The sequence below is a fragment of the Stenotrophomonas humi genome (assembly GCF_001431415.1).
Classification (GTDB): domain Bacteria; phylum Pseudomonadota; class Gammaproteobacteria; order Xanthomonadales; family Xanthomonadaceae; genus Stenotrophomonas; species Stenotrophomonas humi.
In genome coordinates this window covers 1-54,986 of the sequence record NZ_LDJI01000030.1, presented here as the reverse complement: position 1 = coordinate 54,986, position 54,986 = coordinate 1, and the positions used below count along the sequence as shown (strand labels likewise).

Below are 54,986 nucleotides of genomic sequence, written 5' to 3'. Positions count from 1 at the left end.
GTGGATTTCCCACTTGTCCGAAGCGGCAACCGGGCCGGCTTCGTCGATCGGGCGACCCAGCACGTCCATGATGCGGCCCAGCGTGCCTGCACCGACCGGCACGGAAATGCCACGACCGGTATTGTTGGCAACCAGGCCACGCTTCAGGCCGTCGGTGGAGCCCAGCGCGATCGCGCGGACGATGCCGTCACCGAGCTGCTGCTGCACTTCCAGCGTGATTTCGGTGCCTTCCACCTGCAGCGCGTCGTACACACGCGGTACGTCGCTGCGCGGAAATTCGATGTCGACGACCGCGCCGATGATCTGAACGATCTTGCCCTGACTCATTGCTGCATCCTCTAAATGTGTGCTTTGAACGAACGCGATCAGACTGCTGCCGCGCCGCTGACGATTTCGGAGATTTCCTGGGTGATCGCTGCCTGGCGGGCCTTGTTGTAGACCAGCTGCAGGGTTCCGATCAGCTTGTTCGCGTTGTCGCTCGCCGCCTTCATCGCCACCATGCGTGCCGCATGCTCGGAAGCAACGTTCTCCAGCACGGCCTGGTACACCAGCGACTCGATGTAGCGGGTGATCACGTGCTCCAGCACGGTCGCCGCATCGGGTTCGTACAGGTAATCCCAGTCGTGCGAGGCCACCTGCGTCTCGCTGGCCGGCAACGGCAGCAGCTGATCGAAACTGGCCTTCTGCGTCATCGTATTGATGAAGCGGTTGTAGACCAGATACACGCGGTCAACCTTGCCTTCGGTGTAGGCATCGAGCATGACCTTGATCACGCCGATCAACGTTTCCAGCTGCGGGTTGTCACCGATATGGGTGACGCTGCCGACCATGTTCACGTTGACGCGACGGAAGAACACGCTGGCCTTCTGGCCCACGGTCACCATGTCGATCTCGGCGCCCTTTTCCTGCCAGCCACGCATTTCTGCCACGGCCTTGCGGAACAGGTTGTTGTTCAGGCCGCCAGCCAGACCGCGATCGGAAGAGATCACGATGTAACCCACGCGCTTGACGTTGTCACGCTCAACCAGGAACGGGTGCTGGAAATCGGTGCTGGCCTGGGCCAGGTGACCGATGACCTGCTTCATCGCCTGCGCGTACGGACGCGAGGTCTTCATCCGATCCTGCGCCTTGCGGATCTTGGAGGCCGAGACCATCTCGAGCGCGCGCGTCACCTTGCGGGTGTTCTGCACGCTCTTGATCTTGGTTTTGATTTCGCGTCCGCTTGCCATTTCTCGCTCGCTCTACTTACGTGGTTGAGGAGCGGCCGTGTGGCCGCTCCCTGCCGGTGCTCGCTTTGCGATTACCAGCTGCCAGTGGTCTTGAACTCGGAGATGCCCTTCTTGAAAGCGGCTTCGATCTCGTCGTTCCAGGCACCGGTGGCGTTGATCTTGGAGACCAGCTCACCTGCGGTGTTGGCGAAGTGCGCGTGCAGGCCGGCTTCGAAGCCGAGCAGCTTGTTGACCGGCACGTCGTCGAGGTAACCCTCGTTGACGGCGTAGATCGACAGCGCCTGGTCGGCGATCGGCATCGGTGCGTACTGCTTCTGCTTCATCAGCTCGGTGACGCGCTGACCGCGCTCCAGCTGCTTGCGGGTTGCTTCGTCCAGGTCCGAGGCGAACTGCGCGAACGCAGCCAGTTCACGGTACTGGGCCAGCGAGATACGAATGCCGCCGGACAGCTTCTTGATGATCTTGGTCTGGGCCGAACCACCCACGCGCGACACCGAGATACCGGCGTTGACGGCCGGACGGATACCGGCGTTGAACAGGTCGGTTTCCAGGAAGATCTGGCCGTCGGTGATCGAGATCACGTTGGTCGGAACGAACGCGGACACGTCGCCGGCCTGGGTTTCGATGATCGGCAGCGCGGTCAGCGAACCGGTCTTGCCGGTGACCTTGCCTTCAGTGAACTTCTCCACGTATTCCTCGGACACGCGAGCTGCGCGCTCGAGCAGACGGGAGTGCAGGTAGAACACGTCACCCGGGTAGGCTTCACGGCCCGGCGGGCGCTTGAGCAGCAGCGAGATCTGGCGGTAGGCAACGGCCTGCTTGGACAGATCGTCGTACACGATCAGGGCGTCTTCGCCGCGATCCATGAAGTACTCACCCATGGTGCAGCCGGAGTAGGCGCTGATGTACTGCATCGCGGCCGATTCCGAAGCGGTGGCAGCCACGACCACGGTGTGGGCCAGTGCGCCGTTCTCTTCCAGCTTGCGCACGATGTTGGCAACGGTCGAGGCCTTCTGGCCGATCGCCACGTACACGCACTTGATGCCGGTGCCCTTCTGGTTGATCACCGCATCGATGGCCATCGCGGTCTTGCCGGTCTGGCGGTCGCCGATGATCAGCTCACGCTGGCCACGGCCGATCGGGATCATGGAGTCGACCGACTTGTAACCGGTCTGCACCGGCTGGTCGACCGACTTGCGCCAGATCACGCCCGGAGCAACACGCTCCACCGGCGCGGTCAGCGAGGTGCCCAGCGGGCCCTTGCCGTCGATCGGCTCGCCCAGCGCATTCACCACGCGGCCGAGCATTTCCGGGCCAACCGGCACTTCCAGGATGCGGCCGGTGGTCTTGGCCACGTCGCCTTCGCGCAGGTGCTCGTAGTCACCCAGCACCACGGCGCCGACCGAGTCACGCTCCAGGTTCAGCGCCAGTGCGTAGGTGTTGTTCGGCAGTTCGATCATTTCGCCCTGCATCACGTCGGCCAGGCCGTAGATGCGCACGATGCCGTCGGACACCGAGGTGACGGTGCCTTCGTTGCGCGATTCCGCGGACAGGGCGACCTTCTCGATGCGGTTCTTGATCAGTTCGCTGATTTCGGAGGGGTTGAGCGTGGTAGCCATCGTCAAGTCCTAGTGCCGGCAATCAAGCCGGACGTTAAATTGAATTCAGTGTGCGAGCGCGGTCTGCAGGCGCGACAGCTTGCCCTTGAGCGAACCATCGATGACCACATTGCCGGCGTCGATCACGGCGCCGCCGATCAGCGAAGCGTCCACCGCGGTCGATACCTCGACGTCGCGGCCGAAGCGCTTGCGCAGCGCGGCCTTGATCTTTTCCAGCTCGTCTGCCGACAGTTCGGCAGCCGAAGTCACCGTGGCCTTGAGCACGTTCTCGGCTTCGGCGCGCAGCTGGTCGAACAGCCCGGAGATTTCCGGCAGCAGCTGCAGGCGGTGTGCCTCGGCCAGCAACCCCAGGAAGCGGGTGTAGGTTTCACCTGCCGCCTCCGGAGTCAGCAGAGCGACGGCGTCGCCGCGGCTCAGCTGAGGATTGGACAGCAGGGCCGACACGCGCGGATCGGCGGCAACGTGGGCGGAGAACGCAAGCGCGTCCGACCACGGCGCGAACTTGCCATCCTCGCGCGCAATCGCGAAAGCGGCGCGGGCATACGGGCGGGCAAGCGTGAGGGCCTGGCTCATCTATCAGATCTCCGCGGCCAGCTCGTCGAGCAGCGCCTTGTGGGCGTTGGCGTCGATTTCGCGCTTGAGCAGCTTCTCGGCACCGGTCACAGCCAGCGCGGCTACCTGCTTGCGCAGATCTTCGCGGGCGCGATTGGCGGCAGCGTCGATTTCAGCCTTGGCCAGGTCTTTCTGACGGTTGGCTTCGGCGACGGCTTCGTTCTTGGCGGCTTCAACGATCTGGTTGGCACGGACATGAGCCTGATCGATGATTTCGTTGGCCTTGCCACGAGCGTCCTTCAACGCTTCGTTGACCTTTTCCTGCGTCTGGGCCAGATCTTTCTGGCTGCGATCGGCAGCGGCCAGACCTTCAGCGATCTTCTGCTGACGCTCTTCGATAGCCTTCATCAACGGCGGCCAGATCTTGGTCGCGATGATCCAGATCAGCGCGGCAAAGGCCAGGGCCTGTGCAATGAGGGTGAAATTGATATTCATGGATTAGCTCAGTCGCTGGTGTCGGGGGGTGGTTGCGCCGCCGGGGCGACGCAACCGAACCTTCATCCGAAGCCGGATGCCCGAAGGCACCCGGCCGTCTCACTGCAGCCGGATCAGCCTGCCAGCTTGGCGGCTTCGGCCAGCAGCGTCGAGGCCAGCGGGTTGGCGAAAGCCAGCAGCAGGCCAACGGCGACCGAGATGATGAACGCGGCGTCGATCAGGCCGGCGGTGATGAACATGCGGACCTGCAGGACCGGGATCAGTTCCGGCTGGCGAGCGGCCGACTCCAGGAACTTACCGGACATGATGGCCAGACCGAGGCCAGCGCCCAGCGCGGCCAGGCCGATCATGATGCCAACGGCGAGGGCAGTGGAGCTCTGAACTTGGGCGAGGTTGGTCAGGACGGCGAAGTACATGGTTATCTCCAGGAACTTAAGTAGCTAAGGGTGATGAAACGGATGAAGGTTGAAACTGGTTGAAGCTTGGAACTCAGTGACTGTCTTCCGACAGGCTCAAGTACACGATGGACAGCATCATGAAGATGAATGCCTGCAGCGGGATCACCAGCAGATGGAACAGCATCCAGCCCAGGCCGAATGCACCACCGGCAATGGCGCCGAAGAAACCGGCACCACCCAGCACCCAGATCAGCAGGAAAACGATTTCGCCGCCGAACATGTTGCCGAACAGTCGCATCGCCAGAGAAATCGGCTTGCTCAGCCACTCGACGATGTTGAGGATCAGGTTGAACGGCATCATCCACTTGCCGAACGGGGCCGTCAGGAATTCCTTGATGAAACCCAGCACGCCCTTGGACTTGAGCGAGAAGAAGATCATCAGGAAGAACACGCTGATCGACATGCCCAGGGTGGCATTGACGTCGGCGGTCGGTACCGGCTTCCAGTAGTGGACGCCTGCCCATTCCAGCGGCTTGGAGATGAAGTCGGCCGGGATCATCTTGATGAGGTTCATCAACAGGATCCAGAAGAAGATGGTGATCGCGATCGGCGTCACCAGCTTGCTCTTGCCGTGATAGGTGTCCTTGGCCTGGCGGTCAACGAACTCCAGGCAGATTTCGACGAAGGCCTGCCACTTGCCCGGCACACCTGCCGTGGCCTTGCGGGTTGCCATCCAGAACGCGAACACCATCAGCAGGCCCATCAGGACTGCGGTAACGATGGTGTCAACGTGGATCGTCCAGAAACCACCGCCCTCACCGACCGGAGCGGTCAGGTTCTGCAAGTGATGCTGGATGTAGCTGGTAGGAGTTAGAGCCTCGCCCGCCATGTGTCCGTAACCTTTATGAATTCGATCAACGTCTGGCCAGAGCCAGGACTTGGAACATCATTCCCACCGCCAAACCCGCGAACAGCGGCAGCGCGGGAAGCTTCACCCAGACAAGGCCAATTGCAAACACGGCGATGACCAGTACCCATTTCAGCAACATCGCCAGAATCAGGCGCATCATTGCTGAACCAGCAGCCTGAACGCCGCCACCCAGTGCCATACGGGCTGAAATCCAGCCCCCTGCCACCACTGCCAGACCGGACGCCGCAGCGCCGATGGCGTACTTAGGCCCCACGAAGAGGAAGGCCAGAGCCAGGACAGCCACTGCTGCCAGCGGGTAGACCGCGGCGCGCAACATCAGTCGCCGACCCGCGTCAACGGAGTTCAGCACGTCAAAGTGTCCTGCAAGGTGAAAGTGGGAACCGAATCGCGCGAAGGCGCCTCGTCGAGCCGCGAAAGTATAACAGTGAGACATTTTGAGAGACAACCGGCATCTGGCATCCCTTTTGACTATGCAAGTTGCCGCAATTTCAGGATTTTTCCCCCGCCGGCCGCTTCCAGCAGCCGCCGGATGCCGCAATGCAGCAGCGGGAACTTCCTGCTGGCGGCCCTGTCTGACCCCTGCGTCTGTCGCCATTACTCGTCGATGGCGGCGGATCCGGGTGAGGTGGTGCTGTCAGTGCCCTGCAGCACCACCTCACCGCATTCACTCTCCGGCTTCCGTGCACATCGCGTACACGCGTGGTCACGCCGACAGTACGCACGACCCACGATGGTCTTTGCTTTCACGCAACACGAAGGCAAAAAGCAATGCGCAAACTCCGCTTCATTCCAGCACTCGCTCCCTGCGCACTGGCGCTGGGTCTGTTCAGCGCAGCAGCGGCGCACGCCGCAGAAGCAGACCCACGCTTCACGCTGCGCCTGGGGGCGATGAACATCGACACCGACAACACGATCCGCGGCAGCACCCGCATCGGCGGCCAGAATGTCGACCTGTCCGAGGATTTCAGCATGGGCGGCAAGGAGTGGGAGCCGCGCGTGGATGGCATGTTCCGCATCAGCGACCGGCAGCGCGTGATCTTCGACTATTTCAAGTACGACAAGGATCGCCGCGAGACGCTCGGCGACACCGTCAGTTACGGCGACACCACGGTGCCGGCCGGCAGCTTCGTCAAGGGCGAACTGAAGTACCAGGTGGCCACACTGGTCTATGACTATTCGGTGGTGGACGGCGAGACGTTCGATTTCGGCCTGCAACTGGGTGCCGAGTACGCCAAGATCAGCGCAGATGCCTATGCCAATCTTGGCGATCTCTACCAGGGCCGCTTCATCAATGAGAAAGCCGACGGCATCGCCCCGGTTGTCGGTGCACGCGTGACCTTCACGCCGTCCGAGCATTGGATGATCAACCTGCAGGGGCAGTACCTCAACACGCGCTGGGGCAACTTCGACGACTACAAGGGCGATCTGAGTCGCGCCAATGCCATCGTGCAGTACAACTTCAACAAGAACTTCGGCATCTTCGCCGGCTATGACTGGTTCAAGCTGGATGCCGACAAGCGCGGCAGCGACGGCGTGATTGGCCTGAAACAGGAGTTCAAGGGCCCACTGGCCGGCGTAAGCCTGTCGTTCTGAGCCTGTGCGGCGTGCCGAGCCATGCCCGGCACGCGTGCTCATCGACCACGCCCAGACGGAGCGTGGCTCCGCTCCAGCGGATGCGGCACAGCGGAGCGCTGCAACATCGGACATCACACCGCATACGAGGCCGGGACTGCGTCCCGGCCTGCTTCGCTACGGCACGGGTCGCACGCTACCGCAGCTTGCCATCCGCATCTGTCGGCGGTGGCGGGAACATCTGAGCGGCGACGCAGAGGTAGTCGGCAAGCGGCATCTGCCCCAGTCGAGCACGACGTTGGTCGACCTGCTCCGGCGCTTCCATCGGCTTGGGCTCCCACTTGCCGTTGATGGCGGCCAACTGGCTGCCATAGCGCTGCGGCGCTCCGGCGTTCACCAGCACGCGATCGGTCAGCAGTGCAATCTCGCGCGAGGAAACCTCACCGCTCTCCACCAGCGGCATGATCCTGTCCAGCACCTGCTGCTGGAATGCCGGATCACGATCAGCATGCTGCACGAGCAGCCAGGCGGCCGATACACCATCCGCACCCACCTGGCGTGCGCCCGGCAGGCTGCCATGATTGGCGACGATCTTCTTGATCTTCGGCAGATTCGCCGCGTCCACGGCGAGCATCTTCTCAATCATCGGCGGCGACCAGTCACCCTCGCGCGCTTGTTGATCGATACGCATCATTTCCAGCAGCTGCTCGCGCAGCTGCGGCTCCGAAGGCACGATGCCGACCAGCTTCTGCGCCTGCTCCTGCCCGCGCACCTTTTCAGCCTGGACGAAGACCGCAGCGCCCGGGCATTGCAACAACGCTGCCGCCAGTTTGGGATCTTCATCCTGCGCGCTTGCCACGCCTGCAGTTGCCAACAACGTCGCTGCTATAAACAGTCGCAACATTCCCTTGCTCCTTCCCATCAGCAGAAACAACGACGCCCCGGTGAAGGGGCGTCGTGTGGATCACTTCTTTTTCGGGATGTACAGATCGGTGATGGTGCCGTCGTAAATCTCCGAGGCCATCGCCACCGACTCACTCAGGGTCGGGTGGGCGTGGATGGTGTGTCCGATGTCCTCGGCTTCGGCACCCATCTCGATGGCCAGGCCGATCTCGGCCAGCAATTCACCGGCATGCACGCCGACGATGGCGCCACCGATGACGCGGTGGGTTTCTTCGTCGAAGATCAGCTTGGTGAAGCCTTCGGTGCGACCGATGCCGATGGCGCGGCCGCTGGCCGCCCACGGGAACTTGGCCACGCCGACCTTCAAGCCCTTGGCCTTGGCCTCGGTCTCGGTGACGCCGACCCACGCGATTTCCGGGTTGGTGTAGGCCACCGACGGGATCACCCGCGCCACCCACTCCTTCTTCTCGCCGAAGGCCACTTCAGCCGCCAGCTTGCCTTCGTGCGTGGCCTTGTGGGCCAGCATCGGGTTACCGACGATGTCGCCGATGGCGAAGATGTGCGGCACGTTGGTGCGCATCTGGCGATCCACCGGGATGAAGCCACGGTCGGTCACTTCCACGCCGGCCTTGTCGGCATCGATCTTCTTGCCGTTGGCCGAACGGCCGACGGCCACCAGCACGCGATCGAAGGTGCCGCTTTCCATCGCCGGCTTTTCGCCCTCGGTGGCGGCTTCGAAGGTCACGGTAATGCCCTTCTTGTCGGCGCTGACGCCCGACGCCTTGGTCTTCAGGTGGACTTCGATGCCCTGCTTCTTCAGGCGGTCAGCCAGCGGCTTGACCAGGTCCTTGTCGGCGCCCGGCATCAGCTGATCCATGAACTCGACCACGGTGACCTTGGCACCCAGCGCGCTGTACACGGTGGCCATCTCCAGGCCGATGATGCCGCCGCCGACGACCAGCAGCGAGCCCGGCACTTCGGCCAGCTCCAGCGCATCGGTGGAGTCCATCACACGCTTGTCGTCCCACGGGAAGTTCGGCAGCTTCACCGCCTGCGAACCGGCCGCGATGACGCACTGTTCGAAGCGCAGCAGCTGGGTCTTGCCGTCGTCGGCGGTGATCTCCAGCTCGTTGGCCGAAACAAACTTGGCCACGCCCTGCACGGTGCGGATCTTGCGCTGCTTGGCCATGCCGGCAAGGCCCTTGGTCAGCTGACCGACGACCTTTTCCTTGTACTCACGCAGCTTGTCCAGGCTGATCTTCGGCGCACCGTAGTCGATGCCCAGTTCACTGGCGTGCGCGGCGTGGTCGATGATCTCGGCGGCGTGCAGCAGCGCCTTGGACGGGATGCAGCCGACATTGAGGCAGACGCCGCCGAGGCTGGCGTAGCGCTCGATCAACACGGTGTCCATGCCCAGGTCGGCCGAACGGAATGCGGCGGTGTAACCGCCCGGGCCAGCACCCAGCACCACCAGGCGGCACTCGATGTCGGCCTTGCGACCACTGGACGGCAGTGCCTTGGCAGCAACAGCCGGATCGGGCGCGCGGTGCGACGGCGTCACCGGCGGCTTGCTGCCCGGCGCGGCCTTGTTGGCCGGGGCAGCCGCTGCGGCGCCCTCGGCCTCCAGGATCACCACCACATCGCCCTCGGATAACTTGTCGTCGAGCTTGACCTTGATTTCCTTGACCACGCCCGCCGCCGAAGACGGCACTTCCAGCGTCGCCTTGTCCGATTCCAGCGTGAGCAGGCCTTGGTCCTTGACCACCGTGTCACCCACAGCCACCAGGATCTCGATCACCGGCACGGCGCTGTAATCACCGATGTCCGGCACCTTCACTTCCACCGTACCGGTGGCAGCCGGTGCGCTGGCCGCAACCGGAGCGGCAGCAGGCTGCGCCACCGGAGCCGGCGTCGCGGCGGCTGCCGCGGCAGGCGCAGACGCGGCGACCGGAGCGGCGGCTTCGCCTGCTGCTTCCAGAATCACCACCACGTCGCCTTCGGACAGCTTGTCGTCAAGCTTGACCTTGATTTCCTTGACCACGCCGGCGGCCGAGGACGGCACCTCCAGCGTTGCCTTGTCCGATTCCAACGTGACCAGGCCCTGATCCTTGACCACCGTGTCGCCCACCGCGACCAGGATTTCGATCACCGGCACATTGTCGTAATCACCAATGTCCGGAACCTTGATTTCAATCGTCGCCATTGTTTTCTCCTGGGGCTCAGCCGGCGTCTTCGCCGGAGAACCGGTTGTGCATCTTGTCGAGCGCGCGTTCGATGGCCTCGTAGCGCTTCTCGTACTTTTTGTCTTTGCTGTGTGCCAGTTCGGTCAGCAGTGCGGCCTGTTCCAGCAACGCCTCCAGCTGGCCGCAGCCCGGCCGCAGCCCGCTGTAACGCTCGCCGTTGACGGTGAAGGACACCACCTCACCGTCAGTGACCGGCGCACGCGCCGCCACTTCCGGCGTGGACAACGCCTGTGCCCAGACGGCGACCACACGCTGCGCCAGTGCATCCGGCAACGGTGCCTGTGCGAACGCCGGGCTCTGATCCAGGCGCAGGTTCACCCCTGCCCGGCTGGCACCGCTGTTCCAGCTGTAGATGCGTTTTTCGGCCAGCCCTGCCAGCACGGTCCATTGACCGTTGCCTGCATCGCGACGCAGCAGCACCTGCGATTCCTCGCCACGCGCCGGCAACATCAGCAATGACAGCTCATCCTCGGCCTGCCCGCCCAGCAACTGCGACGCCGCCTGGCCGTAGTTGCCCACGGCCGGCGGCCAGCCTTCACCCACCACCGGCTCGCACTGGCGTGCAGCCAGTGCCGGCACAGCCAGCACCGCAAGCAGTGCGGCCAGCAACGCGCGCTTTGGCGCGGTACGCATCACAGGAGGACGCGACGCATGTCGGCCAGCACCTGCGACAGGTACGTGGTGAAGCGTGCCGCCAGCGCGCCGTCGATGACGCGGTGGTCGTAGCTCAGCGACAACGGCAGCATCAGCTTCGGTGCGAATTCCTTGCCGTTCCAGACCGGCTGGATCGACGACTTGGATACACCGAGAATGGCCACTTCCGGCGCATTGACGATCGGCGTGAACGCGGTGCCACCGATGCCGCCCAGCGAGCTGATCGAGAAGCAACCGCCGCTCATGTCCGCCGGGCCCAGCTTGCCGTCACGCGCCTTCTTGGCCAGTTCGCCGGATTCCTGCGCGATCTGCACCACGCCCTTCTTGTCGACGTCGCGGATGACCGGCACCACCAGACCACTCGGCGTGTCGGCAGCAAAGCCGATGTTGAAGTACTTCTTCAGGGTGAGGTTTTCGCCGCTGGCATCCAGCGAGGCATTGAACTCGGGGAACTTCTTCAGCGCCGCGGCACTGGCCTTGACCAGGAAGGCGAGCATGGTCAGCTTGATGCCGGCCTTCTCGTTTTCCTTGTTCAGCGCCACGCGCAGGGCTTCCAGATCGGTGATGTCCGCCTGTTCGAACTGGGTGACGTGCGGAATCATTGCCCAGTTGCGGGCCAGGTTGGCGCCGGAAATCTTCTTGATGCGCGACAGCGGCTGGACTTCGACCTCGCCGAACTTGCTGAAGTCCACCTTCGGCCACGGCAGCAGGTTCAGGCCACCACCGGCAGCCGCCGGCGCAGCACCGGCAACCGCGACGCCACCGCTCAGCACGCCCTTGACGAACTTCTGCACGTCGTCCCGGGTGATGCGGCCACCCTTCTCGGTGCCCGACACCTGATCCAGGTCCACGCCCAGCTCGCGGGCGAACACGCGCACCGCCGGGCTGGCATACGGCACCTTGGACGGCAGCACGCCTTCGGCGTTGAACTGCACCGGCGGGCTGGCCGGCTTGCTGGTCGGCAACGCGGCTTCCTGCTGGATTTCACGCTGGGCCAGCTTGTCCGGGACCCGGGCCACGGCCACCGGCTCGACCTTGGCGCCGGTTTCGGCGGTCGCTTCGACCTTGGCCGGAGCGGCCGGAGCAGCGGCAGCGGCGGGCTTGGCGCTCTCCTCGGCCACTTCGATCAGCGCCACCACCTTGCCCTCGGACAGGTTGTCGCCGACCTTGACCTTGATTTCCTTGACCACGCCGGACACCGACGAGGGCACTTCCATCGTGGCCTTGTCCGATTCCAGCGTGACCAGACCCTGGTCCTTCTTGACCGTATCGCCGACGGCGACCAGCACTTCGATCACCGGAATGTCGCTGTAGTCACCGATATCGGGGACAAGTGCTTCCTTGATTTCGGCCATGAAACTACTCCAGCAACAGTGAGGGAATCCTCTATTGTGGCGTCCCCGGGCCGTAGCGCCAACCGCTACTGCTGAATTCGCCTGCGTATGTCCCCGGTCAGGTGCAAGCCACCGCCGGCAGGGCTTCGGGCTTGCTGCAACGGGATCCACGCCATCTGACCTGCCGGTTGTCTCCGATGTCCTGCCCGGTCAGCCACCACAGTGCCGCGTAGTGGGCGGTTCCGGCTCGCCCAGCCATGGGCGCAACTGGCCCCATGCCTCCAGCAGGCGCGGCAATGACCAGGCCGCGTTGGCCGGACTGGTCGATGGCAGCGCCAGCACCGGCAACGCAGCCGCCACAACCGGCAAAGCCGGCTGCACCCATCGCTGGAACGCAGCGTGTGCCGCGCCGCCATTGCAGGCGATCACCTGCAGGGCGGGCAAGCCGGCAATCAGCGCGGGCAACGGATTGGCAACTTCGCTGCCGCGCACGATCGCCGCATCGAGACTGCCGCTGCGCTGGCATTGACCAATGACATCCCACACCCCGGCACCTGCACGCTGCAGATGCTGCATGCGTTGCGTGTAGTCCGAGGTTGCATCGAATCCGCACAACGCCGCCATCACCGGCCAGAAGCGATTACGTGGATGCGCGTAGTAACGCGCTTCGTGCAGGGAAACCGCACCGGGCATCGAACCCAGCACCAGCACGCGACATTGCGTGTTCACCTGCGCAGGCAAGCCCTGCAGGATCACAGCACTCATCACGCGCACCACAACTTCGTGAACAACCGTATCCCACGCGTGCATGTGTCCATCGGATTCCTCTCAAATTTGCTGAACACGAACATAGCGAAATTTCCCTGCGTACAGCGCGATTCATCTTCGCATCGCTACGGTCTACACGCCCCGCGACGAGGGCCTCGACAACAACGATAGTCCCGATAGTGAGACTGAGGAGTCCGTTATGCGTTCGATCAAAATTCTGAGCCTTGCCACCGTTACCGCGCTTGCGCTGTCTTCCACTGCGTTCGCGCAGGATGCAAGCGGCGACACCGCTTCGGGCAAGCATTTTGCCGTGGTTGGCGGCATCACCTTGCTGCAGCCCAAGAGCGATCCGATCAACGGCATCGACAAGTTCGATGGTGGCCCGGCACCGACCGTGAGCGCCAGCTACTACTTCAACGACAACATCGCCGTTGAACTGTGGGGCGCCGTGGACAAGTTCAACCACCGCGTACGCACCGACGGCGGCGCCAAGGCCGGTACGGTCGAGCAGCAGCCGATCGCGCTGAGTGCGCAGTACCATTTCGGCGCTGCGGACAACACCTTCCGTCCGTTCGTGGGCCTGGGCTACTACGAGTCGAACTTCAGCAACGAGAAGATCGATGGCCTGTCTGACAGCGGCAACCATGTCGGCGTCGAAACCGCCAAGGGTGCGATCGGCACCGTCGGTGTGGACATGAACATCAACTCCACCTGGTTCGCCCGCGCCGATGCACGTTACATGCACGCCCGCCCGGACCTGCGTGTCGGTGGCCAGAGCGCCGAAGAGCTGAAGATGGATCCGTGGACCGTGGGCTTCGGCATCGGCGCACGTTTCTGATCGCAGCAGCAATGCTGTAAGCGTTACATCTACAGGCACGGATCGTTCGCGATCCGTGCCTGTTTTGCATTCAGTGTTTTCAATGTGCAGCTGGCGATGGCGCGGCTGCTCCACGCATCACGCTTCAACAGCTGCGTCCGCTTCCTGCGCAGTTCCACCACATCACCCTAAACCGGCCTGGATCACGGACTGCCGTCGTCGCTCCATTGCAGCGCGAGATAGTCGAAATTGGTCTGCAGACGGGGTTTGACGATATCGAAGAAGGGCGACACGTCGAAGTCGCGCGGGGTGTACAGGCTGTAGTTGCGGATGTGCAGGATTTCCTGCCGCTGCTGTCTCGCACCGGCCTGTGCGGACACCGTTTCGATCTCGGGCAGGATCGGATAACGGATCGATTCGAACGCCTGCGCCAGCAGCGTCGAACAGATCGCCTTGGTCGGCTCACCGCTGCCCAGTGCGATCAGGCGTCGGCGCAGGTGCCCGGGCACCGGCGGTTGCCGGATCAGGTAGCGGGCCAGGTCGAACACGTTCTTCAGATCGTAGCTGTAGCCGATGCGGGCGCGCATGAAGCCCACCAGCTGCTCCACCACGGCCGGCGCCAGCCCCTGCGGCCGGCAGATGCGGGTGTGCTGATGGGCGAATTCGCTGAGCGGAATCCGCCGCACACCCTCCTCGACGTCCACGTCGATCATCATCGGCTGCGGCTTGCCGCCTTCCACCAGCGGTTCCTCGCCGATGTACAGCGCCGCATGTGACCAGGTGGATTGGCTGAGGTACTTGATCGCGGTGGAGAAGCGGCTGTTGCCTTCCACCAGCAGCACGTCGCCGCGCCGCAGGGTGCGCAGCAACAACGCCGGATCGCTGGTGGAGGGCCGCGCCTGGTTGCGTCGGGGTTGCGCCAGGAAATGCGCCAGGCGCCGCCCAAGAAAACTCAACAAGCCCATTGCACGACCTCCCGGAACCGTGGTGCCAGCGTAATGGCTGCACGGCCCTGCCGCCATGCTGCCGTCGCCTGCGCTCAGCGGAGGAAGATGCGCCGCTTCCACAACCGCTGCATGCAAACAACGTTCAGTGCGGGCTGCGGTCGTAGCCGCGATAGCGCTGGTGATGCCGTACCCTGCGCCGCAACAACAGCGCGTACATGCCGGCGTAGCCCAGCAGCACCGCGGCCATTGCCAACAGGCCGGCATGACTGAGCCAACCGCTCTGCGGCCACGGCACACCACGCATCGAGGCTTGCCAGCCCTGCAGCATGCCCGCCACCACGCGCACCAGGATCATCAATGTCAGCCCCAGCACCAGCCAGGTGTTGGGTTTGTAGAACAAGGTTTGCGCACCAGCCTCGAAGCGGGTCAGTGCATACCCCAACGCACCCAGCGCGAGCCCCACCAGCCAGCCCAGTGCGGCATGGCCCCAGGCGCCCGGCCACCAGAAGCCGGCAATGATGGCAAAAATGGCAAACAGCGCCGTGGACACCAGGGTGCCCCACAGATTGAAGGTGACCAGCCATGGCCGCGCCTGACGGCGCGCCCCACTGCTGCGGAAGCGTTGCCACAGTGACAGCGGCAGCAGCATCAGCAGGACCGCCAGGAACACCAGCAGGGCGAGTGGCAAGGCAAGAAGCAGTGGCATGGCGACGTGATCCGTTGACGCCGCGCGATCAACGCGAATGCGGCGATTGCTTGTGCAGGAATGCAGTAGCGAACCGGATGCAGGATCCGCCATCGCATGCCAAAGACTAGGCCATGGCCTGTCGTCGCGGTGTGGGCGGATGACCGTCGGGCACCGTCACAGGCCAGGATCCGTTCCCGTCTGCGATGCCATCCGACAGCTCCCAGTGCGGAGCCATGCACCGCAGGGGGAAGACGTTGAAGCCCGCTGGCCGGGCATGGCCCGGCACTACCCCGGCTGCCCGGTTCAGAACGCCGGCAACACCGCGCCCTTGTACTTCTGCTCGATGAACGCCTTCACTTCCGGGCTGGTCAGGGCCTTGGCCAGCTTTTGTACGCGTGCGTCGTCCTTGTTGTCGGTACGCGCGACCAGGAAGTTCACGTACGGCGAATCGCTGCTTTCAATGGCCAGCGCATCCTTGGTCGGATTGAGGCCGGCATCGAGCGCGTAGTTGGTGTTGATCAGCGCCAGATCCACCTGGTCGAGCACACGCGGCAGCATCGCCGAATCCAGCTCGCGGAACTTGAGCTGCTTGGGGTTCTCGACGATGTCACGCTGGGTGGACAGCGCGTTGCTGGCGTCCTTGAGCTTGATGACGCCGGCCTTGTCCAGAAGGATCAGCGCGCGACTGTTGTTGCTCGGGTCGTTCGGGATGACCACGTCTGCCCCGTTGGGCAGGTCCGCGAGCGATTTGATGCGGCGCGAGTAGGCGCCGAACGGCTCGATGTGCACGCCGGTGACGGTGACCAGCGTGGTCTTGCGGTCACGGTTGTAGGCGTCCAGATACGGCTCGGTCTGGAAGTAATTGACGTCCACCTGCTTCTGCACCAGCTGGTCGTTGGGCTGCACGTAGTCGTTGAACACACGCACGTCGAGCTTGATGCCTTCCTTCTCCATCAGCGGCTTGACCACATCCAGTATCTCGGCATGCGGCACGGCGGTGGCAGCCACGACCAGCCTGGAATCATCGGCAGCCGGCTTGCCGCAGGCCGAAAGCGCCAGCGCGGCAGCGAACAGGGGAAGAGCGAGCAGCTTGTTCATTGGAATCAGAATCCTGTGGGGAAGGATGGACGACATACCGTAACAGGCCGGCCATGCAGACGATGCACGGCCGGCGGCAGCGCTTACTTGCGGCTGTAATGCGTGACCAGGCGGTCGCCGAGCATCTGCAGCACCTGCACCAGTACCAGCAGCAGGACCACGGTGACCAGGGCGACGTCGGTATGCGAACGCTGGTAGCCGTCGCGGAACGCCAGATCTCCCAGCCCGCCGGAACCGATCGCACCGCCCATGGCAGTGAAACCGATCAGGGCGATCGTGGTGACGGTCGCCCCGGCGATCAGGCCCGGCCGTGCTTCGGGCAGCAGCACCTTGAACACCAGCTGCTTCGTGGTCGCGCCCATCGCCTGGCTGGCTTCGATGACGCCACGGTCCACTTCACGCAGCGCGGTTTCCACCAGGCGTGCGTAGAACGGCGCAGCGCCCACCACCAACGGCAGGATCGCACCGCGCACGCCGAGCGAGGTGCCCATCAAACCCAGCGTGACCGGGATCAACACGATCATCAAAATGATGAAGGGCACCGAGCGCAGCAGGTTCACCAGCAGCGCGGTCACGCCGTACACCACCGGCTTGCGGTGCAGCTGCGGCGAGCCGGTCAGGAACAGCAGCACGCCCAGCGGCAAACCAATGGCCATGGTCAGCGGCAACGAGCCGGCCAGCATCAACAGCGTGTCGAGGGTGGCTTGGCCGATGTCGGCCCACTTGCCGGCATCCAGATGGCGGAAGAAACCGCCTGCGGTTGCAAGAATCATCGACGCAGTTCCTCCACATGTACCCCGGCGGCGACGAAGGCGGCCTGTGCCGCGTTCTGGTCACCGCCCACCAGCGCGACGGTGAGCTGGCCGTAGGGTGTGTCCTTGATCCGGTCGATGCGGCCGGACAGGATGTTGTAGTCGACCCCGGTCTCGCGGGCGATGCGCCCGAGCAGGGGTTCATAGGTGTCGTTGCCGAGGAAGGTCAGGCGCATGATGCGGCCCCCGACAGCGGCGTAGCTCTGCAGTTGCTCGCCTTCGTCCACATGCTCGGATTCGGACACGAAGCGACGCGTGGTCGGGTGCTGCGGGTGCAGGAACACATCGGTCACCGGGCCCATTTCCACCAGGTGCCCTGCATCCAGCACCGCCACGCGGTCGCAGACACGACGGATCACGTCCATCTCGTGGGTGATCAGCACGATGGTCAGGCCCAGCTCGCGATTGATCTTGCCCAGCAGCGAGAGGACCGAGGCGGTGGTCTGTGGGTCCAGCGCACTGGTGGCCTCGTCACACAGCAGAATCTGCGGACGCGTGGCCAGGGCGCGGGCGATGCCGACGCGCTGCTTCTGGCCGCCGGACAGCTGCGCCGGGTACTTGGCCGCATGCGCCTCCAGACCAACGGTGCGAAGCAACTCGGCCACACGCGCGTCGATTTCGGCCTGCGGCGTGCCTGCCAGCTCCAGCGGGAAGGCGACGTTGCCGGCCACGGTGCGCGCCGAGAGCAGGTTGAAGTGCTGGAAGATCATGCCGATGCGACGACGCAGCGCGCGCAGGCCATCGGCGTCCAGTGCGGTGGCGTCCTCACCTTCGATCAGCACGCGACCACCGCTGGGCTCTTCCAGACGGTTGATCAGGCGGATCAGGGTCGACTTGCCGGCGCCGGAGTGGCCGATGATGCCGAACACCTCACCGGCCTGTATCTGCAGGTCGAGCGGATGCAGCGCGGTGATCGCGCGGCCGTCGACGACGTAGGACTTTTGCAGGTTCTGGAACGCGATCACTGCCAGGGCAACCGGGGGGTCGGAAGGGGGCGTGCAGCCTAGCAGCGCCGGCCCTCCGGCGCGCGTGCTGTACCGGCGAATCTTATTCCTTTTGGTTCTAAGAAGGCGCCCTCGCAGGAGCGCCCTCGTCCACGAGGTGCCGCAATCTTCGGGAATGCGCTTGCTTGCGATTGCAGCCGGCCCGCCGATGGGGCCAGCGGTGGCTCTTCGCGGCCGAGGCCGCGCTGCAGGTACCAGATCAGGGATGGTCGATCTGATCCGGCCGCTGCGCCCGCTGCACCCGCTCGCGATGCAGCAGATACAGGCCGCTGGCGACGATGATGGCCGCACCGGCCCAGGTCCAGCGGTCGGGCAGTTTGTCCCACAGCAGCAAGTCCCAGCCGATCACCCAGACCAGGCCGGTGTACTCCAGCGGCGCTATCATCGAGGCCTGGCCCAGCTGGAAGGCGCGGGTCAGCGCGATCTGCCCCAGCGCCCCGGCCAGGCCCATGCCGGCAATCAGCGCGGCGTGCTTCCACTGCAGCGGCTGCCATTCCGGCCAGGCCAGAACGCCGGCGCCAATGGCCATGATCAGCAGGAACCATACCACCATCGACTGCGGCGTATCGGTGCGGGTCAACAGACTGACCGTGACCGCGGCGATGGCGTAGGCGGTAGCCGCCAGCAGCACCATCAGGCCGGGGAAGGAAATGATGCCGTCCACACCGGGCCGCAGCACCACCAGCACACCAATCAGGCCAATACCGATCGCGATCCAGCGACGCGGCCCGACGTGCTCGCCCAACAGTGGCACCGACAAGGCCGCCACCAACAACGGCGCAACGAAATAGATGGTGTAGGCCGTGGACAATGGCAACGTGCGCAGCGCATAGACGAAGCAGCCGATCATCACCATGCCGAGCACGCCACGCAGCAGATGCAGGCCCCAGCGCACCGGGATGATCGAGCGCGGGCCGGCGGAGGCCAGCACCCACACCAGCACGAACGGCAGCGATGCCGCGCCGCGCAGCATGGTGACCTGCAGGGTGGGATAACTGGCCGCCAGCATCTTCATGCCGGCATCCATCAGCGAAAAGAAGGCGACTGCGGCCAGCATCCAGATGATGGCGCGCGCAGGGGATTTGGTTGGGGACATGCGCCCGATTATCCGCTGTCATGCCGATTGCCGATATCCCCGAGCGGCGCTTGCCGCGCGCGACGGAATGCTCAGCTCCCTTGGGCGTGAGCCCAGGGAAGACTCGGGGCGGGGTGCCTTTTGGGCTCATGCGACCAGCAACCTTCCCCGGCCCTCGCGTTGCCTTTGGCAAAGGGAGGGGGCCGTTCGCCTAGAATGGAGGCCGTTTTCACTGACTGGAGCAGACCCATGCCTTCCTTTGACGTCGTATCTGAAGTTGACAAGCACGAGCTGGCCAACGCTATCGACCAGGCCAACCGCGAGCTGTCCACCCGCTTCGATTTCAAGGGTGTGGATGCCAAGTTCAACCTGGAAGACGAGAAGCTGATCAAGCTCACCGCGCCCACCGATTTCCAGCTCAAACAGATGGCCGACATCCTGCGCCTGCGCCTGGCCGCGCGGAACATCGACTTCCGTTGCATGGAATTTGGCGACATCGAAACCAACCTGGGCGGTGCGCGCCAGCAGGTGACGGTCAAGCAGGGCATCGAGCAGAAGCTGGCCAAGCAGATCGCCGCCAAGATCAAGGAAGCCAAGATCAAGGTGGACACGCAGATCAACGGCGACAAGCTGCGCGTCAACGGCAAGAAGCGCGATGACCTTCAGGAAGTCATGGCGCTGTTGAAGAAGGGCGAGTTCGAGCAGCCGCTGCAGTTCGACAACTTCCGCGATTGATCCACCGCTGCAGCAGGGTCAATCGCCCTGCTGCAGTTTGCGGTACAGCGTGGTGCGCGAAATGCCGAGCCGGCGCGCCGCCGCGCTGACGTTGCCGCGATGGCTGTCCAGTGCATCGCGCACGGCCTGGATGCCCTGCGCACGCAGCGATCCCTTCACTGCATCGCGTGAAGCCGCCGGAATGGCCACGCTGCCACGCCGCGATACCGGCGCCCGCAGGTACTGCACCTGCAATGCGCTGTCCTCGGAAAAACGTACCCGCCGCGCCGGTCCAGCCTGCAGCAGCCGCCGCCGTTGATGCACGTTGGCACCGGCGAACACGGCATCCAACGTCAGCTCCGGCAATGGCCCTCGACGCGGCAAGCCGAGCAGGCGCCGTGCGACACGATTTGCCGCACGGATGCGACCGTTCTCCTCGATGGCCAACAAGCCCTGGAACGGCGTGTTCAACCAACGCACATCGTGCTGCAGCGCCAACAGATGGCAGGGGCGGCATTCCTGCAGCAGTCGGTTTTCGATGGACAACGCCGCCTGCCGGAAATAGTCCAGCAGATAATCCGGATCGCGCTCGCCAAGGCCGGTGATGTCCAGCGCACCGGTCACCTCACCCTCCAACCCATGCAACGGCACGCTCAGGCAGAACATCGCGGTGAAGTGATCCAGATAGTGCTCGTTGCCACGCACCAGCATCGCCGCGTCCTCGGCCAACGTACAGGTGGGCGCGGTCGTGCCCAGGTGCGATTCGCGCAACCGACGGCCCACCTGGATGGGGCGCAGCAAAGGGGAATCGGTGAGGCCGTGCTCACGCTGGGCCACGATCAGGCCCTCGGCGTTGACGCAGAACATCAGCCATTGGCGACCCCCAAATGCCGACCACAACTGGTCCATGTCGTGCTGTGCGCAACGCGCCAGCCGGCGGTCGGCATTGCCTTCCACCTGCTGCGGCCGCGCCACCCTTGGTTGCAGCTGCGGTGTTTCGCGCTGCTGCATGCCACCCGCCCGCAGCCGCTCCCAGGAACGCCGCAGCGGCGGCGCCAGCAGGTTATCCGGCAACGGCGCACCTTCGCAGAACTCGCGCCGCGCATTGACCAACAACGTCTGGTGTTCCAACAACGCACCGTTCATCGCCTGTCCTCCCATCGGGGCGGCACCACCGCACTCACCGTATGCATCACTCGCAAAAACCACCGGCTTCCGCCGCCAGGCGTCATCCCGGCATCCTCAGGACCGCCTTGAGCGTCACCCCACGGGCACTGTCTTCAGCGGCCTGGTTGATCTGCTCGAGTGGATAGAACTTCACCAGCCTGTCGAAAGGAAAACGTCCCTGCAGGTACAGCTCCACCAGTTGCGGGATGAACACCTGCGGCACGCTGTCACCCTCGACCACACCCCGGATGGTACGCCCCCCCATGAGTAGATTGTTGACATCGAAACTGGCCAGCGTGCCCATCTTCGAAGCCCCCACCACGCCGATCACGCCCAGCTTGGCCAGGGCGGTGATGCCCTGCTCCAGCACATCCACGCGGCCGGTGGATTCCAGTGCGAAATCGACCCCGCCGGGGCTGATCGCACGCACTGCCTCAACGATGTCCTGCTCGCGACTGTTGATGACATGGGTGGCACCCAGTTCCCTGGCCAGTTCCAGCCGCGACGGCACGACATCCACGGCAATGATGATGGCCGCTCCGGCCAGACGTGCGGCCATCACCGCACTCAGGCCGACCGCACCGGCGCCATAGGCGGCAAAGCGGCTGCCGGCACCGACCTTCAACGAGTTGATCACAGCACCGGCACCGGTCTGGATGCCACAGCCCAACGGCCCCAGCAGTTCCAGCGGGGCCGCCTCGGGCACCTTCACCGCGTTGCTCTCCCGCGCAAGCGCATGGGTGGCGAACGAGGATTGCGCGAAGAAATGATCATGCAACGGCTGCCCCTGTGCATCCTCAATGGCGTTGGAGCCATCAACACCGGAACCGCCAAAATTCTGCCCGTAGAAATCCTCGCAATAGGCACCATGTCCGCTGCTGCATTGCCTGCAGTGTCCGCAGACGCCATAGGCGAGCACCACGTGGTCACCAACCTTCAAACCCTTCACTTCCGGGCCCACGGCTTCGATGATCCCGGCGCCTTCATGGCCCAGCACCGCCGGCAACGGAACCGGATAGAACTGGTCCCGTACGATCAGGTCGGTGTGGCAAAGCCCCGTCGCCAGGACCCGCACCAACACCTCGTCACTGCGTGGCCCGCGCAGACGCGCCCGCTCGATGGTGAAGGGCTGCTCTTTCGCTCGCACCACCGCCACGGTGATGTCACGCGCTGCTGCTTCGGCATTCATGTCCGGCTCCTGATTCACAGCGGATAGGCGGGCGCCTGGCCCTTGATGGTCAGCCACTGCCACTGGGTGAATTCATCGATGTTGGCTGGCCCGCCAATGCTGGTTCCGTTGCCCGATACGCCAACGCCACCGAACGGATTGATCACCTCGTCGTTTACGGTCTGGTCATTGATGTGCAGAAGTCCGGTGTGCAGGCGCTCACCCAGCCGGAGCGCGCGCCCGACGTCGCTGGAGATGATCGCCATCGACAATCCATACACGGTGTCATTGGCCAGCGACACCGCATCGTCCTCGGTATCGAACGGCACCACCACCGCAACCGGCCCGAATATCTCCTCGCGGAACGCCGGGTTTTCCCGGCTTACATCGGCCAGCACCGTAGCGTCGAAGAACAACGCTCGATGCTGGCCACCAGCGGCGAGCACGGCACCGGCCGCCTGTGCATCGGCCACGATGCGCGCGGCATGGTCGCGTTGCTGGGCGTTGATCAACGGCCCCAACGCGACCTCTTCTCGGGCCGGGTCCCCGGTCCTCAGCGACGTCGCTTTGGCGACAAGTTTTTCCAGGAAGCGGGCATAGATGCCCCGCTGCACCAGGATGCGGCCGGTCGCCATGCAGATCTGTCCCTGATGCAGGTACGACCCCCAGGCAGCATTGGCCACCGCCAGATCCACATCGGCATCGTCCAGGACGATCAGCGAGTTCTTGCCGCCCAGTTCCAGCGACACTTTCTTCAGGTGCCTTCCCGCAGCCTCGCCCACCTTGCGGCCGGCTGCGGTGGAGCCGGTGAACTGGATCATGCGGATGTGGGGATCAGCCGTGAGCGCGGCGCCGGCATCCCCGTCACCCGGCAGCACATGCAGCACCCCGGCCGGCAGCCCGGCCAGTTCAAACAGGCGCGCAATGACGAAGCCTCCGCAAACGCTGGTACGCGGATCGGGCTTGAGCACCACCGCATTGCCCAGCGCCAGGGCTGGCGCCACCGCGCGCATGGCCAGGTACAACGGAAAGTTGAATGGAGAGATCACCCCGACCACCCCCAGCGGGCGCCGTCGCGCCAGACTCAAGCGTCCCGGTTCGGATGGCAGCACCTCACCCACCGCCCGCGATGGCAATGCCGCTGCTTCATGCAGCGCGCGGGTGGCGACCTTGAGTTCCGAGCCGGCCTTCAGACGGGTGGCACCGCCTTCGCGCACCAGCCAGTCCTGGATCTCGTCGGCATGCGCCTCGGCCAGCGCGGCGGCGCGACGCAGCACCCCGGCCCGGGTTTCATAGGGCGCGTCGGCCCACGCACGCTGGACCTGTGCGGCGGCCGCGGCTGAACGCGCCACCTGGCCCGGGTCGGCCAGCGCCACCTGGCCCAACACCGCAGCGGTGGCCGGCTCGACCACCTCCCGCAATGGCCCGCCTGCGCTCCATTGCCCATCGAACTGCTTGCCCGACCACAGCTTGGTCGGCAGAAATACCTGCGTTGCCATCTTCCAGGACTCCATTGCGGGGATAGTCAGCCGATTGGACACCTGCCCACAGCGCTTGCCTATTGGCCCTCAGCAGTGATCGGCCAAACCCTTGTCACGGCAGCGATTCGGCCACTGCCACCTGTTCCATCCCTGCACACTGCAGCCGTCATCGCGACGGCTGGCACTACAATTGCCCACCCAGCACGCAGCCAAGGCCACCATGAACGACGCCACCACCCCCATCGGCGATCCGCTCGCCGTCACCCGGAACTGGCTGGAGAAGGCGGTCATCGGACTGAACCTGTGCCCCTTTGCCAAGGCGGTGTACGTCAAGCAGCAGGTCCGCTTCGTACTCAGCGATGCCAGCACCCCCGAAGCCCTGCTGGAAGAGCTGATCGAAGAACTGGTGCTGCTGCGCGACACCCCGGCCGAGCAGATCGACACCACGCTGATCATCCACCCGGAAGTGCTGACCGATTTCCTGGAGTACAACGACTTCCTGGAGAACGCCGATGCGGCGGTGGAAACGCTGGATCTGCAGGGCATCCTGCAGGTCGCCAGCTTCCACCCGCAGTACCAGTTCGCCGGTGCCGCGCCGGATGACGTGAGCAACTACACCAACCGCGCGCCCTACCCCATCCTGCATCTGCTGCGCGAAGACAGCGTGGAACGCGCGGTGGCGGCATTCCCGGATCCGGATGTGATCATCGAACGCAACATCGAAACGCTCGACAAACTCGGCGTTGATGGCTGGAACAAACTGCTGGCCGGCGACAAGCCGCACTGAGCGGGGGATGTGCAGGACGGTGTCAGCCGCGACGTTGCGGAGGATGTCGTCCTGCAATGCGGTAGAAGACAGAACGCCGTTGCGATTCCCTCCCAGCCTGCACGGCCGCAATGGCATGCAGACCGCGCACGGCGTGGATGCCGCTCACGCAACGGCAGCGTCATGTGCCCGGGAAGCATTGCGCCTGCCCGGGCAGTGATCCCTCAATGCGCCGGCTTGCCGCCGCGCATGCGCTGGAACGCCGTCACCGCCACCAGCACCACCGCGCCGATGAGGATGCCCACCACCACGCTACCCAGCGCGTTGGCCAGCCATTCCAGGTTCGGCGGGGCCAGGCCGATCACGAAGTGATGCAGCGCCGGGATGGCATGCACCAGGATGCCGCCGCCGACCAGGAACATCGCAGCGGTACCGGCAACGGACAGACCGCGCATCAGCCACGGCGTGGCATACAGCAGTCCGCGTCCCACCGCCGCCAGTGCGCGGCCCTTGTCCAGCAACCAGGCGCCGATGTCGTCCAGCTTGACGATGCCGGCCACCAGGCCATACACGAACACCGTCATGCCCAGCGCGATGGCGACCAGCGCGGCCACCTGCTGGCCGAACGGTGCGTTGGAGATCACGCCCAGTGACAGCACGATGATCTCGGCCGACAGGATGAAGTCGGTCCGCACCGCGCCCTTGATCTTGTCCTTCTCCCAGGCAACCAGATCGACCTTTTCGTCGGCCAGTACCTTCACCCGCTCGGCCTTGTGCGCTGCGTCTTCTTCCTTCGAGTGCAGGAACTTGTGCGCCAGTTTTTCCACGCCTTCGTAACAGAGGAAGGCACCGCCGATCATCATCAACGGCGTGATCGCCCACGGCAGCCACGCACTGATGGCCAGGGCCGCCGGTACCAGGATGGCCTTGTTGACCAGCGAGCCCTTGGCCACCGCCCACACCACCGGCAGCTCGCGGTTGGCGCTGACGCCGGTCACCTGCTGCGCGTTGAGTGCCAGGTCGTCGCCAAGCACGCCGGCGGTTTTCTTGGCCGCGACCTTGGTCAGCAGCGCGACGTCATCGAGTAGTGCGGCAATATCGTCAAGCAGGGCAAACAGGCTGGCTCCAGCCATGGGACACCTAGAAGTGGATAGACCGGTGGATTCTCACCCATTCATGCGTCGATGGGCGTGGCGGCCCTGCATTCACCCTCCCCCAACCTGCCAACAGCCACACTGAGACCCTTGTTTTGCAGGAGGTATCGGCTTGAACGAACCCACCAGCAACGAGGCTTCCACCACCGTCGGCGGCATGAACCGGCGCCAGCAGATCGTGCGGATGCTGTTGCGTTACCGCAATTCCGGCGTGTTTTCGGGCATTTCGCTCGATGGCGAACTGCCGCGTCTGGGCCGCCAACCGGCCACCGGCAGCCCCACCCAGTTTGTGACCGACCTGGAGGCGCTGGGCACCACCTTCGTCAAGCTGGGCCAGGTGCTGTCCACCCGCCCGGACATGATCCCGCCGGAATACGTGACCGCGCTGGAACGCATGCAGGAGAAGGTGGCGCCGATCCCGGTCGAACACATCCGCGCCATCATCGAGGAAGACCTCGGCGCATCGGTCAACAAACTGTTCGCCTGGTTCGACCCGGTGCCGCTGGGCTGCGCCTCCATCGCCCAGGTGCATCGCGCCGAACTGCGTGACGGCCGTGAAGTCGCCATCAAGGTGCAGAAGCCGGACATCGCCGCGCAGCTGCGTTCGGATATCGGCGTGCTGCGCAGCTTCGCCACCGCCGCCGACCACCTCACCCGCGTCGGTCGCAAGGTGCGCTTCTCCGATTGGCTGGACGAGTTCGCCAAGACCCTGCGCATGGAGCTGGACTACGAAGCCGAGGCCGCCAGCCTCGCCCGCTTCGGCGAGCACCTGGCGCCTTATCCGGAGTTGTGGGTACCGCAGCCGATGTGGGACCTGTGCAGCCGTCGCGTGCTGACCATGGAACTGGTGCCCGGGGTGCGTGTGGATGCGATCCCGCAGGTGCGCCGCACCGAGCAGTCGATGCTGCCGCTGGCCGCCGCCCTGGTGCGTGGCTACCTCGACCAGATATTCGTGCATGGCGAGATACACGCCGATCCGCATCCGGGCAATCTGCGGGTCACGCCCGACGGCAAACTGGCCATCTTCGACCTGGGCATGGTGGCGCATGTGCCGCCACGGTTGCGCGAGCGCCTGCTCAAGTTGCTGTTTGCTGCCGTTGACGGCCGTGGCGAGGAAGTGGCCGATGAGATCATCGCCATCAGCACCCGCCTGGAGGACTACGACGAGGAGCGCCACCTGCGCGAGACCGGGCAGATGATTGCCCGCTACGCGGCAAACGGCACCGTTTCCGAGGGCCGCGTGGTGCTGGAAATCGTGCGTATCGCCACCAGCAGCAACCTGCGCACACCGCCGGAGCTGAGCCTGCTGGGCAAGGCGCTGCTCAGCCTGGAAAGCGTGTGCCACGTGCTCGCGCCGGAGCTGAATACACGCAAGGTCGTGGAGAAGCAGCTGCAGCATGTGATGCGCGCGCGTCTGCGCAAGTCCCTGTCACGTGCCAACCTCGCCAGTGAGGCGATGGAAGTGCAGCAGTTGCTGCGCGATGGTCCACGGCACATGTCCGACATCCTCAGCCTGGTCGCCGAGAACCGGCTGCAGATGAAAGTCACCGGGCTGGAGGAGTCGCGCTTGATGGAGAACATCCAGAAAGTGGCCAATCGCATCGCCGCCGGATTGATCACCGCCGCGCTGCTGCTGTCTTCGGCGCTGCTGATGCAGGTGCCCACGCGCTTCACATTGTTCGGCTACCCGGCCTTCGCCATCGCATTGTTCCTGCTGGGCGTGGTGATCGGCATGGGCTTGATCCTGAGCGCCTTGCTGTTTGATCACCGCACACGCTCGCGTCTACGCGAAGAGCGCGGACACCGTTGAAGCTGCCGTGATCGCGCAGGCACCAACGCATGCACATGATCTGAGTGCCGTGCGACGCGGCCATTAACTCACGAATTCTCACAAAAAATCGCACGCACTGGAAAACATTTCAGTCAGGTTCGTGCAGGCACCATCCGGGCGTCCTTTCGTCACGCGTCTGACATGACGTTGTGATGGGACACGGTGATCACGGTCACCCGCTTACGTCTTTCGCTACCCAAGTGGCCGCATGCATTGGATCATCTGGTTTTACCTGGCTGTTCTGGTCGTTCTGCTGTTGCTTTCGCCCACGCTGGCAAAGCTCAAGGCAGCCCTGTTGTCACTGCTGCTGCTCGCGCTCAGCAGTTGGTGGTTGATTGACCGACTCAGTGGTGACGGCATCAACTCGGCCACGCTCTACCATCTGCGCAGTGACATGGAAGGCGCCGGCGTAGGTGATTTCGGTGCATACATCCTTGGCTTTGTGGCCTTGGTGCTTGCCTCACTGACACCCTTGTTGCTGTTGCGCGTGCGGCGTCTGCGACTGCCGCGCCACGGGGTGCCGATCTTCGGCGGATTCGCCGCACTGCTTGTTGCCACGCTCGTCAGCAGCCCGTTGTACCGCGATGCCAAGCGCATTCACCAGCAGATGCAGCCGGTGGACTACAGCGCGGTGGCACCGGAATACAGCATCCCCGGCAAGCCGCTGGCGCAGCGCCCCAATATCGTCTGGATCTACGGTGAAAGCCTGGAGCGCACCTATCTGGACGAGGACGTCTTTCCGGCGCTGATGCCCAACATCCGCCGTCTTGCCGGGGAGGCGCTGGATTTCCGCGACATCGCATCGGCTGACGGCAGCGGCTGGACCATCGCCGGATTGGTGTCGTCCATGTGTGGCGTGCCGCTGACCACCGCGCAGGGTGATGAGAACAGCATGGGACGCATGGGCAGCTTTCTTCCCGAAGCCTTCTGCCTGGGCGATTACCTGAAACAGCAGGGCTACAGCAATCACTACATGGGCGGTGCCAACGGCCAGTTCGCGGCCAAGGCCGACTTTCTGTCCACGCACGGCTTCGATGATGTGCGCGACCTGGCCTGGTTCAACCAGCAGAAGATCGCCCGCTCGCATTTCTCCAACTGGGGCCTGCACGACGACGTGTTGCTGGACCGCGCGTTCGACCGCTTTCTGGAGCTGTCGCATGCCGGACAGCCATTCATGCTCACCGCATTGACGATGGACACCCATCACCCGGCCGGGCACCTGCCGGTGGCCTGCAAGGGCACGCGCTACCGCAGCCAGCACGGCAACATCGGCCTGCTGCGTGCGTTGAAATGCAGCGACCGGCTGATCTCGCAGCTGGTGGATCGCATCCGCGCCAGCGAGTTCGGCGAGAACACGTTGGTGGTGTTGGCGTCCGATCACCTGGCCATGCCCAACGACCTGAGCCACGTGCTGGAAAACATGCGCCGCGAGAACCTGCTGCTGTTCCTCGGCAAGGACATCGCACCGCGCCAGGTAACCGCCAGCGCCGGCACCACATTGGATTCTGGCGCCACCGCACTGCAGCTGCTGGACCCTGCAATCGATGCGATCGGCTTCGGCCGCTCGCTGCTGGCTTCACCGCGCGCACCCAGCGCCAGCGTCGCTGCTTTGAAGGCCGATGGCCGTGACTACGCGCGTTACCACGCCTTCTCCCGGTCGTTGTGGCTGGGTGAGCAGACCCGCATGTTGCGGCTGGACCAGGAACAGGTGCTGGTCGGCGTGCAGAAAGTGCAGCCGCCGGTACTGCTCGAGTACGACCAGGAGTGGCAGCTCAAATCGATGTACCTGGAAAACACCTCACGCAAGTTCGAGGAGGCCGATCCACGACATCGCCTGGCCTACGTGGACCGCTGCACCGCGTTCGAGGACGGCTCGGCCGATGGCCAATGGTGTGCATTGCTCGTGGACAGCGACCAGGGCATGCGCCTGTTCCGCGACGACCAGTTGCGCCGCGGCATCGCCGTTGATTCACCCCTGCAGGCATTCGCCGGGCCGCGCCCCAGCGTGCGCCAGTCACGCATGATCAGCCGCCAGCCACGTCATACCGGTCCCGGCCAGTACATGCTGGAGTTGTACGCCGCTCAGCGGCCGCAGCGTGGGTTCTGGGTGGAAGCGGTGTCGTCCAGCCGCAAGGTGGTGGTGGCCCAGCAATGGGTGCAGGCCGACAGCGAAGGCCGCATCAGCATGCCGCTCGGCCTGGACCACGAGATTGATGATCTGGAAATCCGCGCCTGGCTCAGCCATGCCGAGTTGCTGGCCATTGATGACTATGCGCTGGTGCCCGCAGCGCCGGAGCATCCGCGCTCCTGATTGGTTTGCAGGGACGCCGTTGGCTGCCCCTGTCCTGGCGATCATTCCCCGGGTGCGTTGCAGCTACCCGGGGCACCTCGACGGATCGTTACGGCGACGACGATGGGTCGCGCACCAGATGGATGTCGGTCGGCGTCACCAACGCAATGTCGTTGGCAGGGGCCTGCTGCAGCAGTTCGAACAGCAGTTCGCTGCGCGTGCCATACACGCTGCGCGCGGTGGGCACATAGGCGAAGCTGTTGATCGCGACCTGGCCACCGCTGATCGAGTCGATGAACACCGATGGTGCCGGCTCATCGAGCACCGTTGCATTGTGCTGATAGATATCCAGCAACAGCTGACGCAGCTTGCCTACGTCGGTACCCAACGGCACCGAGAACTGGATCTGGATCCGCCCCAGCGCATTGGCCATCGTCATGTTGCGGATGGTCTTGGTGATCAACTCCGAGTTCGGCACGATCAGCGTGGAACGATCACCCACCTGGATTTCGGTCGAACGCACCGAGATCCGGCGGATGTCGCCTTCCTGGTCGCCGATCTTCACCCAGTCACCGATCTTCACCGGCCGTTCGGCCAGCAGGATCAGGCCGGACACGAAATTCTGGGTGATCGCCTGCAGGCCAAAACCAATGCCCACCGACAACGCACTGGCCAGCAGCGCCAGCTTCTCGAAGCCGATGCCCAGCGTTGCCAGTGCCCACAGCACCGCCAATACGATGCCCAGATAATGCGCAACGGTGCTGATGGAATTGCGCGCACCGGTATCCAGCTCGGTCTTGGGCAGGTAGGTGTCTTCCAGCCAACGCTGCACCACGCGCATTACCGCCAGGCCACACACCAGCACCACGATGGACCAGAACACCGCCGACGGCCGCAGCAGCTTGCCGCCGATGTTCACCCCCCCAGTCAGCGTCTCCAGCCCGCCATACAGAATGCTGACGTTGCCGTAAGGCGCCACCACCGCGGTGATGCCCAGCATCACCAGCAGGATCCGCAGCGTTGCCGACAGCAATACCCCGCCCTGCTCCAGGCGGGGACCCGGCAAGCCGGTGGACAGGCGCAGGGTGCGGCCGAACGCGCTGTCCGGCGCCAGCAGCCACAGCGCGAAATCATCGGCGAACTTCATCAACAGCGAGGTTGCCAACACCACCACCGTCACCCACACCATCTGCTGGGCGGCGAACATGGCGAAGTTCAGATAGCCCAGCAACGTGGCCGCCAGGGCCGCAAATACCGCCAGATGCCCGCCCAGCCGCGCCACCACCAACCAACCGCTGCGGGGTGCCTTGGCCGGCCGTGTGCGGCCCTCGCCTTCCTGTTGCTCGGCTTCGGCCGCTGCCGCCGCGCGGCGCCGGTGCAGTGCGGCCAGCGTCACCAGCATGCCCATGATCAGCACGACATAGGTCAACGCGACCAGGCCATCGAGGGTGATCGTGCTCACCGGCGAGGTGCGCGCGGCGCGGTTGACGTCGCGCACCAGCATGGTGAACCAGGTCAACCAGGCCGCCCCCCAGGCGAAGCGGCGCAGCCGCGTCGCGCCCAGGTCATCGATGTCGAACAGGCGCCACGACGGCCGCGACGGCACCAGCAACGATGCGGCGAGCGCAGCGATGAAGGCACCCACGAAGGTGGCGGCGACAAAGGTGTCGGCGACCGCTTCCAGCCGCGGCGCGATCGCGGAGATCGAACGCAGGCTGCCGACCAGCACCATCGCCGCCAGTCCGGGCAGTACGGTGCCCACCAGCAGCAGCCAGACGGCCAGACCCGTGCGGCGCAGGCGCCCTGCGGGCGCACGCTCGGAGGCGGCATAGCGGCGGCCCAGACGGCGCAGCCAGATGCGCAGCGGGAACACCATCAGCAAGGCCAGCACCACCCCGACGATCGGCGCTGTCCAACCGTGTTTGGCGGTGGCCTGCAGCAGGCCGCCACTGGCCTGCCGGTACAGCGAATCAAAGCGCCCCAGATCATCGGGCAGGTGCTCGGAGAACTGACGCCATAGACCGGGCGACAACGGCGAGCCGACCTTGCGACCAAGCTGTTCGCTGAACTGCTGCGCACGCATCTTTTCGATCGACTCGCTCGCCTGCCGGGCATCTTCGGCAAGCAGCTTGCCGCGCGCGATATCGCTGTTGAGCTGGCTGCGCTGCAGGTCCAATGCCTTGCGCTGGCGGGCGATGTCACGGTCCTCGCCACCTTCGGGTACCGGGCCCAACTGCGAGATACGTGCATCGAGCTGGGTCAGCTCCGGCTGCAAGGCCTGCACGCTGGCCTCGGCATCGCGTTGTGCCTGGCTGGCCTGCTCACTCAACGTCTTCAGTGTTTCCGGGGCATCCGCGTCATCCACCGCGCGTTTGACTGCATCCAGCGCACGCGATGCCTGCTCGATGCGTGCCTGCGGGGTGGTGGCAGCAGCATTGGCACCGGCCGCATCCTGGGTGGCCCATGCCGTCGCCATGGGCAGGCCGGTCCCGGTCAGGGCGATGGCAAGCAGTACCGCACGCAGCGGCCGGGAAAAGCGGGATTTCAGCAAGGGAACGCACCGGATCGCGCGGACCACCGCGCCTGCCGTGGACTATAGATCAGGCCGCGTCCAGATCATGCGAACCCGTGCGCAACGCCTGGCATTTCAGCTTCGGTTCGATGCTGTGCGGTGGCTACCGGCGTACTGCGGAAAACCGCGTCCGCTGCTGCGTCATGCGACGCTCGATGGCCACATGCATAGTGGCCAGACAACGGAGTCTTCACTGCCGTTGGCCTATAGCAAGTGTCCCCGGCGCAGCCGCCGCCGTAGACAGGTGAGCCCATGAGTCAGCATCCCCCTTTGCCCACCGTGCCGTCGGTGGATCTGCAACGCTACCTGGGCACCTGGTACGAAATCGATCGCCTGCCCATGCGCCACGAGCCGGAGGACGCCACCGATGTCAGCGCGTTCTATTCGCTCAACGATGACGGCAGTGTGCGTGTGCAGAACCGCTGCCTGCACAAGGGCGAGCTGGAGGAAGCCATCGGCCAGGCCACGCCCATCGACGCCAGCAACAGCCGCCTGCAGGTCAGCTTCCTGCCCGAGGGTCTGCGCTGGATTCCCTTCACCAAGGGCGACTACTGGGTGATGCAGCTCGATGCCGGCTACAGCACGGCCATGGTCGGCAGCCCTGACCGCCACTATCTGTGGCTGTTGGCACGGCAACCGGGAATGGATGAGACCACGCGCCAGCACTACATCGCCTATGCACGCCAACAGGGTTTCGAGGTGGACAAGCTGATTCACACGCCTCACACCGGCCACCGCACGGCTTGAGCCGGACGCGGACATCAGCGATGGACCTGAAGAGTGGCTACCCGTTCTGGGCCGTACGCAACGGCCTGATGCAGGCGTTCCCTCGGTTGGAACGCGATCTGCAGTGCGACGTGCTGGTGATCGGCGGCGGCATCACCGGCGCGCTGATTGCCGACCACCTCGGCCAGCATGGACACGACGTGGTGGTGGTCGAACAGCGCGACATCGGCTGGGGTTCCACCGCCGCCAGTACCGCCCTGCTGCAGTACGAGATCGACACGCCGATGCAGGCGCTTGCCCGCCGCTACGGTTTGGATCAGGCGCTGTTGGCCTATCGCGCCTGCGCCGAAGCCATCGGGCAGCTGCGCCAGCTGGCACGACAGGTGGGAAAGGTCGATTTCCAGCCGGCCGACAGCCTGTACTACGCCAGCCGCACCCGCGACCTTAGCGGGCTTATCGATGAGTACGAACTGCGCCGGAAACATGGTTTCGCAGTGCATTGGCTGGATGCGGCCGGCGTGCGCGCGGACTACGGTTTCAACGCGCCGGGCGCCATCCTCAGCGACCTGGCCGCGCGTATGGACCCTTACCGGATGACCTACCGCCTGCTGGCCCGCCTGCAACGGCGCGGCAGCCAGGTCTTCGACCGTACCCACATCACCGCGCTGGAAGCCACCACCCGGCAGGTGCATGCACGCAGCAGCGACGGCATGCGCATCCGTTGCAAACACCTGGTGATGGCCGCCGGCTACGCCAGCCAGCACTGGCTCGACCCGCGCGTGGCACGCAACCGCAGCAGCTATGCCTTCGTCACCGATCCATTGCCCGAGGCGGCACTCGGCCCCTTGCGCACCACGATGCTGTGGGAAACCGCGCACCCCTACCTCTACCTGCGCAGCACTGCCGACAACCGGCTGCTGGTGGGGGGCGAGGACGACGCGCTGGACGTGCCCGCACGCCGCGACGCACGCGTGGATGCCAAGGCGCGCACGTTGGTGGACAAGGTTGGAAAGCTGTTCCCGCAGCTGCGCTTGACGCCCGCATTCGCCTGGGCCGGCACCTTTGCCGAAACCCGGGACGGCCTGCCGTTCTTCGGTCCCCACCCGCAGTGGGGGCCTCGCGTGCACTTCGCCATGGCCTATGGCGGCAATGGCATCACCTATTCGATGACCGGGGCCGGCATTGTCCGCGCAACCATCGAAAAACGCCCCCATCCATTGAAGGCCTTGTTTTCATTCGACCGGCCCGGTTGACGCGGTCTGGCGACAGGCATCATTCAAGCCTTTTCTGCTAGCGTGCAGTCAGCCCTGCCATCTGCGGCACGGCATGTGTACTGGAGTCGCTGCCGTGATCCGAACATCACTGATCCTCGCACTGGTGCTGGCCCCGGCCGCCGCGATGGCGCAGGCCACACCGGGTGCATTGGACCTGAGCGTGCCGCAGCCGCCGGTACGCTATCTCGGCGACCCGTCCTATCAGTCCGATGCTCCGGGCACCTTCTATGGCGACCGCAGCGGCCGTCGCCTGCCGCCCAAGGACTCGCCCTCCGGCGATGTCGTGGTCGACGATAAGCTGCAGGTGCATGGCGCGGTCAGCACCGGCATCGGCTACTCCAAGGCTTTCGGCAACAGCCACTGGAGCGCGGTGGACCTGAACCTGGGCAAGAACTACACCACCGATGAAGGCAATACCCGCCGCGTGGACGTGAACATCCACGTCAGCAAGAGCGACGGCATGACGCCCTACGGTTTCGGCCCGGGCCCCGGCCCGTGGTACGGCTGGTAAACCGGGCCGCGTCCCGCATAAGGCATCGCAGACAGAACCACGACGACGCACGCGGTCAGGCCCCCGCTGCGCGACTCCATGCTTCTCCGCACTGCCTTACGAACTGCAGCGCATCCACACGCAGTCGATGGCATCCAGCGCGATATGCAGCAGCAGGCCGATGCCGAACAGGCGCGTGCGCCGGGGCATGACCAGGCCCGCGTAGAGCACGACGGCCGGCGCGGTATGCAGCGGATGGAAGCCGATGCTGCAGCGGTCCGGTGCATAGATCGGGTCGGCCAGCAGATGATCCAGGTCGATCACCCACCCCAGCAGCAGCAACATCCACGCCTTGGCGAACTGCGGCCGCCAGAACAGCCAGGCCAACAACGCCGGAATCGCCGCATGCAGGCCCAGGTGCAGGATCGCGCGCAGGCTCACGGGCTGGGCATCCGCGTCATGTCATGCGGCCCTGCACGGTGGCCATGCCAAAGCACACGGCAGCCGTTGGCCTGGAGTGGCAGAGATATCCCGGCAGACAGCGCGGCAAAGGCAAGTGTGCGCATGGGGCGTGGTCCTGGTGAACGTATTGCAGCTGAATGCGTTTCAGCCATGCCGGGCAATTGTAGACGGCCGCTGCCGGGGGCAGCGTTACACTATGCGGCCGCCGGACCGTCCCGCGCGGTTGTTCCGGAGTGGCAATGATCAACAACGACGTACTGCGCAGCATCCGCTACATGCTCGATCTCAGCGACAGCATGGTGGTGGACACCATCCACCTGGCCGATGCCTCGTTCGACGTGGACGCCTCACAGGTGCACGATTTCCTGCGCAAGGACGAGGAGCCGTTGTTCGTGGCCTGCCCCGACGCGGTGCTGTCGCGCTTCCTCGATGGCCTGATCTACCACTACCGTGGCCGCGATGAGTCGCAGCCGCAGCGCGCACCGGAGCCGCGCATCACCAACAACGTGGTGCTGAAGAAGCTGCGCGTGGCCTTCGAGCTGAAGGACGTGGACATGCACGCGGTGTTCGAGGCAGCCGGTTTCCCGATGTCCAAGCCGGAGCTGTCGGCGCTGTTCCGCCAGCCGGACCACAAGAATTACCGCGAATGCGGCGACCAGGCCCTGCGCAATTTCCTGAAGGGTTTGACCCAGCGCGTGCGCCCGGCGGGCTGATCCCGGCTGGCTCCCTTCTCCCGTCGGGAGAAGGGATGTACACGCAGCCCATCAGCTGCCGCCTCAACGCACGCGATAGACCCGTGCCTTGGGCAGATCTTCGTCCACCTGCAGGAACCAGCGTCCGGCGATGCCCGGAACGACTTCGATCTGCGGTGACTGCAGCGTCTGGCGCAGCCGCATCTGACCCTTGAGCACCTTCCATTGCTGGCCATTCTCCAGCACGAACAGCGTGCCCGGTTCCCAGCCGTCCACCGCGCCCTGCACCTTGCTGTGCACCGGGCCTTCCTCCAGCCCGATATGCATCACCGGTGCGGCCTCCGGGCTTGGTTCCTGCGCCGGGGCAGCGGCCTGCGCTTCGCTGAGCATGCGGTTGAGCAATTGCAGCTGTTGCGCGCTCAGGCCGATCTGTTGGAGCTGTTCGGCGCTCAGACGTTGTTCGATGGGCTGGTAATCCCGTTGCGCCCACGCCAGCGGCGTGGTCAACAGGAGCGAAGCGGCAAGCAACAGGTGGGTCTTCATGGCGGCAGGTCCTTCCGGCTGATGCCGGTCGCTGCGCACGATGCTGCAGTTTGGTTACCGTTGGATGACAAAGGACTCCAGAGCAGGAGCGGCCCTCCTCCCTCCCGCGGACGGGAGAGGGGCTTTGATCGCCCACTGCCCCGCGATGCTTGATGCGCCCCCAAACGCAGAAAGGCCCGGCAATGCCGGGCCTTTCCTTGCTGCATGACGCGGGCGCGTCTTACCAGCTGAAGCGCGGACCCACGGTCCACTGCTTGTCGCCATCACGGTTCATCTTGATGTCGCCGTTGATGCCCCAGTTCTTGTTCAACTTCACCTGGCCACCCAGGCGGCCGTAGAACTCGCCTTCCGGGTTGATGCCGTGCTTCTTGGTGAAGTCTTCGTAGCCAGCCATGGCATAAACCTCGGCGTGCTGGCCGAATGCGGTGCGGACACCGGCTTCAGCGCTGTAGCCTTCGAAGTCCAGACCTGCATTCTTGCGCGGGTCGAACTTTTCGTAGGCCACGCGGGCAACGAAATCGGTGGTCGGGGCGATTTCCTTGTTGAAACCTGCGCCGACGCGCCACTGGTCGAACTCGATGTTGGTGCGATCGATTTCCTGGCGGGTGAACTCACCGAATGCATGGAAGTTCGGGTGGAACGCGTAGGAACCCTTGACGCCCCAACCATCGGCTTCGCCGTCGGCCTGGGTCTTGGCGTAGTCGGCTTCGGCATAGTTGTAGGACAGGCCGTCAGCAGCCGAAGCGGCGAACGGGAGGGCGGCAACCAGCGCCAGGGCAATCAGCGAATTCTTCATGGGGGTACACCTCTGGATTACGTCTTGATGGCACGGCAATAAATTCACTGCCTGCGTCCGGATGTAATTTTTCCGTTATGCACCCCAACCCATCCTGAAACCGCACCTCCGCTGAAATGGTTTTTTTTGGCTTGTATTCAGGTGTTTTCTGGCACGCGCGACGCTGGTGCGCGTTGCCCTTTGTTCAGACGACGGTGCATGCCGAGTCAATGACGTGGCTTGAGCTTGGTGCCGGCACCAAACTGCGTCGACATCGGCTCAGCCAGCAGTGGCACGCCGGTTTCGATATCGCGCAGGATCGGGCAATCCGGACGATCGTCGCCGGCGCAGCACTCGGCCAGTGCCTGCACCGTACGCACCATGTCCTGCAGTTCAGCGATGCGCTGCTGCAGGATCTGCACGTGCTCCAGTGCCATGCGCTTGACGTCCGCGCTGTGGCGCGATCGGTCCTGCCACAGCTGCAGCAGTTCGCCGATGCGCTCGACGCTGAAACCCATGTCGCGCGAGCGCTTGATGAAGCCCAGCGTGTGCAGGTCGCGCGGACTGTAGAGGCGATAGCCGGCCTCGGTGCGTGACACCGGCCCGAACAGGCCGGTGTCTTCGTAGTAGCGGATCATCTTCGCCGACAGGCCGGTAGCCTTGGCCGCCTGGCCGATATTCATGCCGTCGTGCATCGTCATCTCCTTCATGCCTGTGCCTGCGGTGGCTGGAAGCGCTTTAGCCGCAATGCGTTGCCCAGTACGAACACCGAGGACAGCGCCATCGCGCCGGCAGCAAACACCGGCGACAGCAGCACGCCCCAGAACGGATACAACAAGCCGGCAGCAACCGGGATCAACGCAGTGTTGTAGGCGAACGCCCAGAACAGGTTCTGGCTGATGTTGCCCATGGTCGCCTTGCTCAACGCGATGGCATTGGGCACGCCCTGCAGGCTGCCGGACATCAGCACCACGTCGGCCGCTTCAATGGCCACGTCGGTGCCGGTACCGATGGCCAGGCCGACATCGGCGGCGGCCAACGCTGGAGCGTCGTTGATGCCGTCGCCCACATAGGCCAGGCGGCCATGTGCGGCCTTGAGCCGACGTACCGCATCCACCTTGCCCTCGGGCAGCACTTCGGCCACCACTTCATCGATGCCCAACTGGCGGGCGATGGCTTCAGCGGTGCGGCGGTTGTCGCCGGTGATCATCGCCACCTTCAGGCCCAGCGCATGCAGACTGGCGATGGCCGCGCGGGTGTCGTGCTTGATCGGATCGGACACCGCGATGATTGCTGCCAGCTTTCCATCAATGGCGGCATACAGCGGCGACTTGCCCTCTTCGCCCAGCTGCCTGGCCACGTCGGCGAACGCGGTCACATCCAGGCCCAGCGTCTGCATGAAACGGTCAGCACCCACTTCCACGCGCACGCCCTGCACCTGCGCCCGCACGCCGTAGCCGGTGACCGATTCAAAGGCCTCGATCGTCGGCAACTGCAGGCCATCCTGCTGCGCGGCGCTGACGATGGCACGGGCGATCGGGTGCTCGGAGCGGTCTTCCACCGCTGCCACCTTGGCCAGCACGTCATCCCGGGTGAAGCCGTCGGCCAGTTGCAGATCGGTCAGCAAGGGGCGGCCTTCGGTGAGCGTACCGGTCTTGTCCACCGCCACTACCTGCGCTTCCTTGAGCAGCTGCAGCGCCTCGCCCTTGCGGAACAGCACGCCCAGCTCGGCGCCGCGACCGGTGCCGACCATGATCGAGGTCGGCGTCGCCAGGCCCATTGCACACGGGCAGGCGATGATCAGCACCGCCACCGCGTTGACCAGGCCGAAAGTGAGCGCTGGGTCCGGCCCGAACAACAACCACACCAGGAATGTGAGTGCGGCCAGGCCCATCACCGCAGGCACGAACCACAGGGTGATGCGGTCCACCAGCGCCTGGATCGGCAGCTTGGCACTCTGCGCCTGTTCCACCAGCCGGATGATCTGCGCCAGCACGGTGGCCCCGCCCACTGCGGTGGCACGCACGCCGAGCGTACCGGTCTGATTCACGGTGCCGCCCACGACAGTGCTGCCCGGTGTTTTCTGCACCGGCACCGGCTCGCCACTGATCATCGATTCATCGACATAGCTGTCGCCATCGATCACCTCGCCATCCACGGCGATACGTTCGCCCGGGCGTACGTCGATCACGTCACCGCTGTTGATCCGCTCCAGCGGCAGCTCGACCACGCTGCCATCACGGCGCACACGGGCGGTCTTGGCCTGCAGCTTGAGCAGGCGCTTGATGGCCTCCGAGGTACGGCCCTTGGCCTTCGCCTCCAGCACGCGACCAAGCAGGATCAAGGTGACGATCACCGCCGCTGCTTCGTAGTACACATTGACGGTGCCAGCCGGCAGCAGACGCGGTACGAACGTAGCCACCAGCGAGAAGCCGTAAGCGGCCAACGTACCCACCGCGACCAGCGAATTCATGTCCGGTGCGGCGCGCAGCAATGCGGGGATGCCCTTCTCATAGAAGCGACGGCCCGGGAACACCAGCACCAGCGTGGTCAGCACGAACTGCAGCAGCCAGCTGTTCTGCATGCCCAGCGTGGAGGCGATGAAGTGGTGGAAGGCAGGCACCAGATGCCCGCCCATTTCCAGCAGGAATACCGGCAGCGTCAGCGCCGTGGCCAACAGCAGATCACGCCGGAGTACGCGCAGTTCGTCGGCGTGACGCTGGGCCTGTGCGTCTTCGTTGCTGACCGCACGGTCAAGCAGACGGGCGGTGTAGCCCGCCGTGGCGATGGCAGCCACCAGTGCGGCCGGCGACGCATTGCCCTGCACCGTGGCCCGCTCGGTGGCGAGGTTGACGCTGGCCGACTGCACGCCGGGTACCGCCAACAGCGCGCGTTCCACCCGGCCCACACAGGACGCGCAGGTCATGCCTTCGATTTCCAGCTCCAGTGGTACGGACGCAGTCACTTCGTAGCCGGCCTTGCGTATGGCCTGCACCAATGCCTCGCGCGCCACGTTGCCGTCGGTCTGCACGCTGGCGCGCTCGGTGGCCAGGTTCACGCTGGCCTTGCTCACCCCAGGCACCGCTGCAAGCGCCCGCTCCACGCGGCCGACGCAGGACGCGCAGGTCATGCCTTCAATCACCAGATCTTCCATCTGCTGGGCGCCTGCTGCCCTGCCCTTGTTGGCCGTGCTAGTCATCGGCTTGTCTCCGCCTGTTTACCGTTGCAGCCACGGTAAAGCTTCCCATGACAGGAAGGTCAAGGGGCTGGCGGCAGTGATGCGCCCTATTGACCTTGCCATGATGGAAACCTCCATCCTGCGCCGGTACCCAACGGAGACACCCCATGAAGTTGCATATTGAAAGCATGACCTGCGGCGGCTGCGCACGCAGCGTGACGGCGGCAGTGAAGGAAATAGACCCGGCAGCCACGGTGGAAATCGATGTGCCGAGCAGGATCGTGCAGATCCAGACGACCGAATCGGCTGAACGCATCACCCAGGTATTGGACGCGGCCGGCTTCCCGCCGCAACTGCAGGGCTGAAACCCATCGGCTACGCCGCTCTACTGCAGGAGCGGCGTAAACCGTGCGATGGCCAGTACGGCCGTTGCCATGCGAACACCGTAGCCCGGGTAAGCGCAGCGCACTGGGAAATGATCGCCGCGTTCATGCCGTTTCTACCGAGCGAAGGGCGTCACAGTGCCGTAGGCGCGATTGAAATCCCTGCGCCAGGTCTTCTTTGAATTGATGGAAGCAATGCGATTGCATGCATTGCACAGGGGCACGCGCACCGCATGCGTCGCGGCGAACGCCGCCCCTACAACGCTGCGACCGGCGCCTTGCCCAACCACGGCTGCAGCAGCTGGCGCACGTCATGCAGCGAGCCGGCGATGCGGTGACCCAGTGCCCGCACGGCATCATCCGGATGCACCAGATCCGGCACCTGGATCGCCGTCATGCCGGCGCCCAGTGCAGCGCGGATACCGGCCGGTGAATCCTCCAGCGCCAGGCAGCGCGCGGGCGCATGCCCCAAACGTTGCGCGGCGAGCAGATAGATCTCCGGCTCGGGCTTCGGGCGCGACACATCACTGCTGGTCACCACCGCATGGAAGTACGGCAACAACCCTGCCGCCTCCAGTTTGCGATCCGCACGTGGCTGCCGGGTGGAAGTGGCCACCGCGCGTGGAATGTCGTGTGCCTTGAGCAGCTCCAGCAGTTCGACGATGCCCGGGCGCAACGGCAGGCCGGCATGTGTGCGTTCGTCGTACAGCAGGTGGCAGCGCTCGCTCATCGCATCGACCTGTGCATCATCGGCCAGATGCCGGCGCAGCATCGCGCGGCAATCGCGGTCGCCAAAACCGACCATGCCGAGGAAAAACGATCGCTCCAGCGTCAGCCCGAATTCTTCGGCCGCCTGGCTCCAGCAGGCGACGGACACCCGCTCGCTGTCGATCATCAATCCGTCCATGTCGAAGATGACGGCGTCGGGAAGGAACGGCAGCGCAGCGAGGGTGTTCATGCAGCGAACAAGGTGTCCAGATCAGTGGGGGTCAGCATCCGCCATTGGCCTTCTTCCAGCCCATCCAGGCCCAGACCACCAATGCGGCTGCGGTGCAGCGCGGCGACGTGATTGCCGGTGGCGGCAAACATGCGCCGCACCTGGTGATAACGCCCTTCGTGCAGCACCAGCTGCGCGTGACGCGGGTCGTGAATCTTCAATTCGGCCGGCAGCAGCGGAGTTTTTTCCGACTCCAGCAGCAAGCTGCCACTGGCGAACAGCGCCACTTCGTTGCCGCTCAGGTCCTGCGCCAGCTCGGCCTCATAGACCTTGGACAGCTTGGACTTGGGCGAGATGATCCGGTGCAGCAACGCGCCGTCATCGGTGAGCAGCAGCATGCCGCTGGTGTCGCGGTCCAGCCGGCCGACAGTGGACAGCACCGGCGCACGATCACGGAAACGCGGCGGCAGCAGATCGTAGATCAACCGGCCCTGGTCCTTGGTCGAACAGGTGTAACCGGCCGGTTTGTGCAGCATCAGGATCATGCCCGCTGGCGGGTCCAGCGGCTCGCCGTCAACGCGGATCGCCTCATGCTCCACCTTGTCGTCGGCATACAGCACCTCGCCGTCGGCGTCGGTGATGCTGCCTTCGCGGAACATCTGCTGCACCTGCTTGCGGCTGCCATAGCCCAGGTTGGCAATGAGCTTGACCAGCCTCACGCACGCCCCCCGCGGGTGCCGACGATGACCTTGAAGCCGTCACGCTCGGCGGCCACGTGCACCTTGCCGAAGCTCTCATTGAGGATCTGTTCGTAGGGCAGATGGCGGTTGGCGACCATGAACAACTGCCCACCCGGACGCAGTGCCTCTGCCGCCACGGCGATGAAGCGGCGGCCGATGTCCGGCCGGTCTTCGCGCGCCGGGGTATGGAACGGCGGATTGGAGACGATGAAGTCGTAGCGGCCATCGATGCCGGCGGTGACATCCTGCCAACGGAAGCCCAGCTGCGCGGTGCTGCCTGCCAGGTTGCGGCGGGCCAGCGCCAGCGCGCGCGCTTCGGCTTCGTACAGGTCCAACGCGGTGACCTGCGGGCAACGCGCCAGTATTTCGGCCGACAGGTAGCCCCAGCCAGCGCCAAGGTCGGCACCGCGGCCCGCCAGGGTGGCCGGCAACTGTTCGACCAGCAGCGCCGAGGCCGGGTCGATGCGATCCCAGGCGAACACGCCCGGACGGCTGTGGAAGCGCCCATCCAGGATCGGGCGCTCGGCATCCAGCGCAGCCCAGCGCTTGCGCAGGGCTTCGTCATGGCTGCCGTCCTGCGGCGCGGTCCAGTAGGTGCGGCAATGGTTCTTGGTCAGCTTGCCGCCCAGCCCGGCCAGCTGCTGCAGGTCGCTTTCGCCGGAGCGCGCGCCCTCGTTGTTGGACTGGCAGGCCACGATCTGACCACCCGGCGCCACCAGGTCCAGCGCGCGCGCGAACAGGGCACGGGCCTCATCGCGCTGACGCGGTGGCAGCACCAGCACCAGCGGGTAGCGCTCACTGGATTCCTCCAGCACCTGCTCGCTGCGTACTTCCCAGCCGCTGCGCTCCAGCGCCTCGGCAAACGGGCGGAAGCTTTGTGCGCAGACCAGTTGCGAGGCCGTGGCGTGCTCGCCCAGCGGCCAGCCGTCGCGGGCGCGCAGGAACAACACCGGCCCCTGCGGCCAGCGCAGATTGGAGGCGGAGAAGGGAAGGAACAGGGTTTCCAGCGGGGCGTCGTATGGAGCGGGCATGCCGATACTTGGTCAAACGGGGCGTCCATTCTACCGGGGTGGCCGTAACCGGGCCCGTACAGGGCCGAAATGGGCGGAACCGCACCGAATCCCGCCTCGAACCGGGTAGCGCCGGGCCATGCCCGGCGGGGGCTCTACCGGCAAGCCACCCCCAGCGGAGCGGGGTTCCACTCCAGCGCTGCTGGTGCCGTCAGGGTGCCTCGGCCACCGGCAGGCGCAGCACCTGGCGCACGCTGTCCAGCCACAGCATGTGCTGCTGGGAAATCCGGACCAGGTCGTCCAGGCGCACCGTGGCATTCACCCCCGGGCATTCGTCGCAGTCGGCAAAATGCCGCAGCACCGGGCGCATCGTCACGGTGCCGGCAACGCGGGCGCCGTCGTCCAGCACCAACATCACCCGCGCTTGCCCCGGCAGTTCACCCGCCAGGGTTTCAAGCTGCGCGATCGTCATCGGATCGCTGTAAACATGGGGCGCGTACTGGGCCATGGCGAGGTTTCGCAGGTGACCGTGGTCACACTACCCCCGTCGCGCGTGAACTTCATGCAAAGAAACTCAGGGCAGGCGGGCGTCGCGAATGGCGCCCACCAGCTGGGCCACGCTGTAGGGTTTGGCGATGTGGCCCTGGAAGCCGGCCGAAAACGCGCGCTTGCGGTCATCTGCCCGTGCCAGCGCGGTCACCGCCACTGCCGGCAGTTCGTCGCCAGGCACGCCCATGGTCTCGCGCAAGGTATGCACCAGGCCGTAGCCGTCCATGCCCGGCATGCCGATATCGCTGATCAGCACGTCGAAAGCGGTATGCCCGCGCAGGTCGAGCAGCTCCAGCGCCTCGGCTGCGCTGGCTGAAATCACGACCGACGCGCCCTGCTCTTCCAGCACGCGACGGATGTAACCGAGCATGTCCGGCTGGTCTTCCACCGCCAGGATGCGCACGCCCTGCAACGCGTTGGCCGCCACCACCTGGTCGCTGATGCGCCCGCGCTGCACCCGGCGCCGCGGGCGGCCCACGGCTTTCTGCACCTGGAATTCGGGCAGGCGCACGCGGAACGTCGCTCCATGCCCGGCACCGGCGCTTTCGGCAGAAACCGTACCGCCGTGCAGTTCGGTCAACTGCTGCACGATCGCCAGGCCCAGCCCCAGTCCACCGTAGCGGCGCGTGGTGGTGCCATCGGCCTGGCTGAAACGGCTGAACAGATGTTCCAGGAATTCCGGCGCGATGCCGTCACCGTTGTCGTGCACCTGCACCACGTAATGGCCGTCGTCCTTCCACAACTCCACCTCGATGTGGCCATCGACCGGGGTGAACTTGATGGCGTTGGACAACAGGTTGGAGAGCACCTGGCGCAGGCGCGTGGCATCGCCCAGCACCGGGCAGGGCTTGTCGGGGGTGACCACACGCAGGGTCTGCGCCTTGCCTTCGGCCACCAGCTCCTGCGCACGTACCGCCTCGCGCACCTGCTCGGCCAGGTTCAGCACTTCCACTTCCAGCTGCACCTTGCCCAGCAACATGCTGCTCAGGTCGAGCATGTCCGACATCAGGTTCTTCTGGGTCATCGCGCTGCTGGCGATCACCTCCATGCCACGCCGCATCGGATGGTCACCGTCCATGCGCTGCAGCAGCAGTTCGCTCCAGCCCAGGATCGTGGTCAACGGCGTGCGCAACTCATGCGACAGCGTGGCCAGGAACTCGTCCTTCATCCGCGCCATGCCCTCGGCGGTATTGCGCGCCGCACGCTCGGCTTCCAACAGCTCCTCACGCGCCATTTCGATTTCACGGCGCTCGGTGATATCCGGGCTGCTGCCGGCCAGGCCGATAAAGCGACCATCATGTGAGAAGCGTGGCACCGCGTTCATTTCCAACCAGCGCCATTGCCCATCGTGGCGGCGCACGCGCACGCTGATATGCAGCTCGCGACGCTCCACCAACGCGGCCTGCAGCTCGTACTCGAACGGCGCAAGTTCATCGGGGTGCAGCAGTTTCCGCCACCAGCGCGGACCCAGATCGCTGTCCTGGGCGATGCCGAAGAACGTGGTGAACGCCGTGTTGGCAAAGCGCACATGACCCAGATCGTCCAGCACCCATACCGGCATCGGCAGGCCATCGGCCAAGGCGCTGAAACGCGCTTCGCTTTCGGCAAGGTCGGTCTCGATGCGCTTGCGTGCGGAGATATCGAAGAACAACACCGCCACCTGCAGCTTGTCCGGCGCGCCGATGCGCACTGCCTCCACCGAGTACCAGCGTCCCAACTGCGACACCTCACGCTCGAACTGGGCCATCACCCCTTCCGTCGCAACGCGACCCAATACGCGGAACCAGTACTCCTCCAGTCCGGGCAGCACCTCATGCGCTCTGCGCCCTTTGGCCCCGGTCAACCCGGTGATCCGCTCGAAGGCCGCATTGACCTTGTGGTAGATGAAATCCACCGCACGGCCTTCCTCGAACACCATTTCGATCACGCAGAAGCCCGAACCTGCGGCATCAAACACTTCCCGATAGAGGGAGGTGTCGCCCAGATCGTCTTCGGCCAGGGCAGCCAGAGTCAGCGGTGGTTCGCTATTGAGGGGGAGCATGTAGAGACGTGAGCTGGAGGGCGGAGGTTCTGGCGCGCCCGAAAGTCTGGGCAGCGGCCGATTTACGGAGTGTGATGATGAACCATCGCGCAACTCGGCGCCGGCACCGCCGGCACCATTCATTGCCCCGTCTGGCTTGCGGGCCCACACTGTGGATACACATCCAAGCCATAGGAGCTCGTCATGAAGACCCTTGCCGTGACTGGACTTGCCTTGGCCTGCCTGCTTGCCGTGGGTAGTGCCGACGCCAAGCCGCGAAACGTTGTCGCCCCCGATGCCCCGCGCGCGCTGACTGCGGAGGGACCGGTACAGGTACAGTGGAACGACCCTGCCCAGTTCACCGAACTGCGTCAAAGCCGCAACCGCTGGGAAGCGCAGCGTGGTGACTGGGTGGAGACGCTGGCCGAACATCTGCGCAAGCAGGCCAGCAAGCAGTTGACCGACGGACAGAAGCTGGATGTGACCATCACCGACATCAAGCGCGCCGGCGACTACGAGCCGTGGCACGGCCCCGACTTCAACGACGTGCGTTTCATGCGCGACATCTACCCGCCGCGCATCAGCCTGCAGTTCACCCTGACCGATGCCAGTGGCCAGGTGATCAGCCAGGGCGAGCGCAAGCTGTCGGACAGCGGTTATCTGTTCAACAGTTCGCTGCCGAGCAACACCGATCCGCTGCGCTACGAAAAGCGTCTTCTCGATGATTGGGTGCGCCGCGAATTTCAATCCGAAAACAGAACTGCCGGTCGGTAACGATACGGTGTTGCTGCAAACAAAAAAGGGCCGCAATGCGGCCCTTTTTATTACCCGGAAATGTACACGCGCGGCGTGCGTTTGAGGCTGCACGGCAGACGATACGCACTGGTATTGCAGCGTGGTGCCAGCTCGGAAATCGTCGGCGCGCTGCCCCACAACTGCACGATGCTGCCGCGTGCGGCTTGTGGGTGATCGGTGAGATCGACTGTCAGCATGTCCATCGACACGCGACCGATCAACTGACCGGGTACCCCGTCGATCAACACCGGCGTGCCGTTGGGTGCGAACTGCGGGTAGCCATCTGCATAGCCCATCGCCACCACGCCCACGCGGGTTGGCTTGTCGGCGACAAAACGTGCGCCGTAGCCCAGCGGTTCACCCACGGCCAGTTCGCGCACTGCGATCACACGCGATTGCAGTGTCATCACCGGCCGCAACTGCGCCGCATGCGGGCTGGATTGGGGATACAGCGGGTCCGCGCCGTACAACATCAGGCCCGGGCGCACCCAGTCGCTGCGTACGTCCGGCCAGCCCAACAATGCCGGTGAATTGCACAGACTGGTTTCGCCTTCCAGGCCATCAATGGCACGGTTGAAGACCTCCAATTGTTCGTGAGTACGATTACTGCCCAACTCGTCGGCACGCGCCAGGTGACTCATCATCACCAGCGGACCGACATTCGGCAGCACCGACAAACGCGCATGCGCATCGCGGAATTCTTCCGGTGACAGCCCGAGGCGATGCATGCCACTGTCCAGCTTCAACCAGATGCGCAGCGTGGCGTCGGTCTTGAACGCTTCCACCGCTTCCAGTTGCCACAATGACGAGACCACGGTCCACAGATCGTGCTCGACGATCAGCGGCAGTTCGGCGGCATCGAAGAAACCTTCCATCAGCAGGATCGGCCCGCGAATACCGGCCTGACGCAGCTCCAGCGCCTCCTCGATGCAGGCCACACCGAAACCATCGGCCTCATCCTGCAGCGCGCGTGCGCAGCTCACCGCACCGTGGCCATAGGCGTCTGCCTTGACGATGGCCAGCGCCTTGCCACCGCCCAGCTGGCGCGCCAACCGGTAGTTGTGGCGCAGCGCTTCCAGATCGATCAGTGCCTGTGCCGGGCGCATCAGTGCTGCCCCTTGCTGTAGCGGAAGATATCCAGGCCTTCGCTGCTGATCTGCGGCTTCTTGCCACTCATCAGGTCGGCCAGGTAACGACCGGAGCCGGCCGCCATGGTCCAGCCCAGGGTGCCGTGGCCGGTGTTCAGGAACAGGTTGCGGAACGGTGTGGCACCGATGACCGGCGTACCGTCCGGCGTAGCCGGACGCAGACCGGTCCAGAACGTGGCCTTGGACAGGTCACCGCCATCGGGATACAGGTCGTTGACCACCTTCTCCAGCGTGGCGCGGCGGCGCGGCTCCAGCGATAGATCGAAACCGGCCACCTCGGCCATGCCACCGACGCGGATGCGGTCCTCAAACCGGGTGATCGCGATCTTGTAGCTCTCGTCGAGGATGGTTGAATTGGGTGCCATCGCCGCGTCGGTGATCGGCAGGGTCAGCGAGTAACCCTTGAGCGGGTACACCGGCAGCTGCATGCCCAGCGGCGCCAGCAGCTGCGGCGAGTAACTGCCCAGCGCCAGCACGTAATGGTCGGCGGTCTCCAGCTTGCCGTTGATGTGCACACCGGTGATGTGGTCACCGTCGTGCTGGATCGACGTGATGGTCTGGTCGAAGCGGAACTCAACACCGGCTTCGGCCGCCAATGCCGCCAGCTTGTCGGTGAACAGCTGGCAGTCGCCGGTCTGGTCCTCGGGCAGGCGCAGCGCGCCGACCAGCATGTCGGTCTTGCCGGCCAGCGCCGGCTCGATGCGGGCGATACCCTGGCGGTCCAGCACTTCATACGGCACGCCATATTCGCGCAGCACCTGGATGTCCTGCGCGGCAGCGTCCAACTGTTGCTGGGTGCGGAACAACTGGGTGGTGCCGAGCTGGCGACCTTCGTAGTTGATGCCGGTGGCAGCACGCAGCTCGTTGATGCAGTCGCGGCTGTAGTCGGACACGCGCACCATGCGCGCCTTGTTCACCGCATAGCGGGCCGAGGTGCAGTTGCGCAGCATCTGCCACAGCCAGCGGTACTGGTTGAGGTCGCCGGTGGGGCGGATGGCCAGCGGTGCGTGTTCCTCGAACAGCCACTTGATCGCCTTGAGCGGCACGCCCGGCGCGGCCCATGGCGAGGTGTAGCCGAACGACAGCTGGCCTGCATTGGCGAAGCTGGTCTCCAGCGCCGGAGCGGGCTGGCGGTCAACGACGGTGACGTCATAGCCGGCCTGCCGCAGATACCAGGCGCTGGTCGTGCCGATCACACCGGCGCCGAGCACGAGAACTCGCATTGTCTTCTCCTGACCCCATCATTCCCTGCACCGGGGTGGCCAGGGACTGGAAACGGCGCAGTATATGCAGCCCTGAGCAGTGTTTATCGCTGTATTCATGTGCAAATACAGGGTAATTTCCCGTTTCGTTCATCAAAAACAGAGCGCCATGGCCACCCGCAGCCGCGAACTGGACAAGATCGACCGCAAGATCCTGCGCATCCTGCAGCAGGAAGGACGCATTTCCTTCACCGAGCTGGGCGAACGCGTTGGCCTGTCGACCACGCCCTGCACCGAGCGCGTGCGCCGGCTGGAACGCGAAGGCGTGATCACCGGCTACTACGCGCGGCTGGACCCGCAGTTCGTCAAAGCCAGCCTGCTGGTGTTCGTGGAAATCAGCCTGGCCTACAAATCCGGCGACATCTTCGAGGAATTCCGCCGCGCCGCGCTGAAGCTGCCCAACGTGCTCGAATGCCACCTGGTGTCCGGCGATTTCGACTATCTGCTCAAGGCCCGCATCAACGAGATGGCTTCCTACCGAAAGCTGCTCGGCAGCACCTTGCTGACCATGCCGCACGTCCGCGAATCCAAGAGCTACATCGTGATGGAAGAGGTGAAAGAGACGCTGACCCTGCCGATTGACGAATGAGAGCAGGCCTTACCGTCATCACTGGATTGAAGCCCGCTGGAGCGGCGCCCTGCTCCGCTGAAGCGTTACCGATGAAGTCTCTGCCGGGTGTCGCTCGGCATTACACCTCAATCGTTACTGTCCCGCCGGTTTGGTGCTCTTCGGCGGCGGCACCACACGCTGGCCATCACCGCTGGGAACGGTGTCGTAATAGCGGCCCGTGCGGGTGTCCAGCACCCGGTTCGGGCTGGTCTGCTGCATTTGATTCAAGGGCTGCCCATTACTGCCGTAGACCGGGCGCGCGGTGACGGGCGGGGTGATCGGCGTGGGCTTGTTGACCGGTTCGGTACGCAGGGCCGGCTTCTCCAGCCGCTCGCGCAGGCGTGCGTTCTCGGCAGCCTGGCTGCGATCGTCGGCCTTGGGCTTCTGCGGCGACGGCGGCGGCAACTCCACGGGCCGCGTTGCCGTCGGCGACGGCGGCGGTTTGAGCTGGGCCAACGCCAGCCCTGGCGACAGCGTCGCCAACAGCAACCATCCGGTGAATCGCTTCATAAGCCGCCCCTGTCCGAATCCTGGGCTCAGCATGCGCCCGGCTGACTGGCGCACGGGTGAACGCATATGGCGGCGTGGATTGGTGTGATGGGCGCATCGGCCTACCATGGCGTCCTGCCCCACGGATTCATCGCCATGACGTTCTTCGACCTCACTCCGCCCACTGCCAGCCAGCGCGATGTGCTCATCGCGGGCCTGAACGACGAGGAAAAGCGGGTGCTGCTGCACCACGGCACCGAGGCGCCGTTCTGCGGCGTTTTCCTGGACAACAAGCGCGACGGCGTCTATTGCTGCCGGCTGTGTGCGCTGCCGCTGTTCCGCTCCGACACCAAGTTCGACTCGGGCACCGGCTGGCCCAGCTTCTTCGCCCCGTTCGCGCCGGAGCATGTCCGCGAGATCCGCGATGCCAGCCACGGCATGGTGCGCACGGAGATCGTCTGCGCCCGCTGCGGCAGTCACCTGGGCCATGTGTTCCCCGACGGCCCGCCGCCTACCTTCGAGCGGCATTGCCTGAACTCGGTATCGCTGCGCTTTGTCGACCTGGGCGAGTCCTATCCCAACCCGTTGCAACGCGAAGGTGTCGAGGCATTGCTGGCCAGTTGAGCGTGGCTCGGCTCATTTCTGTAACCGCCGCCCCAAGCTCGGCAGGGCGTTACCGGTAAGGCCCCAGCGGAGCCCGGCTCCGCTCTAACGGCTGACGGATTGATTTCTCACTTCTGGTCGCGCCTTTGCCGGGCAGGCCGATTTCGGTCGCAATTTGGCCGATTACCAACTTCACACTTCAGAACCGCGCGCCACCGCCGACAACGGGATGTCCCCCTCTGTCGTGCCTGCCCCATGCTCATCCTCGTCGGCCTGCTCATCGTCATCATCAGCGTGCTCGGCGGTTACGTCGGCGCCCACGGTCGGCTGGGAGCGCTCTGGCAGCCCTATGAGCTGGTCATCATTGGCGGCGCGGCACTGGGTGCATTCCTGGTGGGTACGCCGTTCAAGACCGTCAAGCAGACCCTCAGGGCCGTGGTCGGCACGTTCAAGGGCCCGCAGTACAAGCGCCAGGACTACCTGGACGTGCTGAGCCTGTTGTACGAACTGCTCAACAAGGCGCGCCGCGAAGGCTTCATGGCGCTGGAAGAGCATGTCGAGAATCCGCAGGACAGCCCGGTCTTCGCCAACTACCCCAAGGTACTGGCCGACCACCACCTGCTGGACTTCATCACCGACTGCCTGCGGCTGATGATCGGCTCCAACATCGAGCCGCATGAGCTCGAACCGCTGCTGGAACTGGAGCTGGACAAGCACCACCACGAGGCGATGGAGCCGGCCCACGTGCTCAACAAGGTGGCTGACGGATTGCCCGGTTTCGGCATCGTCGCGGCAGTGCTGGGCATCGTCATCACCATGGGCTCGATCGGTGGCGACATCAAGGAAGTCGGCGCACACGTTGCTGGCGCGCTGGTGGGTACCTTCCTCGGCATCCTGATGGGCTACGGCTTTGTCGGCCCGCTGGCGGCGGCGGTGGAAGCGCGCGCCGAACAGGATGCGCGCATCTACGAATCGGTCAAAACCGCGCTGCTGGCCTGCCTGCGTGGCTACAACCCGAAGATCGCGCTGGAGTTCGCGCGCAAGACCGTGCCGTCAGCATTGCGCCCGGGCTTCAGCGAATTCGAGCAGCACCTGAAGTCGGTCAAGTAAGGCGCACGCCATGAGCGAGAACAAGCCCACGGTGATCGTACGCCGGGTGAAAAAGGTGCAGAAAGGCGGCCACCACGGCGGTTCGTGGAAGGTGGCCTACGCTGACTTCGTCACCGCGATGATGGCGTTCTTCATGGTGATGTGGCTGCTGGCCGCGACCACGAAGCCTGAACGTGCAGCGATTTCCGACTACTTCCGCAACCCCAGCCCACTCAGTGGTGCCAGCAGCACGCCGGCACCGGGCATGGCCGGCCCGGGCGGCGCCAGCACCTCGATGATCAAGCTCGGCGGCGCCACCGACGTGTCGCGTGGCAACAGCAACGACCCGTTCCAGAACCGACAGGAGGCGCTGCCCACACCGGTGGAAGAACGCGAGCGCGAGAAAAAGCGCCTGGAAGTGCTGAAACAGGAACTGCAGGAAGCCATCAGCAAGAGCCAGGCGCTGGAGCCGTTCAAGGATCAGCTGCTGCTGGACATCACCCCAGAGGGCCTGCGCATCCAGATCGTGGACAAGCAGAACCGGCCGATGTTCGACCTGGGCAGCGCGCGGCTGATGCCGTACACCCAGACGATCCTGGTGGAGCTGTCGCACTTCATCAACCAGGTGCCCAACCGCATCAGCATCACCGGCCACACCGACACCACCGCGTATTCCACGCAGCTGGGCTACGGCAACTGGGAGCTGAGCGCCGACCGTGCCAATGCCGCGCGCCGCACCCTGCTGGAAGGCGGCATGGACGAAGCCAAGGTGGCGCGCGTGGTCGGGTTGTCCTCGTCGGTGCTGTTCGACAAGGCCAATCCGCAGAACCCGATCAACCGCCGCATCAGCATCGTGGTGATGACCAAGGATGCCGAAGCAGCCGCGCTCAACGAGACCGATTCGCTGCCGGTGCCGCCTGCAGCAGCCAGTGCGACGGCCGCTCCGGCGGCGGCGCCTTCCGCAGCGGACTGAGTGCAGGAAGCTGCCCGCCCGCGCCTGAAGCCATCACTTGCGCGACCTTCAGACGCGAATGCGGCCCGGGCGCCTACAATGGGCGCTGTTTTCTCCTACGACCGAACCCCATGTCCAAGCTGTCCAAAGCCAAGCGCGACAAGCGCAAGAAGCAGGCCCCGCGCCGCCCGTTCGCCCGCCTGAACGGCCAGCAGCCGGTGCAGAACCACGCCGTGCTGATGAATGAAGAAGGCCAGGTGGTTGCTGCCATCGGCCTGCAGGGCACCGAGTGGCTGCTGGCCATCGGCGGCCAGACCATGGGCAATGCCGACAATCCGGTGCCTATGCTGGCCATGCTCAAGCACCTGGCCAACGTGCAGGAAAAGGAAGGCCGCAAGGTCACCCTGGAGTACTCCGCACAGCTGCAGCAGATGATCGACGACCTGGCCGCCGACGAAGGCAAGACCGCCGACGACTATCTGGCCAACCTGGTTTCCGAGTTTGAAGGCGTGGATGGCGAAGAAGCCGTCGACGTGGCTGATGCTGTCGAAACCGAAGCCGCTCCGGCTGCCGAGGCTGCTGCTGACGCCGAAGACAAGCCCAAGGCCTGAGCCACGGGCCTGCAGTGACGGTCTATATCGACGATGCGGTACACCCCTGGCGCGGCGAGCGCTGGGCGCATCTGATGGCCGACACCCTGCCCGAGCTGCATGCCCTGGCGCAGCAGCTCGGGATTCCCCGCCGCGCTTTCCAGAACCGTCCCAGTGGCGTGCACTACGACGTGCCCGCGCCGCTGCGCGAGCAGGCCATCGCACTCGGCGCACGCGCTGTTTCGCGGCATACCGACCGGGTACTGCTGCGCAGCGTGATCGCCAATGCGCGGGCGTTGTACCAGCCGTAGGAGCGGCCTTGCCGGCGAAACCGCCGGCAAGGCGCTGCCGGGCGGCCCGCAATCCGACACTCCACGTGCTTGGCGGCCAAGGCCGCGCCTACCGGCGGGTCTGCGATCAGAACGGATCGCTGCCCGGCCGCACTTCCACGCCCAGCAGCGAGCACAACGCCAGCATCGCCTCATCGTCACGGCGCAGTGCGATCCAACCGGCATAGGCATCGCCGCCGGTGTTCCAGTTCCACACCGTATAGCCGTACTCACGCAGACGATCGTGGGCGATGGTCATCAGCGTGGGCACGTCGATATCGGCGGCGAAATCCTCGTCGTCCAGATCGCCGCCCCACTCGATGCGCAGGCTCCAGCGCGCGGCCATTTCATCCAGCGCCGCGACGAACGAATCGGTGTCCTTCCAATCCACATAGAAGCCGGCGCGCCAATCGATGGCGTCTTTCAGGTCCCACAGCCAGGATTCGTCGCTGAAGTCATCTTCGGCACCGGCACGCGCCTCGCGCCAGGCATTGAACTGCTGCAACGCGGTGTCTTCATCGCCCGGGTTGATCAACCACAGCAGGTTCCAGACCCGCGCCGGATGGTCGTCCTCGTCGAAAGTCGGTTGCAGTTCATCGGAATCTTCGTAATCGGCGCTGTTGTCGGGCATGACGGTTTTCCACTACTTGATGCCGCGCATTCTGCGGCCGCCAGCGCTGCAGCGGAAGCCATGGCTCCCGGCCCGGCACCGCCAGCGGTTATCCTTGCGCCCGGAAGATGGCCACGTTGGCCTTCAATGAAGCACTGATATGAGCGAGACCCCTCCCGATCACCTGGCGATCAACCCCCAGAGCCCGTTCCATGACGCTGCTGCGCTGGAGCGCGGTGTTGGCGTGCGCTTCAACGGCATCGAGCGCGATGACGTGGAAGAGTATTCGGTCGCCGAAGGCTGGATCCGTGTGCAGGCCGGCAAGGCCCGCGACCGCCGTGGCAACCCGATGACGCTGAAGATCAAGGGTGTGGTCGAACCGTATTTTCTTGAGCTGAAGAACGCTTAAGGCGTTTTCCGAGCTTTAGAGCTGCCCTCACCCCAACCC

At 64.7% G+C, this 54,986-nt stretch carries 57 protein-coding genes (1 of these 57 running past the window's edge); 19 read left to right on the top strand and 38 right to left on the bottom strand.

Annotation, left to right across the window (positions count from 1 at the left end):
• From atpD to ABB26_RS15975, 8 genes are all read right to left on the bottom strand, one after another.
• Positions 1 to 327, bottom strand: partial view of a F0F1 ATP synthase subunit beta gene (atpD, locus tag ABB26_RS16010; RefSeq protein WP_057635712.1) — the start only. 1,080 nt of this gene lie to the left of the window's left edge; 327 of the gene's 1,407 nt are visible here — the first part of the coding sequence; it begins with the start codon at positions 325 to 327; the stop codon falls past the left edge of the window.
• 38 nt (positions 328 to 365) lie between these two features.
• Positions 366 to 1,229, bottom strand: coding sequence for a F0F1 ATP synthase subunit gamma (gene atpG / locus ABB26_RS16005; protein WP_057635711.1), 864 nt, complete (start codon positions 1,227 to 1,229; stop codon positions 366 to 368).
• 71 nt (positions 1,230 to 1,300) lie between these two features.
• Positions 1,301 to 2,848, bottom strand: coding sequence for a F0F1 ATP synthase subunit alpha (gene atpA, locus ABB26_RS16000; protein ID WP_057635710.1), 1,548 nt, complete (start codon positions 2,846 to 2,848; stop codon positions 1,301 to 1,303).
• Positions 2,849 to 2,893: 45 nt separating this feature from the next.
• On the bottom strand, positions 2,894 to 3,421 hold the full coding sequence (locus ABB26_RS15995) for a F0F1 ATP synthase subunit delta (RefSeq protein WP_057635709.1): 528 nt from the start codon (positions 3,419 to 3,421) through the stop codon (positions 2,894 to 2,896).
• Between the two features lie 3 nt (positions 3,422 to 3,424).
• Positions 3,425 to 3,895 carry a F0F1 ATP synthase subunit B gene (locus tag ABB26_RS15990; RefSeq protein ID WP_057635708.1) on the bottom strand — a complete coding sequence of 157 codons (471 nt, stop codon included), beginning with the start codon at positions 3,893 to 3,895 and terminating at the stop codon, positions 3,425 to 3,427.
• 113 nt (positions 3,896 to 4,008) lie between these two features.
• The gene (gene atpE / locus ABB26_RS15985) at positions 4,009 to 4,311 is read right to left on the bottom strand and encodes a F0F1 ATP synthase subunit C (protein ID WP_057635707.1); all 303 of its coding nucleotides are present in this window, start codon (positions 4,309 to 4,311) and stop codon (positions 4,009 to 4,011) included.
• A gap of 73 nt (positions 4,312 to 4,384) precedes the next feature.
• On the bottom strand, positions 4,385 to 5,182 hold the full coding sequence (gene atpB / locus ABB26_RS15980) for a F0F1 ATP synthase subunit A (protein ID WP_057635706.1): 798 nt from the start codon (positions 5,180 to 5,182) through the stop codon (positions 4,385 to 4,387).
• Positions 5,183 to 5,207: 25 nt separating this feature from the next.
• Positions 5,208 to 5,573 carry an ATP synthase subunit I gene (locus tag ABB26_RS15975; RefSeq protein WP_211261981.1) on the bottom strand — a complete coding sequence of 122 codons (366 nt, stop codon included), beginning with the start codon at positions 5,571 to 5,573 and terminating at the stop codon, positions 5,208 to 5,210.
• Between the two features lie 419 nt (positions 5,574 to 5,992).
• Between ABB26_RS15975 and ABB26_RS15970 the strand changes: the two genes are divergently transcribed.
• Positions 5,993 to 6,817, top strand: a complete 825-nt coding sequence (locus ABB26_RS15970) for a porin (RefSeq protein ID WP_057635704.1) — start codon at positions 5,993 to 5,995, stop codon at positions 6,815 to 6,817.
• 175 nt (positions 6,818 to 6,992) lie between these two features.
• Here ABB26_RS15970 and ABB26_RS15965 read toward each other — a convergent pair whose 3' ends face one another.
• From ABB26_RS15965 to ABB26_RS15945, 5 genes are read right to left on the bottom strand one after another with little or no spacing between them, the layout of a single operon-like run.
• Positions 6,993 to 7,700: a DUF6624 domain-containing protein gene (locus tag ABB26_RS15965; RefSeq protein ID WP_152982716.1), complete on the bottom strand. Its 708-nt coding sequence runs from the start codon at positions 7,698 to 7,700 to the stop codon at positions 6,993 to 6,995.
• Positions 7,701 to 7,760: 60 nt separating this feature from the next.
• Positions 7,761 to 9,902 carry a dihydrolipoyl dehydrogenase gene (gene lpdA, locus ABB26_RS15960; protein WP_083490883.1) on the bottom strand — a complete coding sequence of 714 codons (2,142 nt, stop codon included), beginning with the start codon at positions 9,900 to 9,902 and terminating at the stop codon, positions 7,761 to 7,763.
• Positions 9,903 to 9,918: 16 nt separating this feature from the next.
• The gene (locus ABB26_RS15955; RefSeq protein WP_057635702.1) at positions 9,919 to 10,575 is read right to left on the bottom strand and encodes a hypothetical protein; all 657 of its coding nucleotides are present in this window, start codon (positions 10,573 to 10,575) and stop codon (positions 9,919 to 9,921) included.
• A complete protein-coding gene (aceF, locus tag ABB26_RS15950) occupies positions 10,575 to 12,101 on the bottom strand; it encodes a dihydrolipoyllysine-residue acetyltransferase (RefSeq protein ID WP_245626249.1) in 1,527 nt (508 codons plus the stop codon). The genes ABB26_RS15955 and aceF overlap by 1 nt, the downstream gene beginning before the upstream one ends.
• A 39-nt stretch (positions 12,102 to 12,140) precedes the next feature.
• Positions 12,141 to 12,695, bottom strand: coding sequence for a DNA-deoxyinosine glycosylase (locus ABB26_RS15945; protein ID WP_425477270.1), 555 nt, complete (start codon positions 12,693 to 12,695; stop codon positions 12,141 to 12,143).
• A gap of 202 nt (positions 12,696 to 12,897) precedes the next feature.
• Between ABB26_RS15945 and ABB26_RS15940 the strand changes: the two genes are divergently transcribed.
• Positions 12,898 to 13,536, top strand: coding sequence for an OmpW/AlkL family protein (locus tag ABB26_RS15940; RefSeq protein WP_057635701.1), 639 nt, complete (start codon positions 12,898 to 12,900; stop codon positions 13,534 to 13,536).
• A gap of 182 nt (positions 13,537 to 13,718) precedes the next feature.
• Here ABB26_RS15940 and ABB26_RS15935 read toward each other — a convergent pair whose 3' ends face one another.
• The 6 genes from ABB26_RS15935 to ABB26_RS15910 form a co-directional block, all read right to left on the bottom strand.
• Entirely contained in the window at positions 13,719 to 14,480 is a 762-nt protein-coding gene (locus tag ABB26_RS15935) for a YiiX/YebB-like N1pC/P60 family cysteine hydrolase (protein WP_057635700.1), read from the bottom strand.
• Positions 14,481 to 14,604: 124 nt separating this feature from the next.
• The gene (locus tag ABB26_RS15930) at positions 14,605 to 15,168 is read right to left on the bottom strand and encodes a CcdC protein domain-containing protein (protein ID WP_057635699.1); all 564 of its coding nucleotides are present in this window, start codon (positions 15,166 to 15,168) and stop codon (positions 14,605 to 14,607) included.
• Positions 15,169 to 15,453: 285 nt separating this feature from the next.
• Positions 15,454 to 16,248: a MetQ/NlpA family ABC transporter substrate-binding protein gene (locus ABB26_RS15925; RefSeq protein ID WP_057635698.1), complete on the bottom strand. Its 795-nt coding sequence runs from the start codon at positions 16,246 to 16,248 to the stop codon at positions 15,454 to 15,456.
• A gap of 83 nt (positions 16,249 to 16,331) precedes the next feature.
• The gene (locus tag ABB26_RS15920; RefSeq protein WP_057635697.1) at positions 16,332 to 17,021 is read right to left on the bottom strand and encodes a methionine ABC transporter permease; all 690 of its coding nucleotides are present in this window, start codon (positions 17,019 to 17,021) and stop codon (positions 16,332 to 16,334) included.
• Positions 17,018 to 18,025 (bottom strand): methionine ABC transporter ATP-binding protein, encoded by a 1,008-nt coding sequence (locus tag ABB26_RS15915; protein WP_057635696.1) that lies wholly within the window; start codon positions 18,023 to 18,025, stop codon positions 17,018 to 17,020. The genes ABB26_RS15920 and ABB26_RS15915 overlap by 4 nt, the downstream gene beginning before the upstream one ends.
• Before the next feature lie 238 nt (positions 18,026 to 18,263).
• A complete protein-coding gene (locus tag ABB26_RS15910) occupies positions 18,264 to 19,160 on the bottom strand; it encodes a DMT family transporter (RefSeq protein ID WP_057635695.1) in 897 nt (298 codons plus the stop codon).
• 228 nt (positions 19,161 to 19,388) lie between these two features.
• Here ABB26_RS15910 and ABB26_RS15905 point away from each other — a divergent pair, with 228 nt between their 5' ends.
• The gene (locus ABB26_RS15905) at positions 19,389 to 19,874 is read left to right on the top strand and encodes a YajQ family cyclic di-GMP-binding protein (RefSeq protein WP_057635694.1); all 486 of its coding nucleotides are present in this window, start codon (positions 19,389 to 19,391) and stop codon (positions 19,872 to 19,874) included.
• Between the two features lie 18 nt (positions 19,875 to 19,892).
• Here the strand turns inward: ABB26_RS15905 and ABB26_RS15900 are convergent, their stop codons facing one another.
• From ABB26_RS15900 to ABB26_RS15890, 3 genes are all read right to left on the bottom strand, one after another.
• The gene (locus tag ABB26_RS15900) at positions 19,893 to 20,999 is read right to left on the bottom strand and encodes a helix-turn-helix domain-containing protein (RefSeq protein ID WP_057635693.1); all 1,107 of its coding nucleotides are present in this window, start codon (positions 20,997 to 20,999) and stop codon (positions 19,893 to 19,895) included.
• An 82-nt stretch (positions 21,000 to 21,081) separates the two neighbouring features.
• Positions 21,082 to 22,209, bottom strand: a complete 1,128-nt coding sequence (locus ABB26_RS15895; RefSeq protein ID WP_057635692.1) for an NAD(P)-dependent alcohol dehydrogenase — start codon at positions 22,207 to 22,209, stop codon at positions 21,082 to 21,084.
• Positions 22,210 to 22,223: 14 nt separating this feature from the next.
• On the bottom strand, positions 22,224 to 23,702 hold the full coding sequence (locus tag ABB26_RS15890; protein WP_057635691.1) for a benzaldehyde dehydrogenase: 1,479 nt from the start codon (positions 23,700 to 23,702) through the stop codon (positions 22,224 to 22,226).
• Between the two features lie 187 nt (positions 23,703 to 23,889).
• Here ABB26_RS15890 and ABB26_RS15885 point away from each other — a divergent pair, with 187 nt between their 5' ends.
• On the top strand, positions 23,890 to 24,456 hold the full coding sequence (locus tag ABB26_RS15885) for a DUF1415 domain-containing protein (protein WP_057635690.1): 567 nt from the start codon (positions 23,890 to 23,892) through the stop codon (positions 24,454 to 24,456).
• Positions 24,457 to 24,659: 203 nt separating this feature from the next.
• On the opposite strand, the gene ABB26_RS15880 is transcribed toward ABB26_RS15885, so the two are convergent.
• Complete coding sequence (locus tag ABB26_RS15880) at positions 24,660 to 25,568, bottom strand: DUF808 domain-containing protein (protein ID WP_057635689.1); 909 nt, start codon at positions 25,566 to 25,568, stop codon at positions 24,660 to 24,662.
• A 178-nt stretch (positions 25,569 to 25,746) separates the two neighbouring features.
• On the opposite strand from ABB26_RS15880, the gene ABB26_RS15875 reads away from it, so the two are divergent.
• Positions 25,747 to 27,399 carry an ABC1 kinase family protein gene (locus ABB26_RS15875; RefSeq protein WP_083490885.1) on the top strand — a complete coding sequence of 551 codons (1,653 nt, stop codon included), beginning with the start codon at positions 25,747 to 25,749 and terminating at the stop codon, positions 27,397 to 27,399.
• A 229-nt stretch (positions 27,400 to 27,628) separates the two neighbouring features.
• Positions 27,629 to 29,731 carry a phosphoglycerol transferase I gene (locus ABB26_RS15870; protein ID WP_057635687.1) on the top strand — a complete coding sequence of 701 codons (2,103 nt, stop codon included), beginning with the start codon at positions 27,629 to 27,631 and terminating at the stop codon, positions 29,729 to 29,731.
• An 88-nt stretch (positions 29,732 to 29,819) separates the two neighbouring features.
• Here the strand turns inward: ABB26_RS15870 and ABB26_RS15865 are convergent, their stop codons facing one another.
• Positions 29,820 to 32,186: a DUF3772 domain-containing protein gene (locus ABB26_RS15865; protein WP_083490884.1), complete on the bottom strand. Its 2,367-nt coding sequence runs from the start codon at positions 32,184 to 32,186 to the stop codon at positions 29,820 to 29,822.
• 348 nt (positions 32,187 to 32,534) lie between these two features.
• Between ABB26_RS15865 and ABB26_RS15860 the strand changes: the two genes are divergently transcribed.
• From ABB26_RS15860 to ABB26_RS15850, 3 genes are all read left to right on the top strand, one after another.
• Positions 32,535 to 33,029: a lipocalin family protein gene (locus tag ABB26_RS15860; protein WP_057635686.1), complete on the top strand. Its 495-nt coding sequence runs from the start codon at positions 32,535 to 32,537 to the stop codon at positions 33,027 to 33,029.
• 20 nt (positions 33,030 to 33,049) lie between these two features.
• Positions 33,050 to 34,261, top strand: coding sequence for an NAD(P)/FAD-dependent oxidoreductase (locus ABB26_RS15855; protein ID WP_057635685.1), 1,212 nt, complete (start codon positions 33,050 to 33,052; stop codon positions 34,259 to 34,261).
• A gap of 94 nt (positions 34,262 to 34,355) precedes the next feature.
• Positions 34,356 to 34,793 carry a hypothetical protein gene (locus ABB26_RS15850; protein ID WP_057635684.1) on the top strand — a complete coding sequence of 146 codons (438 nt, stop codon included), beginning with the start codon at positions 34,356 to 34,358 and terminating at the stop codon, positions 34,791 to 34,793.
• Positions 34,794 to 34,889: 96 nt separating this feature from the next.
• Here the strand turns inward: ABB26_RS15850 and ABB26_RS15845 are convergent, their stop codons facing one another.
• On the bottom strand, positions 34,890 to 35,213 hold the full coding sequence (locus ABB26_RS15845) for a DUF6122 family protein (RefSeq protein WP_057635683.1): 324 nt from the start codon (positions 35,211 to 35,213) through the stop codon (positions 34,890 to 34,892).
• Between the two features lie 260 nt (positions 35,214 to 35,473).
• Here ABB26_RS15845 and ABB26_RS15840 point away from each other — a divergent pair, with 260 nt between their 5' ends.
• A complete protein-coding gene (locus ABB26_RS15840; protein ID WP_057635682.1) occupies positions 35,474 to 35,947 on the top strand; it encodes a YehS family protein in 474 nt (157 codons plus the stop codon).
• A 63-nt stretch (positions 35,948 to 36,010) separates the two neighbouring features.
• On the opposite strand, the gene ABB26_RS15835 is transcribed toward ABB26_RS15840, so the two are convergent.
• The 4 genes from ABB26_RS15835 to ABB26_RS15820 all read right to left on the bottom strand — a co-directional run bounded on the left by ABB26_RS15835 (position 36,011) and on the right by ABB26_RS15820 (position 40,443).
• Positions 36,011 to 36,469, bottom strand: a complete 459-nt coding sequence (locus ABB26_RS15835; RefSeq protein ID WP_057635681.1) for a hypothetical protein — start codon at positions 36,467 to 36,469, stop codon at positions 36,011 to 36,013.
• Positions 36,470 to 36,689: 220 nt separating this feature from the next.
• Positions 36,690 to 37,265: an OmpO family porin gene (locus tag ABB26_RS15830; RefSeq protein ID WP_057635680.1), complete on the bottom strand. Its 576-nt coding sequence runs from the start codon at positions 37,263 to 37,265 to the stop codon at positions 36,690 to 36,692.
• 206 nt (positions 37,266 to 37,471) lie between these two features.
• On the bottom strand, positions 37,472 to 37,927 hold the full coding sequence (gene cueR / locus ABB26_RS15825; RefSeq protein ID WP_057635720.1) for a Cu(I)-responsive transcriptional regulator: 456 nt from the start codon (positions 37,925 to 37,927) through the stop codon (positions 37,472 to 37,474).
• 23 nt (positions 37,928 to 37,950) lie between these two features.
• Entirely contained in the window at positions 37,951 to 40,443 is a 2,493-nt protein-coding gene (locus ABB26_RS15820) for a heavy metal translocating P-type ATPase (RefSeq protein ID WP_083490882.1), read from the bottom strand.
• 146 nt (positions 40,444 to 40,589) lie between these two features.
• Here ABB26_RS15820 and ABB26_RS15815 point away from each other — a divergent pair, with 146 nt between their 5' ends.
• Positions 40,590 to 40,787: a heavy-metal-associated domain-containing protein gene (locus ABB26_RS15815; protein ID WP_057635678.1), complete on the top strand. Its 198-nt coding sequence runs from the start codon at positions 40,590 to 40,592 to the stop codon at positions 40,785 to 40,787.
• 274 nt (positions 40,788 to 41,061) lie between these two features.
• Here the strand turns inward: ABB26_RS15815 and ABB26_RS15810 are convergent, their stop codons facing one another.
• From ABB26_RS15810 to ABB26_RS15790, 5 genes are all read right to left on the bottom strand, one after another.
• Positions 41,062 to 41,763, bottom strand: coding sequence for an HAD family hydrolase (locus ABB26_RS15810; protein WP_057635677.1), 702 nt, complete (start codon positions 41,761 to 41,763; stop codon positions 41,062 to 41,064).
• Positions 41,760 to 42,461, bottom strand: a complete 702-nt coding sequence (locus ABB26_RS15805; RefSeq protein ID WP_057635676.1) for a pseudouridine synthase — start codon at positions 42,459 to 42,461, stop codon at positions 41,760 to 41,762. Before ABB26_RS15805 ends, ABB26_RS15810 begins: the two co-directional genes overlap by 4 nt.
• On the bottom strand, positions 42,458 to 43,513 hold the full coding sequence (locus tag ABB26_RS15800; protein ID WP_057635675.1) for a class I SAM-dependent methyltransferase: 1,056 nt from the start codon (positions 43,511 to 43,513) through the stop codon (positions 42,458 to 42,460). Before ABB26_RS15800 ends, ABB26_RS15805 begins: the two co-directional genes overlap by 4 nt.
• A gap of 190 nt (positions 43,514 to 43,703) precedes the next feature.
• A complete protein-coding gene (locus tag ABB26_RS15795) occupies positions 43,704 to 44,000 on the bottom strand; it encodes a DUF3247 family protein (RefSeq protein WP_057635674.1) in 297 nt (98 codons plus the stop codon).
• Positions 44,001 to 44,066: 66 nt separating this feature from the next.
• Complete coding sequence (locus ABB26_RS15790; RefSeq protein ID WP_057635673.1) at positions 44,067 to 46,082, bottom strand: ATP-binding response regulator; 2,016 nt, start codon at positions 46,080 to 46,082, stop codon at positions 44,067 to 44,069.
• A 183-nt stretch (positions 46,083 to 46,265) separates the two neighbouring features.
• Between ABB26_RS15790 and ABB26_RS15785 the strand changes: the two genes are divergently transcribed.
• Entirely contained in the window at positions 46,266 to 46,835 is a 570-nt protein-coding gene (locus tag ABB26_RS15785; protein WP_057635672.1) for a DUF3016 domain-containing protein, read from the top strand.
• Positions 46,836 to 46,885: 50 nt separating this feature from the next.
• On the opposite strand, the gene alr is transcribed toward ABB26_RS15785, so the two are convergent.
• Both alr and ABB26_RS15775 read right to left on the bottom strand, forming a co-directional pair.
• Complete coding sequence (gene alr, locus ABB26_RS15780) at positions 46,886 to 47,962, bottom strand: alanine racemase (protein WP_057635671.1); 1,077 nt, start codon at positions 47,960 to 47,962, stop codon at positions 46,886 to 46,888.
• Positions 47,962 to 49,227, bottom strand: a complete 1,266-nt coding sequence (locus tag ABB26_RS15775) for a D-amino acid dehydrogenase (protein ID WP_057635670.1) — start codon at positions 49,225 to 49,227, stop codon at positions 47,962 to 47,964. The genes alr and ABB26_RS15775 overlap by 1 nt, the downstream gene beginning before the upstream one ends.
• Positions 49,228 to 49,375: 148 nt before the next feature.
• On the opposite strand from ABB26_RS15775, the gene ABB26_RS15770 reads away from it, so the two are divergent.
• On the top strand, positions 49,376 to 49,855 hold the full coding sequence (locus ABB26_RS15770) for a winged helix-turn-helix transcriptional regulator (RefSeq protein WP_057635669.1): 480 nt from the start codon (positions 49,376 to 49,378) through the stop codon (positions 49,853 to 49,855).
• Between the two features lie 114 nt (positions 49,856 to 49,969).
• On the opposite strand, the gene ABB26_RS15765 is transcribed toward ABB26_RS15770, so the two are convergent.
• Positions 49,970 to 50,386: a hypothetical protein gene (locus ABB26_RS15765; protein ID WP_057635668.1), complete on the bottom strand. Its 417-nt coding sequence runs from the start codon at positions 50,384 to 50,386 to the stop codon at positions 49,970 to 49,972.
• A gap of 135 nt (positions 50,387 to 50,521) precedes the next feature.
• Here ABB26_RS15765 and msrB point away from each other — a divergent pair, with 135 nt between their 5' ends.
• The 5 genes from msrB to ABB26_RS15740 all read left to right on the top strand — a co-directional run bounded on the left by msrB (position 50,522) and on the right by ABB26_RS15740 (position 53,910).
• Positions 50,522 to 50,989 carry a peptide-methionine (R)-S-oxide reductase MsrB gene (gene msrB, locus ABB26_RS15760; protein ID WP_057635719.1) on the top strand — a complete coding sequence of 156 codons (468 nt, stop codon included), beginning with the start codon at positions 50,522 to 50,524 and terminating at the stop codon, positions 50,987 to 50,989.
• Positions 50,990 to 51,223: 234 nt separating this feature from the next.
• Positions 51,224 to 52,078 carry a flagellar motor stator protein MotA gene (motA, locus tag ABB26_RS15755; protein ID WP_057635667.1) on the top strand — a complete coding sequence of 285 codons (855 nt, stop codon included), beginning with the start codon at positions 51,224 to 51,226 and terminating at the stop codon, positions 52,076 to 52,078.
• A 10-nt stretch (positions 52,079 to 52,088) separates the two neighbouring features.
• Positions 52,089 to 53,030: a flagellar motor protein MotB gene (gene motB / locus ABB26_RS15750; protein ID WP_057635666.1), complete on the top strand. Its 942-nt coding sequence runs from the start codon at positions 52,089 to 52,091 to the stop codon at positions 53,028 to 53,030.
• Positions 53,031 to 53,140: 110 nt separating this feature from the next.
• A complete protein-coding gene (locus tag ABB26_RS15745; RefSeq protein ID WP_057635665.1) occupies positions 53,141 to 53,620 on the top strand; it encodes a hypothetical protein in 480 nt (159 codons plus the stop codon).
• 14 nt (positions 53,621 to 53,634) lie between these two features.
• On the top strand, positions 53,635 to 53,910 hold the full coding sequence (locus tag ABB26_RS15740) for a DUF4031 domain-containing protein (RefSeq protein WP_057635664.1): 276 nt from the start codon (positions 53,635 to 53,637) through the stop codon (positions 53,908 to 53,910).
• 106 nt (positions 53,911 to 54,016) lie between these two features.
• Here the strand turns inward: ABB26_RS15740 and ABB26_RS15735 are convergent, their stop codons facing one another.
• Complete coding sequence (locus ABB26_RS15735) at positions 54,017 to 54,559, bottom strand: DUF6630 family protein (protein WP_057635663.1); 543 nt, start codon at positions 54,557 to 54,559, stop codon at positions 54,017 to 54,019.
• A 139-nt stretch (positions 54,560 to 54,698) separates the two neighbouring features.
• On the opposite strand from ABB26_RS15735, the gene ABB26_RS15730 reads away from it, so the two are divergent.
• A complete protein-coding gene (locus tag ABB26_RS15730; protein WP_057635662.1) occupies positions 54,699 to 54,947 on the top strand; it encodes a DUF3297 family protein in 249 nt (82 codons plus the stop codon).
• The last annotated feature ends 39 nt before the right edge of the window (positions 54,948 to 54,986 follow it).

What these genes read in the sequence shown, in the direction of transcription:
- atpG (WP_057635711.1), bottom strand. Translation starts at nt 1,229, where the DNA reads ATGGCAAGCGGACGCGAAATCAAAACCAAGATCAAGAGCGTGCAGAAC.
- atpA (WP_057635710.1), bottom strand. Translation starts at nt 2,848, where the DNA reads ATGGCTACCACGCTCAACCCCTCCGAAATCAGCGAACTGATCAAGAAC.
- ABB26_RS15995 (WP_057635709.1), bottom strand. Translation starts at nt 3,421, where the DNA reads ATGAGCCAGGCCCTCACGCTTGCCCGCCCGTATGCCCGCGCCGCTTTC.
- ABB26_RS15990 (WP_057635708.1), bottom strand. Translation starts at nt 3,895, where the DNA reads ATGAATATCAATTTCACCCTCATTGCACAGGCCCTGGCCTTTGCCGCG.
- atpE (WP_057635707.1), bottom strand. Translation starts at nt 4,311, where the DNA reads ATGTACTTCGCCGTCCTGACCAACCTCGCCCAAGTTCAGAGCTCCACT.
- atpB (WP_057635706.1), bottom strand. Translation starts at nt 5,182, where the DNA reads ATGGCGGGCGAGGCTCTAACTCCTACCAGCTACATCCAGCATCACTTG.
- ABB26_RS15970 (WP_057635704.1), top strand. Translation starts at nt 5,993, where the DNA reads ATGCGCAAACTCCGCTTCATTCCAGCACTCGCTCCCTGCGCACTGGCG.
- ABB26_RS15965 (WP_152982716.1), bottom strand. Translation starts at nt 7,700, where the DNA reads ATGTTGCGACTGTTTATAGCAGCGACGTTGTTGGCAACTGCAGGCGTG.
- lpdA (WP_083490883.1), bottom strand. Translation starts at nt 9,902, where the DNA reads ATGGCGACGATTGAAATCAAGGTTCCGGACATTGGTGATTACGACAAT.
- ABB26_RS15955 (WP_057635702.1), bottom strand. Translation starts at nt 10,575, where the DNA reads ATGCGTACCGCGCCAAAGCGCGCGTTGCTGGCCGCACTGCTTGCGGTG.
- ABB26_RS15945 (WP_425477270.1), bottom strand. Translation starts at nt 12,695, where the DNA reads ATGAGTGCTGTGATCCTGCAGGGCTTGCCTGCGCAGGTGAACACGCAA.
- ABB26_RS15940 (WP_057635701.1), top strand. Translation starts at nt 12,898, where the DNA reads ATGCGTTCGATCAAAATTCTGAGCCTTGCCACCGTTACCGCGCTTGCG.
- ABB26_RS15935 (WP_057635700.1), bottom strand. Translation starts at nt 14,480, where the DNA reads ATGGGCTTGTTGAGTTTTCTTGGGCGGCGCCTGGCGCATTTCCTGGCG.
- ABB26_RS15930 (WP_057635699.1), bottom strand. Translation starts at nt 15,168, where the DNA reads ATGCCACTGCTTCTTGCCTTGCCACTCGCCCTGCTGGTGTTCCTGGCG.
- ABB26_RS15925 (WP_057635698.1), bottom strand. Translation starts at nt 16,248, where the DNA reads ATGAACAAGCTGCTCGCTCTTCCCCTGTTCGCTGCCGCGCTGGCGCTT.
- ABB26_RS15920 (WP_057635697.1), bottom strand. Translation starts at nt 17,021, where the DNA reads ATGATTCTTGCAACCGCAGGCGGTTTCTTCCGCCATCTGGATGCCGGC.
- ABB26_RS15910 (WP_057635695.1), bottom strand. Translation starts at nt 19,160, where the DNA reads ATGTCCCCAACCAAATCCCCTGCGCGCGCCATCATCTGGATGCTGGCC.
- ABB26_RS15905 (WP_057635694.1), top strand. Translation starts at nt 19,389, where the DNA reads ATGCCTTCCTTTGACGTCGTATCTGAAGTTGACAAGCACGAGCTGGCC.
- ABB26_RS15900 (WP_057635693.1), bottom strand. Translation starts at nt 20,999, where the DNA reads ATGAACGGTGCGTTGTTGGAACACCAGACGTTGTTGGTCAATGCGCGG.
- ABB26_RS15895 (WP_057635692.1), bottom strand. Translation starts at nt 22,209, where the DNA reads ATGAATGCCGAAGCAGCAGCGCGTGACATCACCGTGGCGGTGGTGCGA.
- ABB26_RS15890 (WP_057635691.1), bottom strand. Translation starts at nt 23,702, where the DNA reads ATGGAGTCCTGGAAGATGGCAACGCAGGTATTTCTGCCGACCAAGCTG.
- ABB26_RS15885 (WP_057635690.1), top strand. Translation starts at nt 23,890, where the DNA reads ATGAACGACGCCACCACCCCCATCGGCGATCCGCTCGCCGTCACCCGG.
- ABB26_RS15880 (WP_057635689.1), bottom strand. Translation starts at nt 25,568, where the DNA reads ATGGCTGGAGCCAGCCTGTTTGCCCTGCTTGACGATATTGCCGCACTA.
- ABB26_RS15875 (WP_083490885.1), top strand. Translation starts at nt 25,747, where the DNA reads ATGAACCGGCGCCAGCAGATCGTGCGGATGCTGTTGCGTTACCGCAAT.
- ABB26_RS15870 (WP_057635687.1), top strand. Translation starts at nt 27,629, where the DNA reads ATGCATTGGATCATCTGGTTTTACCTGGCTGTTCTGGTCGTTCTGCTG.
- ABB26_RS15865 (WP_083490884.1), bottom strand. Translation starts at nt 32,186, where the DNA reads ATGGCGACGGCATGGGCCACCCAGGATGCGGCCGGTGCCAATGCTGCT.
- ABB26_RS15860 (WP_057635686.1), top strand. Translation starts at nt 32,535, where the DNA reads ATGAGTCAGCATCCCCCTTTGCCCACCGTGCCGTCGGTGGATCTGCAA.
- ABB26_RS15855 (WP_057635685.1), top strand. Translation starts at nt 33,050, where the DNA reads ATGGACCTGAAGAGTGGCTACCCGTTCTGGGCCGTACGCAACGGCCTG.
- ABB26_RS15840 (WP_057635682.1), top strand. Translation starts at nt 35,474, where the DNA reads ATGATCAACAACGACGTACTGCGCAGCATCCGCTACATGCTCGATCTC.
- ABB26_RS15835 (WP_057635681.1), bottom strand. Translation starts at nt 36,469, where the DNA reads ATGAAGACCCACCTGTTGCTTGCCGCTTCGCTCCTGTTGACCACGCCG.
- ABB26_RS15830 (WP_057635680.1), bottom strand. Translation starts at nt 37,265, where the DNA reads ATGAAGAATTCGCTGATTGCCCTGGCGCTGGTTGCCGCCCTCCCGTTC.
- cueR (WP_057635720.1), bottom strand. Translation starts at nt 37,927, where the DNA reads ATGAATATCGGCCAGGCGGCCAAGGCTACCGGCCTGTCGGCGAAGATG.
- ABB26_RS15820 (WP_083490882.1), bottom strand. Translation starts at nt 40,443, where the DNA reads ATGACTAGCACGGCCAACAAGGGCAGGGCAGCAGGCGCCCAGCAGATG.
- ABB26_RS15815 (WP_057635678.1), top strand. Translation starts at nt 40,590, where the DNA reads ATGAAGTTGCATATTGAAAGCATGACCTGCGGCGGCTGCGCACGCAGC.
- ABB26_RS15810 (WP_057635677.1), bottom strand. Translation starts at nt 41,763, where the DNA reads ATGAACACCCTCGCTGCGCTGCCGTTCCTTCCCGACGCCGTCATCTTC.
- ABB26_RS15800 (WP_057635675.1), bottom strand. Translation starts at nt 43,513, where the DNA reads ATGCCCGCTCCATACGACGCCCCGCTGGAAACCCTGTTCCTTCCCTTC.
- ABB26_RS15795 (WP_057635674.1), bottom strand. Translation starts at nt 44,000, where the DNA reads ATGGCCCAGTACGCGCCCCATGTTTACAGCGATCCGATGACGATCGCG.
- ABB26_RS15790 (WP_057635673.1), bottom strand. Translation starts at nt 46,082, where the DNA reads ATGCTCCCCCTCAATAGCGAACCACCGCTGACTCTGGCTGCCCTGGCC.
- ABB26_RS15785 (WP_057635672.1), top strand. Translation starts at nt 46,266, where the DNA reads ATGAAGACCCTTGCCGTGACTGGACTTGCCTTGGCCTGCCTGCTTGCC.
- alr (WP_057635671.1), bottom strand. Translation starts at nt 47,962, where the DNA reads ATGCGCCCGGCACAGGCACTGATCGATCTGGAAGCGCTGCGCCACAAC.
- ABB26_RS15775 (WP_057635670.1), bottom strand. Translation starts at nt 49,227, where the DNA reads ATGCGAGTTCTCGTGCTCGGCGCCGGTGTGATCGGCACGACCAGCGCC.
- ABB26_RS15770 (WP_057635669.1), top strand. Translation starts at nt 49,376, where the DNA reads ATGGCCACCCGCAGCCGCGAACTGGACAAGATCGACCGCAAGATCCTG.
- ABB26_RS15765 (WP_057635668.1), bottom strand. Translation starts at nt 50,386, where the DNA reads ATGAAGCGATTCACCGGATGGTTGCTGTTGGCGACGCTGTCGCCAGGG.
- msrB (WP_057635719.1), top strand. Translation starts at nt 50,522, where the DNA reads ATGACGTTCTTCGACCTCACTCCGCCCACTGCCAGCCAGCGCGATGTG.
- motA (WP_057635667.1), top strand. Translation starts at nt 51,224, where the DNA reads ATGCTCATCCTCGTCGGCCTGCTCATCGTCATCATCAGCGTGCTCGGC.
- motB (WP_057635666.1), top strand. Translation starts at nt 52,089, where the DNA reads ATGAGCGAGAACAAGCCCACGGTGATCGTACGCCGGGTGAAAAAGGTG.
- ABB26_RS15745 (WP_057635665.1), top strand. Translation starts at nt 53,141, where the DNA reads ATGTCCAAGCTGTCCAAAGCCAAGCGCGACAAGCGCAAGAAGCAGGCC.
- ABB26_RS15735 (WP_057635663.1), bottom strand. Translation starts at nt 54,559, where the DNA reads ATGCCCGACAACAGCGCCGATTACGAAGATTCCGATGAACTGCAACCG.
- ABB26_RS15730 (WP_057635662.1), top strand. Translation starts at nt 54,699, where the DNA reads ATGAGCGAGACCCCTCCCGATCACCTGGCGATCAACCCCCAGAGCCCG.